This window comes from Streptomyces javensis (assembly GCF_039525925.1).
GTDB lineage: Bacteria > Actinomycetota > Actinomycetes > Streptomycetales > Streptomycetaceae > Streptomyces > Streptomyces asiaticus.
The window spans coordinates 86,672-143,644 of sequence record NZ_BAAAIF010000016.1 but is presented as its reverse complement, the minus strand read 5'-3'; the positions used below and the strand labels follow the sequence as shown (position 1 = coordinate 143,644).

At 72.3% G+C, this 56,973-nt stretch carries 47 protein-coding genes (1 of these 47 running past the window's edge); 22 read left to right on the top strand and 25 right to left on the bottom strand.

Annotation, left to right across the window (positions count from 1 at the left end; translation table 11 throughout):
- Positions 1–346: the 5' end (the start) of a crotonyl-CoA carboxylase/reductase gene (ccrA, locus tag ABD329_RS17355; RefSeq protein ID WP_198278755.1), read on the bottom strand. Its footprint begins 1,031 nt before the window's first position; the window shows 346 of its 1,377 coding nt (coding positions 1–346); its start codon is at positions 344–346; its stop codon lies beyond the left edge, outside the window.
- Between the two features lie 364 nt (positions 347–710).
- A complete protein-coding gene (locus ABD329_RS17350; protein ID WP_198278754.1) occupies positions 711–3,578 on the bottom strand; it encodes a glycosyl hydrolase family 95 catalytic domain-containing protein in 2,868 nt (955 codons plus the stop codon).
- 149 nt (positions 3,579–3,727) lie between these two features.
- Here ABD329_RS17350 and ABD329_RS17345 point away from each other — a divergent pair, with 149 nt between their 5' ends.
- Positions 3,728–5,578 (top strand): glycoside hydrolase family 97 protein, encoded by a 1,851-nt coding sequence (locus ABD329_RS17345; RefSeq protein WP_198278753.1) that lies wholly within the window; start codon positions 3,728–3,730, stop codon positions 5,576–5,578.
- 684 nt (positions 5,579–6,262) lie between these two features.
- Here ABD329_RS17345 and ABD329_RS17340 read toward each other — a convergent pair.
- Together ABD329_RS17340 and ABD329_RS17335 are read right to left on the bottom strand one after the other, a co-directional pair.
- The gene (locus tag ABD329_RS17340; protein WP_198279942.1) at positions 6,263–7,087 is read right to left on the bottom strand and encodes a TetR family transcriptional regulator; all 825 of its coding nucleotides are present in this window, start codon (positions 7,085–7,087) and stop codon (positions 6,263–6,265) included.
- Between the two features lie 115 nt (positions 7,088–7,202).
- On the bottom strand, positions 7,203–9,041 hold the full coding sequence (locus ABD329_RS17335; RefSeq protein WP_198279941.1) for a 3-hydroxyacyl-CoA dehydrogenase family protein: 1,839 nt from the start codon (positions 9,039–9,041) through the stop codon (positions 7,203–7,205).
- 394 nt (positions 9,042–9,435) lie between these two features.
- On the opposite strand from ABD329_RS17335, the gene ABD329_RS17330 reads away from it, so the two are divergent.
- On the top strand, positions 9,436–10,116 hold the full coding sequence (locus ABD329_RS17330; RefSeq protein WP_198279940.1) for a HEAT repeat domain-containing protein: 681 nt from the start codon (positions 9,436–9,438) through the stop codon (positions 10,114–10,116).
- Between the two features lie 38 nt (positions 10,117–10,154).
- Here ABD329_RS17330 and ABD329_RS17325 read toward each other — a convergent pair whose 3' ends face one another.
- Positions 10,155–11,207 (bottom strand): Rv2578c family radical SAM protein, encoded by a 1,053-nt coding sequence (locus tag ABD329_RS17325; RefSeq protein ID WP_198279939.1) that lies wholly within the window; start codon positions 11,205–11,207, stop codon positions 10,155–10,157.
- Positions 11,208–11,366: 159 nt separating this feature from the next.
- Here ABD329_RS17325 and ABD329_RS17320 point away from each other — a divergent pair, with 159 nt between their 5' ends.
- From ABD329_RS17320 to ABD329_RS17270, 11 genes are all read left to right on the top strand, one after another.
- On the top strand, positions 11,367–11,810 hold the full coding sequence (locus tag ABD329_RS17320; RefSeq protein WP_137980052.1) for an SRPBCC family protein: 444 nt from the start codon (positions 11,367–11,369) through the stop codon (positions 11,808–11,810).
- 505 nt (positions 11,811–12,315) lie between these two features.
- Positions 12,316–14,676, top strand: a complete 2,361-nt coding sequence (locus ABD329_RS17315; protein ID WP_425574347.1) for an MFS transporter — start codon at positions 12,316–12,318, stop codon at positions 14,674–14,676.
- 508 nt (positions 14,677–15,184) lie between these two features.
- The gene (locus ABD329_RS17310; protein WP_198279863.1) at positions 15,185–17,698 is read left to right on the top strand and encodes a SpoIIE family protein phosphatase; all 2,514 of its coding nucleotides are present in this window, start codon (positions 15,185–15,187) and stop codon (positions 17,696–17,698) included.
- Positions 17,695–18,414, top strand: coding sequence for a class I SAM-dependent methyltransferase (locus tag ABD329_RS17305; protein WP_198279862.1), 720 nt, complete (start codon positions 17,695–17,697; stop codon positions 18,412–18,414). Before ABD329_RS17310 ends, ABD329_RS17305 begins: the two co-directional genes overlap by 4 nt.
- A gap of 106 nt (positions 18,415–18,520) precedes the next feature.
- Positions 18,521–19,354 (top strand): M55 family metallopeptidase, encoded by an 834-nt coding sequence (locus tag ABD329_RS17300; protein ID WP_198279861.1) that lies wholly within the window; start codon positions 18,521–18,523, stop codon positions 19,352–19,354.
- A complete protein-coding gene (locus tag ABD329_RS17295; RefSeq protein ID WP_198279860.1) occupies positions 19,347–20,687 on the top strand; it encodes a M20/M25/M40 family metallo-hydrolase in 1,341 nt (446 codons plus the stop codon). Before ABD329_RS17300 ends, ABD329_RS17295 begins: the two co-directional genes overlap by 8 nt.
- An 8-nt stretch (positions 20,688–20,695) precedes the next feature.
- Positions 20,696–22,762, top strand: a complete 2,067-nt coding sequence (locus ABD329_RS17290) for a prolyl oligopeptidase family serine peptidase (protein ID WP_309142854.1) — start codon at positions 20,696–20,698, stop codon at positions 22,760–22,762.
- Positions 22,759–23,502: a 4'-phosphopantetheinyl transferase family protein gene (locus ABD329_RS17285; protein WP_198279859.1), complete on the top strand. Its 744-nt coding sequence runs from the start codon at positions 22,759–22,761 to the stop codon at positions 23,500–23,502. Before ABD329_RS17290 ends, ABD329_RS17285 begins: the two co-directional genes overlap by 4 nt.
- Positions 23,495–24,049 carry a GNAT family N-acetyltransferase gene (locus ABD329_RS17280; RefSeq protein WP_198279858.1) on the top strand — a complete coding sequence of 185 codons (555 nt, stop codon included), beginning with the start codon at positions 23,495–23,497 and terminating at the stop codon, positions 24,047–24,049. The genes ABD329_RS17285 and ABD329_RS17280 overlap by 8 nt, the downstream gene beginning before the upstream one ends.
- A 346-nt stretch (positions 24,050–24,395) precedes the next feature.
- Complete coding sequence (locus ABD329_RS17275; protein WP_344316597.1) at positions 24,396–26,558, top strand: DUF5107 domain-containing protein; 2,163 nt, start codon at positions 24,396–24,398, stop codon at positions 26,556–26,558.
- A 591-nt stretch (positions 26,559–27,149) separates the two neighbouring features.
- Positions 27,150–27,593, top strand: coding sequence for a hypothetical protein (locus ABD329_RS17270; RefSeq protein ID WP_198281180.1), 444 nt, complete (start codon positions 27,150–27,152; stop codon positions 27,591–27,593).
- A gap of 32 nt (positions 27,594–27,625) precedes the next feature.
- Here the strand turns inward: ABD329_RS17270 and ABD329_RS17265 are convergent, their stop codons facing one another.
- From ABD329_RS17265 to ABD329_RS17245, 5 genes are all read right to left on the bottom strand, one after another.
- A complete protein-coding gene (locus tag ABD329_RS17265) occupies positions 27,626–27,976 on the bottom strand; it encodes a VOC family protein (RefSeq protein ID WP_037962492.1) in 351 nt (116 codons plus the stop codon).
- A 23-nt stretch (positions 27,977–27,999) separates the two neighbouring features.
- Positions 28,000–28,809, bottom strand: coding sequence for a class I SAM-dependent methyltransferase (locus ABD329_RS17260; protein ID WP_198281181.1), 810 nt, complete (start codon positions 28,807–28,809; stop codon positions 28,000–28,002).
- Between the two features lie 253 nt (positions 28,810–29,062).
- Complete coding sequence (locus tag ABD329_RS17255) at positions 29,063–29,413, bottom strand: CBS domain-containing protein (RefSeq protein ID WP_246619050.1); 351 nt, start codon at positions 29,411–29,413, stop codon at positions 29,063–29,065.
- Between the two features lie 176 nt (positions 29,414–29,589).
- The gene (locus ABD329_RS17250; protein WP_198281183.1) at positions 29,590–29,973 is read right to left on the bottom strand and encodes a DUF2795 domain-containing protein; all 384 of its coding nucleotides are present in this window, start codon (positions 29,971–29,973) and stop codon (positions 29,590–29,592) included.
- A gap of 101 nt (positions 29,974–30,074) precedes the next feature.
- Positions 30,075–31,244, bottom strand: a complete 1,170-nt coding sequence (locus tag ABD329_RS17245) for a baeRF2 domain-containing protein (RefSeq protein WP_198281184.1) — start codon at positions 31,242–31,244, stop codon at positions 30,075–30,077.
- A 333-nt stretch (positions 31,245–31,577) separates the two neighbouring features.
- On the opposite strand from ABD329_RS17245, the gene ABD329_RS17240 reads away from it, so the two are divergent.
- The gene (locus tag ABD329_RS17240; protein WP_344316596.1) at positions 31,578–31,994 is read left to right on the top strand and encodes a phage holin family protein; all 417 of its coding nucleotides are present in this window, start codon (positions 31,578–31,580) and stop codon (positions 31,992–31,994) included.
- Positions 31,995–32,000: 6 nt separating this feature from the next.
- The gene (locus ABD329_RS17235; protein WP_198282540.1) at positions 32,001–32,576 is read left to right on the top strand and encodes a TIGR03086 family metal-binding protein; all 576 of its coding nucleotides are present in this window, start codon (positions 32,001–32,003) and stop codon (positions 32,574–32,576) included.
- Positions 32,577–33,434: 858 nt separating this feature from the next.
- Here the strand turns inward: ABD329_RS17235 and ABD329_RS17230 are convergent.
- The 4 genes from ABD329_RS17230 to ABD329_RS17215 all read right to left on the bottom strand — a co-directional run bounded on the left by ABD329_RS17230 (position 33,435) and on the right by ABD329_RS17215 (position 39,014).
- A complete protein-coding gene (locus ABD329_RS17230; protein WP_198279344.1) occupies positions 33,435–35,534 on the bottom strand; it encodes a catalase in 2,100 nt (699 codons plus the stop codon).
- The gene (locus tag ABD329_RS17225; RefSeq protein WP_198279343.1) at positions 35,531–36,085 is read right to left on the bottom strand and encodes a type 1 glutamine amidotransferase domain-containing protein; all 555 of its coding nucleotides are present in this window, start codon (positions 36,083–36,085) and stop codon (positions 35,531–35,533) included. Before ABD329_RS17225 ends, ABD329_RS17230 begins: the two co-directional genes overlap by 4 nt.
- Before the next feature lie 110 nt (positions 36,086–36,195).
- Entirely contained in the window at positions 36,196–38,001 is a 1,806-nt protein-coding gene (locus tag ABD329_RS17220) for a thiamine pyrophosphate-requiring protein (protein WP_198279342.1), read from the bottom strand.
- A 47-nt stretch (positions 38,002–38,048) separates the two neighbouring features.
- Complete coding sequence (locus ABD329_RS17215) at positions 38,049–39,014, bottom strand: TIGR03557 family F420-dependent LLM class oxidoreductase (protein WP_198279341.1); 966 nt, start codon at positions 39,012–39,014, stop codon at positions 38,049–38,051.
- A 226-nt stretch (positions 39,015–39,240) separates the two neighbouring features.
- Between ABD329_RS17215 and ABD329_RS17210 the strand changes: the two genes are divergently transcribed.
- Positions 39,241–40,047 (top strand): SigB/SigF/SigG family RNA polymerase sigma factor, encoded by an 807-nt coding sequence (locus tag ABD329_RS17210; RefSeq protein ID WP_198279340.1) that lies wholly within the window; start codon positions 39,241–39,243, stop codon positions 40,045–40,047.
- Between the two features lie 18 nt (positions 40,048–40,065).
- On the opposite strand, the gene ABD329_RS17205 is transcribed toward ABD329_RS17210, so the two are convergent.
- A complete protein-coding gene (locus tag ABD329_RS17205; protein WP_198279339.1) occupies positions 40,066–41,259 on the bottom strand; it encodes a PAS domain-containing protein in 1,194 nt (397 codons plus the stop codon).
- 144 nt (positions 41,260–41,403) lie between these two features.
- Between ABD329_RS17205 and ABD329_RS17200 the strand changes: the two genes are divergently transcribed.
- Positions 41,404–42,192, top strand: a complete 789-nt coding sequence (locus ABD329_RS17200; RefSeq protein ID WP_198279338.1) for an ANTAR domain-containing response regulator — start codon at positions 41,404–41,406, stop codon at positions 42,190–42,192.
- On the opposite strand, the gene ABD329_RS17195 is transcribed toward ABD329_RS17200, so the two are convergent.
- Positions 42,116–42,658 carry a hemerythrin domain-containing protein gene (locus ABD329_RS17195; RefSeq protein ID WP_198279337.1) on the bottom strand — a complete coding sequence of 181 codons (543 nt, stop codon included), beginning with the start codon at positions 42,656–42,658 and terminating at the stop codon, positions 42,116–42,118. The genes ABD329_RS17200 and ABD329_RS17195 overlap by 77 nt on opposite strands.
- Positions 42,659–42,764: 106 nt before the next feature.
- Between ABD329_RS17195 and ABD329_RS17190 the strand changes: the two genes are divergently transcribed.
- The 4 genes from ABD329_RS17190 (at position 42,765) to ABD329_RS17175 (ending at position 47,544) form a co-directional block, all read left to right on the top strand.
- Positions 42,765–43,988 carry an aminotransferase class I/II-fold pyridoxal phosphate-dependent enzyme gene (locus ABD329_RS17190; protein WP_198279345.1) on the top strand — a complete coding sequence of 408 codons (1,224 nt, stop codon included), beginning with the start codon at positions 42,765–42,767 and terminating at the stop codon, positions 43,986–43,988.
- A gap of 41 nt (positions 43,989–44,029) precedes the next feature.
- Positions 44,030–45,268, top strand: a complete 1,239-nt coding sequence (locus tag ABD329_RS17185) for an MBL fold metallo-hydrolase (RefSeq protein ID WP_344316595.1) — start codon at positions 44,030–44,032, stop codon at positions 45,266–45,268.
- A 117-nt stretch (positions 45,269–45,385) separates the two neighbouring features.
- Positions 45,386–46,462 carry a right-handed parallel beta-helix repeat-containing protein gene (locus tag ABD329_RS17180; protein ID WP_198280734.1) on the top strand — a complete coding sequence of 359 codons (1,077 nt, stop codon included), beginning with the start codon at positions 45,386–45,388 and terminating at the stop codon, positions 46,460–46,462.
- Positions 46,463–46,473: 11 nt separating this feature from the next.
- Positions 46,474–47,544: a methyltransferase gene (locus ABD329_RS17175; RefSeq protein ID WP_246618986.1), complete on the top strand. Its 1,071-nt coding sequence runs from the start codon at positions 46,474–46,476 to the stop codon at positions 47,542–47,544.
- Between the two features lie 63 nt (positions 47,545–47,607).
- Here the strand turns inward: ABD329_RS17175 and ABD329_RS17170 are convergent, their stop codons facing one another.
- The 9 genes from ABD329_RS17170 to ABD329_RS17130 all read right to left on the bottom strand — a co-directional run bounded on the left by ABD329_RS17170 (position 47,608) and on the right by ABD329_RS17130 (position 54,673).
- Entirely contained in the window at positions 47,608–48,330 is a 723-nt protein-coding gene (locus tag ABD329_RS17170; protein ID WP_198280735.1) for a class F sortase, read from the bottom strand.
- 154 nt (positions 48,331–48,484) lie between these two features.
- Positions 48,485–49,048 carry a hypothetical protein gene (locus ABD329_RS17165; protein WP_198280736.1) on the bottom strand — a complete coding sequence of 188 codons (564 nt, stop codon included), beginning with the start codon at positions 49,046–49,048 and terminating at the stop codon, positions 48,485–48,487.
- A gap of 395 nt (positions 49,049–49,443) precedes the next feature.
- Complete coding sequence (locus ABD329_RS17160; RefSeq protein ID WP_198280739.1) at positions 49,444–49,773, bottom strand: TcmI family type II polyketide cyclase; 330 nt, start codon at positions 49,771–49,773, stop codon at positions 49,444–49,446.
- Between the two features lie 2 nt (positions 49,774–49,775).
- The gene (locus ABD329_RS17155; RefSeq protein WP_037962524.1) at positions 49,776–50,240 is read right to left on the bottom strand and encodes an SRPBCC family protein; all 465 of its coding nucleotides are present in this window, start codon (positions 50,238–50,240) and stop codon (positions 49,776–49,778) included.
- Between the two features lie 2 nt (positions 50,241–50,242).
- Positions 50,243–50,500: an acyl carrier protein gene (locus ABD329_RS17150; protein WP_138916870.1), complete on the bottom strand. Its 258-nt coding sequence runs from the start codon at positions 50,498–50,500 to the stop codon at positions 50,243–50,245.
- Positions 50,500–51,750, bottom strand: coding sequence for a ketosynthase chain-length factor (locus ABD329_RS17145; protein ID WP_344316594.1), 1,251 nt, complete (start codon positions 51,748–51,750; stop codon positions 50,500–50,502). The genes ABD329_RS17150 and ABD329_RS17145 overlap by 1 nt, the downstream gene beginning before the upstream one ends.
- Positions 51,747–53,015 (bottom strand): beta-ketoacyl-[acyl-carrier-protein] synthase family protein, encoded by a 1,269-nt coding sequence (locus ABD329_RS17140; RefSeq protein ID WP_198281141.1) that lies wholly within the window; start codon positions 53,013–53,015, stop codon positions 51,747–51,749. The genes ABD329_RS17145 and ABD329_RS17140 overlap by 4 nt, the downstream gene beginning before the upstream one ends.
- Positions 53,012–53,419: a cupin domain-containing protein gene (locus ABD329_RS17135; RefSeq protein WP_198281142.1), complete on the bottom strand. Its 408-nt coding sequence runs from the start codon at positions 53,417–53,419 to the stop codon at positions 53,012–53,014. Before ABD329_RS17135 ends, ABD329_RS17140 begins: the two co-directional genes overlap by 4 nt.
- Positions 53,420–53,494: 75 nt before the next feature.
- The gene (locus tag ABD329_RS17130; RefSeq protein WP_198281143.1) at positions 53,495–54,673 is read right to left on the bottom strand and encodes a SchA/CurD-like domain-containing protein; all 1,179 of its coding nucleotides are present in this window, start codon (positions 54,671–54,673) and stop codon (positions 53,495–53,497) included.
- 165 nt (positions 54,674–54,838) lie between these two features.
- Between ABD329_RS17130 and ABD329_RS17125 the strand changes: the two genes are divergently transcribed.
- On the top strand, positions 54,839–56,482 hold the full coding sequence (locus ABD329_RS17125; protein ID WP_198281144.1) for an FAD-dependent oxidoreductase: 1,644 nt from the start codon (positions 54,839–54,841) through the stop codon (positions 56,480–56,482).
- The last annotated feature ends 491 nt before the right edge of the window (positions 56,483–56,973 follow it).

Below are 56,973 nucleotides of genomic sequence, written 5' to 3'. Positions count from 1 at the left end.
TGTGGTACGGCAGGTCGTGCCGCTTGGCCAGGGGGGAGAGCTTGCCGTACCGCTCCAGGAAGCCGAAGGTCGGCAGCGGCTCGAAGATCGAGGTCCACACGGAGTTGTAGTTGACCGAGCTGGCCATCACGGCGACGAGCGCCTCTCCGGGGCCCAGCTCGGGCACCGGCACCTCGTCCACGTGCAATGACTTGCGGGGGTCCTTCTCCCGGGTGGTGAGGCCCGAGAACATCTCGGCCTCGTCCTTGCGCACGGTCACCGCGCGGTACGACTCGGGGACGCGCAGTGCCGCGAACTCCTCGGGTGCTGTGTCCGACGCCAGGATCGCGTCAAGTATCTCGTTCATCGGTGCCTCCGGCGAAGCGTCCACGGGGACGCCTGAGGGAACGCTGGGCTCGTGACGGGTGGTGTTGATGCGGTGCCGTCGGTTCGGCGGAGGTGGTGCTCGATACGGCGCGGGTGGCGCCGGGTGCCTGGTGACGCAGGCGTTGTCCGGGCGCGCAAAGCGGTTTGCGGGGACAGCCGGCGCACGATGGTTGGCAGTGCGCCGGCCGCCCGGACATCATTACCGTATGGCACTCTGTGCCACCCCGCAAGACACTGGGTGCCAACAATTTCCCTCAGTTGTCATCTCCAGTGCACACATGAGCAACAACGGCCGCCCCAGGCGGGGCGGCCGTCGCGGTGTGGATCCCGTAGTGCGGTCCTCGTCAGTCGTCCTTCTCCAGCGAGAGGGCGAAGATGTGTGCCCGTGCGGTGCCCGAGGGAGCGCCCAGGGTGATCGCCGACAGCTCCTTGCCCGGGTCCAGCTCCACCACCTGGTGGAAGATCGCGGACTTGGTGCCCAACGGGCCGCTGCGGGTGTGGATCTGACTCGTCCGCACCGCCTCCGTCTCCCCGTACGCCGGACCCGACATCCAGGCCGTCAGCTGGATGGTCAGCTTGCCCGTCGAGCCGTCGGCATACGCGGCCTCGGCGGGGACGGACACATTGCCGGTGTCGCCCGCTCCCAGCACATGCAGCCTGGTATAGCCGCCCGCCGCGACCGTAACCTTCTGACCTGCGGCGATGACATTGTTGTTGGAACCCTCGCTGCCGTTGGTGAACGCGAAGGTGATCCCGTCGTCCTCGGTCTGCCCGGTCTGCGGCAGCTGCGCCATCGGATAGGTGCGGCCCGTACCGTCGAAGTCGCCGTCCCCGTAGTACATCTCGGTGGTGATGGCGTCGTTGTCGAAGTGCCCGGTCAGATCGACCTGCGTGACCGCGCCCGCCTGCGGCAGCTCCGGCAGGCCCCAGGGCTCGGCCGGGGTGGTGACCTTCACCGGTCCGATCCGGAAGTCCGGCCGGGTGCCGGCCGGATAGATCACCGCCTCGTCCTCCCGGCCCAGCTCCAGCTCGATCTCGCCGTTCCCCAGGTCACGCCACTTCGGCGGGTGTCCGCCGACCCCGGCGACCGCCACCCGGCCGGTGATCGAGTGACGGACCCGGCAGGGCTCCCCGGCCAGGCTGCGCACCCGCACCCAGCGCGTCGTCCCGCCCGTACGCACCCCGCTGACCAGGAACGCGCCCTGGGTACGGAAGTCGTGCAGCGTGACGTCCTTCCACTCGCCCGGCACCCCGGGGAAGAAGCGGATCGTCCCGCCCCAGCTCTGGCAGAGCATGTCGTGGATCGCCTGCGCGCCCGACAGCGGGGTCTCGATCACCGGACCCGCCTCGTAGTAGTGGGTATTGGGCTGGATGAACCGCGCCACCAGCTCCCGCAGATACTTCAGCGCGTCATCGCCGCGCCCCATCTGCGTCGAGATCGAGGCCGCGCCCGAGAAGCTGTAGCCGCGCAGCGCACCCTCGAAGCTGATCCAGTGCTCCAGCGAGCGGGCGATCAGGTCCCGGTGCTCCTTCTGGTCCCAGTTGACCAGGTAGAGCGGGTAGACCGAGAGCATATGGGAGTAGTGGCGGTGGGACTTGGCGAAGGGGACGCCGGTGCCGATCATGAAGCCGTTCTCGTCCACCGGATAGTCGACCAGCTTCTCCAGCACCTCGCGCCACTTGGGCACCAGCGGATCGTCCTTGTCCAGCAACTCGACCGTGGTCAGCAGGGTCTGGCAGGACCAGCGCAGCAGCGCCAGGTCGTAGTTGCAGTCCGGCGCCGCGCCGTACTCGGGGGAGAAGGTCTTCGGCAGATGCAGCTTGCCGTCCGGCTGCTCCGTGAGGAAGCGCAGGTAGTAGTTGGTGGAGCGGCGCAGCAGCGGATAGAGCACATCCTCCAGCAGGCCCCGGTCCATGGTGTGGCGGTAGCTCAGCCAGACGTTGTGCAGCGCCCAGGGCAGATCGCCGACCTCGGGGGAGTCCCCGACGCCCGGCACCGCCACCGTGCCGTTGTCCTCGCACTGCGCGTCCGTGGAGCGGCGCAGCCCGGCCGAGTCGGCGCGGTACTCGGGTTTGAGACCGCTGATGAGCACATCGGTGTTCTCGGCGAGGGTGCGCGGAATCGCGTCGAGCTCCAGGTGGTTGGAGCCGTGCACCGGCCAGTACTCCAGCTGGACGTTGAGGTTCCACCACACCCCGGGCCAGGGGGTCGGCTCCACCCACGGGCCGGTGGTGGCCATGACGGGGGCGTGCTCACGGGCGGCGCAGGCCAGCTTGTAGAGCTGGATCCAGTAGAAGCTCTGGAGCATCCCGTCGGGCACCGAGATGAAGCTCTTGCGGTAGAAGCGGTGCCACCACTCGTAATGGGTGCGCCGCAGGCTGGAGACGGGCAGCGCGGACGCCTTGCGCACGGTGGTCCGCGCCCGGCCCTCCGCGTCCGTACCCGGGAAGGAGTGCGCCACGGCCAGGTAGTACGTGCGCTCCCGACCGCTGCCGCGCTGCTTGTACGCGCTCACCGTCTGCCCGCCCGCCACCAGCGACTGGACGGTGGTGCCGAGTCCGTCCTCGGTGCGGCTGACCGGGGCCGGGTTGGGCTCGAAGCCCTTCGGCGGATCCTCGCGGACGATGCGCGGGCTGACCGCCGGTGAGGGCTTGAACTCCCAGCGGAACCCCTCCTCGCCCGCGCTCGCCTCGACGGTGGCCAGCAGCATGGTGCGGTCGTTGTGCACCAGCGCGCGGAGCTTGAGCTTCCCCTTGTCCGTGGTGACCGTGCCGCGCAGCTCGGCGTTCCACAGATCCAGCCGCAGATCGACGCCGGTGATGGCGCCGACCGGGCGCAGCAGCAGATTGCCGACCGGAAGCCGCGCGACGCCCCAGTCGCTGCCGCCTTCGGTGGGCCGGTGGTCCTGCACCTCACTGTGGTGGATGGTGAAGCGCAGCGCGTTCTCCCCGGGCTCCTGGTAGACCATCGAGCCCAGCAGACCATTGCCGAGGAACGGCCCCTCGTACCACGTTCTCGGCAAGCGCTTCCAGAGGAGATCCTGGCCGCCGAGGAAGCGCTCCCACTCCTGGTCGGTGCGCATGCCCCGCAGGGCCACCGACTGCTGTGGCTGTGCGGCCGCCTCCTGCTCGGGGAGGACCGTGCCGACGGCCGTGCTCGCGGCGGCGCCCGCCGCCACCCGGCCCAGGAATCCGCGTCTGCTGACTGGCATCCCGAACTTCTCCCGTCCCCGAAGCGATCAGATTGCTCCGATGATTTGGCTAGACGGGAGCGTAGAAACGGGCTGATGATGCGTCAAGGCACCTGATTGATCTGATGTATCGAGCACCGTATCGAGGATGCGGTGAACGAGGAGGAACGATGCATACGGCACGATCAAAGGTCACCAGAGCCGTGGCCGCTCTCTCCTGCGCGGCCGCCGTGCTGGTGCCGCTCCGGGCGGCGGCGGCATCGGACGGTCGTGCGCAGGACTGGCGGCTGACCGGAAAGGGGCAGGTCAGCGGCGAGCTCAAGCTGAACAACGAGGGCGCGCTGACGCTGTCCGCGCGTCATGGCGCCACCACCGTCCTCCGCCCGTCGGGCCTGGGCATCCGCACCGCCGAGACGGATTTCAGCAAGGGCTTGCGGTTTGCGGGGCGCAGCGACCGCAAGGTCCACGAGACCTATACGACCACCACCGGCCGCCGCACCCACCACACCTCCGACGCCGCCGAGTCGACCTTCACCTTCCGCAAGGACGGGCGGACGCTGAAGGTGGTCGTCCGGGTCTCGGCCGACGGTCTGGCCTACCGCTATGTGCTGCCGGACAAGGGCACGGTCACCGTGCTCGGCGAGAGCACCGAGTACGCCGTCCCGCCGTCCGCCGACTCCTTCCTCCTGCCGTACGACAACGGCCGCCAGGACTATGAGTCCGCCCATGACCACGGCACGGTGGCCGATGCCAAGGCGGGTGACTACGGCTATCCGTCGCTCTTCCACATCGGCTCCAGCTGGATGCTGATCGAGGAGGCGGACCTCAACAGCTCCTACGGCGGCTCCCGGCTCACCCTCGACTCCGCCACCGACCGCTTCAAGCTCGCCCTCCCCGACCCCGCCGAGGTCAGCGGCCCCGGGCTGACCACCCCCTGGCGGACCATGGTCATCGGCGACCTCGCCACCGTCACCGAGAGCGATCTGCCGACCGATCTGGCAGCCCCCTCCAAGGTCGCCGACACCTCATGGATCAAACCGGGCCGGGCGGCCTGGTCCTGGTGGTCGGACGGGCAGAGCCCGACCAGCCTGGACGCCCAGAAGAAGTTCGTGGACTTCGCGGCGCGCGAGGGCTGGGAGTACATCCTGGTGGACTCCGGCTGGAGCGACTCCTGGATGCCCGAGCTGACCGCGTACGCCAAGGAGAAGGGCGTCGGCGTCTGGCTGTGGGCCCGCTGGCAGACGATCGACGCGCAGAGCGAGCGGGACCGGCTGTTCCCGCTCTGGAAGTCCTGGGGGGTCGCCGGGCTGAAGATCGACTTCCTGGAATCGGACGGCCAGGACCGGATGCGCTGGTACGACGCGGTCTTCAAGGACAGCGCCCGGCACAAGCTGATGCTGAACTTCCACGGCGCCACGATCCCGCGCGGCCAGGAGCGGACCTGGCCGCAGCTGATGAGCACCGAGGCGGTCAAGGGCGCCGAGGGCACCCGCCCCAAGCCGGGCCGCCAGCCCTTCCCCGCGGCGCACTACACGACCCTGCCCTTCACCCGGAACCTCATCGGGCCCATGGACTTCACCCCGGTGACCTTCACCGGTGTGCGGCCCACGAGTGACGCGGCCGAGCTCGCGCTGTCGGTCGTCTACGAGTCCGGGGTGCAGCACTTCGCCGACAGCGTCGAGTCGTACGAGAGCAGGCCGCTGGAGCTGAAGTTCCTGAACCAGGTGCCCACGGTGTGGGACGAGACCAGGCTGGTCGACGGCGACCCCGGCGACCGCGCCGTCCTGGCCCGCCGCTCCGGTGACACCTGGTACCTGGGCGCGATCACCTCGGGCGAGGCCCGCACGCTGGACGAGCCGCTGAGCTTCCTCGGCAAGGGCGGCTGGCGGATCGAGGTGTGGAAGGACGGCCCCGACGGCAAGGTCGTCACCGAAACCCAGGCGGTCACGGCGGCCTCCCGGCTCAAGGTGGCCGTGCCGAAGAACGGCGGCTACGCGGCGAAGCTGACGAAGACCGACTGAGGCGCCCGCGCCTGCGCCGCCCCGTGCCGGGGCGGCGCAGGCGCGGCGCGGGCGGGACCCACCTGTGGGGGGCGGGTCCCGCCCCTCGTCCCCGCCCCTCGTCCCTGCCGCGACAAGGTCTGCCTGTGGGCAGCCCTCCCCCTCCACCGCGACGGCACGCGGGGCCTGCCTGCGGGGGCGGATGCCGCCCCTTCTCCCCGCCGCGACGGCGGGACGTCCGACGGTGGAGTCCGGCGGTGCCGAACCGCCTGTTCGGCGGGCCACTGGTTCCGGAGTTGGTCTGTGGGAGGGGGGTTTCCTCCCAGCCGCGACGGCGGGACGTCCGACGGTGGAGTCCGGCGGTGCCGAACCGCCTGTTCGGCGGGCCACTGGTTCCGGAGTCGGTCTGTGGGAGGGGGGTTTTCCTCCCCGCCGCGATGGCGAGACGCCCCACGCTGGAGTCGGGCGGTGCCGAACCCACCGCATGGGCGGGCGATCGGCCCGGGGGCCAGTCTGTGGGTGTGGGAGGGGCGGACCCCGCCCCCCACTCCCCGCCGCGACGGCGGGACGGCGGGACGGCGGGACGTCCGACGGTGGAGTCCGGCGGTGCCGGACCAACCGTATGGGCGGGCGACCCCAGCCCACACCGAGGGTCACCCAGCCCGGGGGCGAGCCCAGAACCGGCAACCCCGGCAAACCGCAGCGCTAGCGCTGCAACGCTTCCTTGATCGTCCGCATAACCTCCGTCAGCGGCGCATCCGTCCGCGCCACCATCACCACCACCTCGTCGTCCTCCGACGCCGAGACCGTCGCCGCGGGCCGTCCGCCGGCCACCGCGGGGCGTCCCCCGATGCCGGTCCCGAACGTCTCGCGGACGATCGCGAACGCGTGGTCCAGCTGGGACTCCACATCGCCCTGGCCGCCCGCCCGCAGCCAGCGCCGCAGCACATGGTTGTGGGCCGTGACCACGGCCGACGCGGCAACCTCGGCCAGCAGCGGATCGTCGTCGCCGTCGTGGTGCGCGCCCTCGTCGAAGTGGCCCAGCAGATAGCGGGTGAACAGCCGCTCGTAGCGGGCCACCGAGGCGATCTCCCGCTCCCGCAGCGCCGGTACCTCACGGGTCAGCCGGTAGCGCTCCACGGAGACGGCGGGCGAGGCCGCGTACATCCGCATGACCTCCTTGATCCCGCGGCACACGGTGTCCAGGGGGTTCTCATGCGGAGGCGCCGCGTCCAGCACCGCCGCCGCCCGCACCAGCGTGTCGTCGTGGTCCGGGAAGATCGCCTCTTCCTTGGAGCGGAAGTGCCGGAAGAAGGTGCGCCGGGCCACCCCCGCCCTGGCCGCGATCTCGTCGACGGTCGTCGCCTCGTACCCCTGCGTCGCGAACAACTCCATCGCCGCGGCCGCGAGTTTGCGGCGCATGGACAGACGCTGAGCCGCGGCGCGGCGGCTTCCCGCGCTCTCACCGCCACCGGATGAGGGGGTTCGTTTCGTACGCTCCGTACGCGTGGCCTTCACGGGCTGGGACATGTGGGGAACGTAACACGCTTGTGAGTGCCGGTGCGGGGGCAGACCGACGGAAGGCTCCAGCAGCCCGCCCCACCGAGAACCGGAGTCGGACGGTCCGCCCCACCCGGAGGCGTACTCAGGCTTTGGCATACTCGCGGAAGCCGCGCCCGGTCTTGCGCCCGAGGCAACCGGCGGCCACCAGATGCTCCAGCAGCGGCGCCGGCGCCAGGCCCGGCTCACGGAACTCCCGGTGCAGCACCTGCTCGATGGCCAGCGACACATCGAGCCCCACGACGTCGAGCAGTTCGAAGGGGCCCATCGGATAGCCGCCGCCCAGCTTCATCGCGGCGTCGATGGCGTCCGGGGTGGCGTAGTGCTCCTGGACCATCTTCACGGCGTTGTTGAGGTACGGGAACAGCAGGGCGTTCACGATGAACCCCGCCCGGTCGCCGCAGTCCACCGGGTGTTTGCGCACCGCCGCGCACACCGCGTGCGCCGTCGCGCGCACATCGTCCGCGGTCAGCACGGTGTGCACCACCTCGACCAGCTTCATCGCGGGCGCCGGGTTGAAGAAGTGCAGGCCCACCACGTCCTGCGGGCGCGAGGTCGCCCGCGCGCAGGCGACGACCGGCAGCGAGGAGGTGGTCGTGGCCAGCACCGCGCCCGGTTTGCAGACCTTGTCCAGCACCCGGAACAGCTCCTGCTTGACCACCAGGTCCTCGGCCACCGCCTCCACGGCCAGGTCCACGTCGGCGAACGCGTCGAGCGCGTCGGCCGGGGTGATCCGCGCCAGCGCCTGCTTCCGGGCCTGCTCGGTCAGCCGCCCCTTGGACACCGACCTTTCAAGGGATTTCCCTATGCGGGTCTTCGCCGCCGCGGCCTTCTCCAGGGTCCGGCCGGCCAGCACCACCTCCAGGCCCGCCTTGGCGAAGACCTCGGCGATCCCGGAGGCCATCGTGCCCGTGCCGGCGACGCCGACCGCGCGCACGGGGCGCGCCCCCTCCGTGGAGTGCTCCACCTCGGCCGTCGCCGCGTCCGGGACGATGGTGCCGCTGCCCGGCGCCTCGTACGTGTAGAAGCCGCGGCCCGCCTTACGGCCGGTGAGCCCGGCCTGGGCGAGCTGCCCCAGGATGGGCGCGGGCGCGTGCAGCCGGTCCCCGGAGGCGGCGTACATGGCCTCCAGGACGGTGCGGGCGGTGTCGACACCGATCAGGTCGAGCAGGGCCAGCGGACCCATCGGCAGCCCGCAGCCGAGCCTCATCGCGGCGTCGATGTCCTCCCGTGCCGCGTACTTGGCCTCGTACATCGCGGCGGCCTGGTTGAGATAGCCGAACAGCAGCCCGTCGGCGACGAACCCGGGCCGGTCGCCGAGCGCCACCGGCTCCTTGCCCAGATCGCGGGCGAGCGCGGTGACCGCCTCGACGGCCGCGGGAGCGGTCAGCACGCTGGAGACGATCTCGACGAGCCTCATCGCGGGCGCCGGATTGAAGAAGTGCAGGCCCAGGACCCGCTCCGGATGGGCGGACTCGGCGGCCAGCCGGGTCACCGACAGCGCGTTGGTGCCGGTCGCGAGGATCGCGGCGGGGCTGACCACGGTGTCCAGCTCGGCGAAGACCTCGTGCTTGGTGTCGTAGTCCTCCGGCACCACCTCGATCACCAGCGCCGCGTCGGCGGCGGCGCGCAGATCGGTGGAGACGCGGAAGCGGTCGAGGATCCCGGCCCGCTCCCGCTCGCTGATCCGCTCGCGGTGCACGGCGCGGGCGGTGGCGACCTCGAGCGCGGTGACGGCTCGGCGGCAGGCGCTTTCGTCGATGTCGATACCGATCACCTCGCGGCCCGCCCGGGCCAGGATCTCGGCGATGCCGGTGCCCATCGTGCCGAGCCCGACGACGGCGACAGTAGTGAGCGGGGCCCGGGAGGGGGAGAGATCAGAGGGGGACGTAGTGCTGACGCCGGTGTGTGGGAGACGGTCCATCGCGGACTCCAGAGGGTGTTCCCCGGACGCGGGGATGAAGTGACGACTGAGGGGAGCTCGTGTCATGCCACTGCTGCCGTTCACGCCACGCACGCGCGGGGGGCTGACGCGGCTGACACAGATCCCCGATGGAAGGGCTTGCACGCTCCCTTACGGACAGCGCCGCACGGAGGAAACTGCCCGTGGGAGACACGCGGCCGGCCCTGTCCCGGGGCCAAGCCTCAACTGCTGTTCTGGAACTGCCGAACCGACGTCACACAAGGCGGCTGCGTCACCAGGCCGCCGGAGCAGGGGTGCTGCTCGTGTCGCCATATTAACTCGCGGGTAACCAAGATGCCAGAGCTCAAAGTGAGGCCGTGCCGGAACGCGGCCCACCGGGGAGGGGAGACCTCGTATGGACGATGAATTCCGGACGCTGACGGAGCGGGTACGGGCCTCGCTCTCAACCCCCCAGGAAACCGCGGCACATGCCTCGCTGCTCGCGCTCGTGCGCCAGGGCACCCCCGCCGCGCGTGAACAGCTGGCCCGCATCCTCGTCGCGCCGGAGCAGCCGCTGTGGGCCCGGGAGACGGCCGCCTTCGTGCTCGGCAGCGCCAAGGACCGCCGGGCCTTCGAAACCCTTGTCCTGCTGCTCAACTACCGTGAGCCGGCCCGCTGTGCGACCGCGGCCCGGGTGCTGGCCCGGCTCGGCGATCCGCGCACCGCGCGGGCCGCCGCAGCCCTGGCCACGAACCCGCTGCGCACCGCGTACTCCCTGCATCCCATCCGGCTGCTGGTGGAGCTGCGGGCCCCCGAGTCCGTACCGGCCCTGGTGGCCGCCCTGGAGCGGCAGTTGGCGGCCCGCGACCGGCACTGGGCGATCGCCCGCGCCTGCGTGGAGGGCCTGGGCGCGATCGGCGACGAGCGCGCCATCCCGGCCCTGACCGCCGCCGCCCAGCACATACGCCTCAGCGCGGCGGCCGCCGCCGCGCTGGCCCGGATCACCGGCGAGGGCGCGGTCACGGGCGGGGGCGCGCCGGAGGCGGCGGGCCAGGGCGGCGCGGCGGAGAAGGTGGGTGAGGCGCGGGTGCCGTGAGGGGAGGCGGGGACGACGGGTTTTCAGGGTGGTGACGGTCAGAGCAGTGACAGCTGGGTCGGCGGCGAGTCGACCCGGGCGTCCGGCTCCGCCTCGGGGCGGGCGTCCGGCTCCTTGTGCACGTTGCGGTGGGCGCCCGACGCGTACGGGCCGATGCCGTACTCGGCGGCGAAGTCGTGCACCATCCCGGTGATCCGCCGCTGGTACCACTTCGGGGCGTAGGACCCGCCCTCGTACAACGCGTCGTACCGCCGCGGCAGCCGGGGGTGGTGGTGGGTGAGCCAGGTGGTGAACCACTCACGCGCGCCCGGGCGCAGGTGGAGCACCAGCGGGGTCACGGAGCTGGCCCCGGCCTCCGCGATCGCCCTTACGGTGGCCCGCAGCTGCTCGGGGGAGTCGCTGAGGAAGGGGATCACCGGGGCCATCAGCACACCGCACGGGATCCCGTGGGAGGACAGCGTCCTTACGGCGTCCAGGCGCCGCTCGGGCGAGGGCGTGCCCGGTTCGACGGTGCGCCACAGCTCGCCGTCGGTGAAGCCGACCGAGACCGAGACGCCGATGTCGGTGACGCGCGACGCCCGCCGCAGCAGCTCCAGATCGCGCAGGATCAGGGTGCCCTTGGTGAGGATCGAGAAGGGGTTGGCGCACTCCGTGAGCGCCGTAAGGATGCCGGGCATGAGCTGGTACCGGCCCTCGGCGCGCTGGTAGCAGTCCACGTTGGTGCCCATGGCGATGTGCTCGCCGGTCCAGCGGCGGGAGGCCAGCTCGCGGCGGAGCAGCTCCGGCGCGTTGGTCTTCACCACGATCTGGGAGTCGAAGCCGATCCCGGTGTCCAGGTCGAGATAGCTGTGGGTCTTGCGCGCGAAGCAGTAGACGCACGCGTGGGAGCAGCCGCGGTACGGATTCACCGTCCACTCGAACGGCATCCGGGAGGCCCCGGGCACCCGATTGATGATCGAGCGCGCCCGGATCTCATGGAAGGTGATCCCGCGGAACTCCGGGGTGTCGAAGGTCCGGGTGGTCACCGCGTCCGCGGCGAAGAGGGCCGGGGTGGCCGCCGTGTCGTCTCGGGTCAGGTTGTCCCAGCGCATCGCAGGCACCTCCGGGTCTCGCTCGTTACCACAATAGAACACATGTTTGATTGGTTTTCGTCAACCCCGGATTTGGGCCGGTGCCCCTGAGGTGGTTGGCTTGCGCCTGTCAGGGCGTCAAGGGCTGAAGGCGCCACGTCGAGGGCGGAAGGAAATGCGATGGGGCAGGTCGAGGCCACAACGGAGCGGATCGTCACGGGCAAGCCCGAGGATGTGTTCGACGCACTCGCCGACTACCGCGACACCCGCCCCCGGCTCCTCCCGCAGCAGTTCAGCGAGTACGAGGTGCGCGAGGGCGGCGACGGCGAGGGCACCGTCGTGCACTGGAAGCTCCAGGCCACCAGCAAGCGGGTGCGCGACTGCCTGCTGGAGGTCTCCGAGCCGTCCGACGGTCAGCTGATCGAGAAGGACCGCAACTCCTCGATGGTCACCACCTGGACCGTCACCCCGGCGGGTGAGGGGAAGTCGCGGGTCGTCGTCACCTCGACCTGGACCGGCGCGACCGGTATCGGCGGCTTCTTCGAGCGGACCTTCGCCCCCAAGGGGCTGGCCCGGATCTACGACGAACTGCTGGCCAAGCTCGCCGCCGAGACGGCCGAATAACGCCCATGGCGCCCATGGCGCCCATGGCGCCCTGATTCCGTCCCCGGCCCCGTCTCCCGGACCGAACGTCGCACTCACCGGTTCGGGTGGTTTTCTCCGCGGTTCCGCATACCCCCGTACACACTCTCACCGGGGCGAATGCCGTCCGCGGCCCCTCGTCGGCGATTCGTCGCTGTTTGCCCCCCGTTGCGCGTGATGCGAGAAATGGGCGGCGCAGACGTGACGAGGGGAGATGGACGTGGGCGGCACCTCCGGGACCACCGGCGCCACCGTGCCGAAGCGGCGAGAGAGCCACGAGCACGGCGGGTACGAACCGGCGGGCGCTCCCGCCCACGCCACCGACGACGGAACGGAAGCCGGCGGAACCGAAACCGGCGGAACCGAAGCCGGCGGAACCGAAGCCGGCGGAGCCGACGCGGGTGGCGCCGGGGCGGGTGCGGCGCCGCACCCGGCGGACGGCGCCGCCCCGGCGCCGCCCACCCCGCTCAGCCCGGCCCGGGTGCGGATGGTCTTCTTCGGGCTGATGCTCGCGCTGCTGCTCGCGGCACTCGACCAGACCATCGTCGCCACCGCCCTTCCCGAGGTGGTCGGCGAACTCCACGGCCTGGGCAAGATGTCCTGGACCGTCACCTCCTACCTGCTCGCGGTCACCATCGTCCTGCCGCTCTACGGCAAGCTGGGCGATCTCATCGGCCGTAAGAGCGTCTTCGTCTTCGCGATCGTCGTCTTCATCGCCGGATCCGCGCTCGCGGGCTGGTCACGCACGATGGAAGAGCTGATCGCCTTCCGGGCGGTGCAGGGCGTGGGCGCCGGCGGTCTGATGATCGGCGTCCAGGCGATCATGGCCGATATTGTTCCCCCGCGAGAACGTGGCCGCTATATGGGGCTCATCGGCGCCGCGTTCGGTCTCGCCTCGGTGGCCGGACCGCTGCTCGGCGGGTTCTTCACCGACCATGCCTCCTGGCGCTGGTGCTTCTACGTCAACGTCCCCTTCGGGCTGCTCACCCTCGCCGTCGTGGCCGCCGTCCTCAAGGTGCCGGAGCCGCCGCGGCGGGCCCGATTCGACTATCTGGGCGCGCTGTTCCTGTCCCTGTTCTCCACCTGTGCGGTGCTGCTGACGAGTTGGGGCGGCACGGAGTACGCGTGGGGCTCCCGCGTCATCCTCGGGCTCGCCCTGGGGGCGGCGGGCTCGGCGATCCTCTTCGTCGTCGTGGAGTGCGTCGTCCCCGAACCGATCATCCCGATGCGGCTGTTCCGCGACTCGGTCTTCTGCGTCAGCGGGCTGATCGGCGCCGTCATCGGCGTCGCCCTCTTCGGCGCCGCCAGCTATCTGCCGACCTTCCTCCAGATGGTCGACGGCGTCTCGGCCACCGAGTCGGGGCTGCTGATGGTGCCCATGATGGGCGGCATGGTGCTGGCCTCCATCCTCGCCGGGCACCTCATCAGCACCACCGGCCGCTACAAGGTCTTACCCGTGGTCGGCGGACTGATCTCCATCGGCGGCATGTGGCTGCTCTCCCGGCTGGAGGAGGACACCACCCGCCAGGACTACAGCCTGTGGATGGGCGTCCTCGGGCTCGGCATCGGACTCGTCCTCCCGGTGCTCATCCTCGCCGTGCAGAACTCCGTGCCCGCGGCCGACCTCGGCTCGGCCACCAGCGCCAACAACTACTTCCGGCAGATCGGCGGCAGCGTCGGCGCGGCCGTCTTCGGCACGCTCTTCGCCAACCGGCTCACCGACCGCCTCCGGGTCGACCTGCCCTCCGGGGCGGCGTACGGGAGCGGCGGCGACGGAACCGGTCTGCCCGACCCCGACTCGGTCACCCCGCAGATGGTGCACGCCATGCCGGGCGCCCTGCGTGACGGTTACATCGCGGCGTACGCCCACGCCATACCGCGGATCTTCCTCTATCTCGTGCCGGTGCTCGTCCTGGGCTTCCTGCTCGCCTTCCTCCTGAAGGAGAAACCTCTGGTGTCCCACACCGACTATGCCGTCCAGCAAGACCCGCAAGATCTGCACGACCCCGACCCCGTGGTGCCGGCCGCGCGCACGGGCGCCCGGCCCCGGCACGCCGCGGCCGCCTCGCCCACCGCGCCGCCACCCACCGCGGGCGTCCCGGTCTGCGGCACGGTCCAGCACCACGACGGCACCTCGGTCCCACGGGCGGCCCTGACCCTCATCGACGTCGGCGGCCGCCAGATCGGGCGCGGCGCCACCGGGGAGGACGGGCGGTACGCGCTGAGCACGCCCGGCGCCGGGTCGTACGTCCTGATCGCGGCGGCCGGCGGCCACCAGCCGCGGGCGGTCAGCGTCACCGTCGGGGACCGGCCGGTCGAGCTGGACGTGGTGCTCGGCGGCGCGGGCCGGCTCGCCGGTGCCGTCCTTACGGCGGACGGCACGCCCGTAAGGGAGGCGACGGTCACCCTGACCGATGTGCGCGGCGAGGTGGTCGCGGCCACTCGCAGCGGCCGCGAAGGGGGCTATGTGATGGACGAGTTGGTGGCGGGTGAGTACACCCTCGCCGCCAGCGCCCCCGCCTTCCGCCCCGCCGCCCTCCCGGTCACCGTCCAGGCCGCCCGCGAGACCCGGCAGGACATCGAACTGGCCGGTGGCGCGGTCCTGCGCGGGGTCGTCCGGGCCACCGGGGGCCGGGTGGTGGAGGACGCCCGGGTCACCCTGCTGGACGCCGCGGGCAATGTGGTCGACACGGCCACCACGGGCCCGGACGGCGCGTTCCGCTTCATCGACCTGTCGGCGGGCGAGTACACGGTCATCGCGTCCGGCTACCCGCCGGTGGCCACGGTCCTCCAGATCGCGGGCGGCGGCCGTACGGAGCGCGATCTCCAACTGGGTTACGAGGACTAGGGGCGTCCGGCGGCTCATGACGCCTGCGGCGGGCTGCTCCCCTCCCCGCCCCTTCCCGCAGCGTCGATTTGCGGCTCCGCCGTGCGACGGGGCCTCCGCCTCCGGACCCCGGCCGGACGGCCCGGAGGTGCGCGGGCGTCCGCCGGGCCTTCCGCCGCGTCGGCGTGCCGCGGCAAGGGGGCGGGCTGGCCGGGGCTCCGCCCTAGGCCTCGAGGTTTCGCCCAAGGCTCCGGGCCGGGGTTTCGCCCGGGCCCGCGACCCCGAGCCGGGGCTCCGCCCAAGGCTCCGGGCCGGGACTCCGCCGTGAGTGCCGGGGTCCAGGGGCGGGGCCCCTGGTAGCGGGAAGGGGCGGGGAGGGGAGAGATCAGCTGGGAGGTGCGCTGCGGCGACTCCCTCGCACGTACCCGCACATGACACCTATTCGGGTATTGCCTCCCGCAGCCGCCCGCAACAGCCGTACCGTGGGTAGCGCTGTCGCAGATCTTGCGTGCGAAGGAGTCTTCCGCCTATGGAGTACGGCACGTCGCGCTGCGACGACGGCCGGGGCGCGTCGCCCGTGGTGCCGGAGCAGCGCAGGGGTGTCCACGGGAGGATGCCGCTCGCGGTCGTCGTCATCGACGCCGAGGGGCGGGTCACGCACTGGAGTTCGGGGGCGCGCAGGCTTTTCGGACCCACGCGTCAACAGGCCGTCGGCCGGCTCGCCGTCGACCTGATGCCGGTCTCCGGGGCGTTACGCGGCGCCGAGGTGCGCACCGACGCGACGGGCAGCCCGGAGCTCGACGACTCGCGGCTCGGCACCATGTACTACCCGACCTCGGGGCGGGCCCGTATGGCGGAGCCGGGCCATGGCCAAGTGGACGTCCTGTGGTGGGCGTATCCGCTGGTGGGCCCCGGCCCGGAGCGGCTGCTGGTGCTGGCGGCGGACGCCAAGGGCGTGGGCGGGGACGCGCTGGGGCGCGACGAGCGGATCGGGCCCGGATTCGCGCTGCACACCGAGTTCCCCGGCGCCGAGCGGCTGGCGGACCGGCTGCCGGACATCCTGCCCAATATGGGCCCGGCCACGGCCGGCCGGATCGTCGCCCAGGTGCTGGAACTGGGCTATCCGGTACTGGAGATCAGCCACCACGAGCGCGTCCCGGTGACACCGGACTGGGGGATGCCTCGCTACCGCGAGCGTCGCGAGCGTCGCGAGCGCCGGGCGCGCCGTGAGCGCCAGGAGGCCGTACGCCGGAGCGCGATCGCGGCGGACGGCGCACCAGATCGGGCGCACGCCCCCGAGCGCGCGCCGGACCCCGGCGACGTGGACCTGGAGTACGCGGCGGTCCGTGAGCGGCTGGAGTTCCTCAACGAGGTCAGCGGTCGCATCGGCACCTCCCTGGACCTCGCCCGCACCATCCGCGAGGTGACCCGCGCCGCCGTCCCGCGCTTCGCGGACTTCGCCGGGACCCATCTGCGCGCCCAGGTGCTGGCGGGCGAGGGGTTCCCCGACGGCCCGCCGGACGTCACCACCGTCTGGCACCGCGTCTGGGTCGAGCACAACGACGAACCGGGCCGCTGGGACGACACCGTGCCGGTCGGGGAGAGCATCGCGTTCCCCGAGCACACCCCGTTCTTCCAGTGCATGGTCACGGGCGAGCCGGTGCTGATCCCGCACATCAGCGACGAGGTGGGCGACCGGATCGCCGGGCAGTTCGAGAAGCGCGACCTCAGGCCCCTGATCAACGGCCGGTCGATCCTGATCGTGCCGCTCAAGGCGCGCGATGTGGTGCTGGGATTCATGGTGCTGCTGCGGCGCCCGGGGCGGGAGCCGTTCGACGACATGGACCGCACGACCGGCGCCGAACTGGCCGCCCGCGCCGGGCTCGTGCTCGACAACGCCCGGATGTACACCTATCAGGAGAACGTCGCCGAGACGCTCCAGGACAGCATGCTGCCCCAGGTGACGCCGCGCATGGCGGGCTGCGACACCGCGACCCGCTATCTGCCGGGGACCCGGCTCGGCCGGGTCGGCGGAGACTGGTTCGACACCATCAAGCTGCCCGGGTCGCGCACCGCGCTGGTGGTCGGCGACGTCATGGGGCACGGGCTCACCTCGGCGGCGATGATGGGGCAGCTGCGCACCGCCGTGCAGACCATGGCCGCGCTCGACCTGCCGCCCGCCCAACTGCTGCGCAACCTCGACGATCTGGCCCAGCGGCTCGGCGAGCACTATCTGGCCACCTGTCTGTACGCCGTCTACGACCCCGTCAGCTCAGAGCTGGCGGTCTCCAACGCGGGCCATATCCCGCCCGTGCTGGTGCGGGCCCAGGACGGCCGCAGCGAGCTGCTGGACCTGCCGACCGGGGCGCCGATCGGTGTGGGCGGGGTGCCCTTCGAGACGGTGACGGTGCGGGTGGCGCCCGGCGACCGGCTGGTGCTGTGCACGGACGGCCTGGTCGAGGTGCGGGGCCAGGACATCGGCGCCGGGATCGCCGCGCTCTGCGAGTCCGCGGCGCATCCGGCGGCCTCCATGGACGACGCGTGCGACACCATCATCCGGGCGCTGGCCGCCGCGTCCCGGGACACGGACGGCCGTGACGGCCGCAAGGACGACGTGGCGCTGCTGATGGCCCGGCTGAACGGCATACCGGCCGAGGACGTCGCCCAGTGGCGGCTCGCACTGGACCCGAGCGAGGTCGGGCGGGCGCGCCGGCTCGTCCGCGAGCGGCTGCTGCGGTGGGGGCTGCCGGAGTCCGTGGAGACCGCCGTGCTCCTGGTGAGCGAGGCGGTGACCAACGCGATACGGCACGCCCACACCCACCATGTGCGGCTGCGCCTGGTGCGCACCGACGCCCTGCTGTGCGAGGTCACCGACGACGACCACGAACTGCCGGCGCTGCTGAGCGCGGACCGCGACGCCGAGAGCGGGCGCGGGCTGCGGGTGATCAGCAAACTGGCGCGCGAGTGGGGGACGAGCCGCACGGGGCGCGGTAAAACGGTGTGGTTCGAGCAGGCGTTGGCACACCCAGGGGAGCGGCGATGAGCGTTTCGGAGCGCTACCGGCAGGCGTGGGAGAGCTACTGGCGGGAGACCTCGGACGTCCCGGGGGACGCCATCTGGGACGCGGACCCCTCGCTGAGCGCCGCCCCGCACCTGGACCTGTTCGCCCCGCACGCCGACACCTCGCTGCCGATCGTCGACCTGGGCTGTGGCAACGGCACCCAGACCCGCTATCTGGCCTCCCGCTTCGGACGGGCGGTGGGCGTCGATCTGTCCCAGGCCGCGGTGGACCACGCACGCCGCGCCGACCCCGCGGCCGCGGCGGAGTACCGGCGGCTGAGCCTCACGGACACGGCCGCGGTGGCGGACCTGGCCCGGCGGCTCGGCGACACGAATGTGTACATGCGGGCCGTCATCCACCAGAGCGACGCCGCCGACCGGCGTCCGGTCGCGGAGGCGGTGGCCACGCTGCTGGGGCGGCGCGGGCGGGGATTCGTCGCGGAGCTGACGGCCCGGTCCAAGGACGTGCTGCGGGAGCTGGCCGCGAGTCCGGGCGGCCCGCCGCCGAAGCTGCGCCGGGTCTTCGACCACGGGCTGCGGCCGGCCGACGCGGCGGACAAGGAGGTTCCGGAGGTGCTGGCGGAGGCGGGGCTGGAGATACTGGCCGACGGCCCGACCGCGCTGCCCCAGACGGAGCAGTGGCCGGACGGCTCCCGGGTCGAGCTGCCGGCCCGCTGGTTCGTGGTCTCGCGGGCGTAGTCCGACGTGGCGGCCGCACCCCGCGCGCGGCGGGCGGGAACGGTGGACTGGACCAGTTATCCACAGGGGTGGTTCGGGTCGGGCGCGGCGCGTAACGTTTCGAGACATGAAGATCCTCATCAGCGCCGACATGGAGGGCGCCACCGGCGTGACCTGGCCGGCTGATGTGCTGCCCGGCACCCCGCAGTGGGAGCGCTGCCGTCGTCTGTTCACCTCCGATGTGAGCGCGGCCGTCGCCGGGTTCCTCGACGGCGGTGCGGACGAGGTGCTCATCAACGAGGCGCATTGGAGCATGCGCAATCTGCTGCTGGAGGAGCTGGACGACCGCGCGCAGATGCTCACCGGGCGGCACAAGACCCTGAGCATGGTCGAGGGCGTGCAGCACGGTGATGTGGACGGGGTGGCGTTCGTCGGCTACCACACCGGCGCGGGCACCGAAGGCGTCCTCGCCCACACCTATTTGGCCAACTCCATCACCGGCGTATGGGTGAACGGCGCGCGGGCGAGCGAGGGCAGGCTCAACGCCCTGGTGGTCGCCGAGTACGGGGTGCCGGTGGTGCTGATCACCGGGGACGACAAGACCTGCGAGGACGCCAAGGACTATGTGCCCGACGCCCGGTGCGTCGCGGTCAAGGACTATGTCTCGCGCTATGCGGCGGTGTGCCGCACCCCCGCCCGCACGGCCGCGGACATCCGGGAGGCGGCCCGGGAGGCGGCTGTGCTGGCGGTGCGCCATGAGCCCGCGAGCGGCGGGCCGTTCACGCTGGAGCTGGAATTCGACGCCGAGCATCTGGTGGGGGCGGCGAGCGTCGTGCCGGGCGTCGAGCGCAGCGGCGAGCGCCGCGTCGCGTACACCTCACCGACCATGTACGAGGGGATCCGCTGCTTCAAGGCCGTCACGACGGTCGTCTCGGCCGCGGTGGAGGAGCAATATGGCTGACGGGGACCGTGCCGAGGCGATCGACGCCCAGGCGCTGGAGGAGGTGGTGCGGTTCACCTCCGATCTGATCAGGATCGACACCACCAACCGCGGCGGCGGTGACTGCTCGGAGCGCCCGGCCGCCGAGTATGTGGCGGAGATGCTGGGCGATGTGGAGATCGAGCCCACCCTGCTGGAGCGGTCGCCGGGGCGCACCAATGTCGTCGCCCGGATCGAGGGCACCGACCGGTCCGCGCCCGCGCTGCTGGTCCACGGCCATCTGGACGTGGTGCCCGCCGAGCCCGCCGACTGGACCGTGCACCCCTTCTCCGGGGAGGTGCGCGACGGGGTCGTCTGGGGCCGGGGCGCCATCGACATGAAGGACATGGACGCGATGGTGCTCGCCGTCGTCCGGGCCTGGGCGCGGACGGGCGTGCGGCCGCGCCGGGACGTCGTGCTGGCCTTCACCGCCGACGAGGAGGACAGCGCCGCCTGGGGCGCGGGCTTCCTCGCCGACCGTCACGCCGAGCTCTTCGAGGGCTGCACCGAGGGCATCAGCGAGTCCGGGGCCTTCACCTTCCACGCCGGGTCCGGGATGCGGGTCTACCCCATCGCGGCGGGGGAGCGCGGCACGGCCTGGCTGAAGCTCACCGCGCACGGCCGCGCCGGACACGGCTCCAAGGTCAACCGGGACAACGCGGTCAGCAGGCTGGCCGCCGCCGTCGCCCGCATCGGGGAGCACAGCTGGCCGGTCCGGCTGACGCCCACGGTCAAGTCCGCGCTCACCGAACTGGCCGCGCTCCAGGGCATCCCGGCCGAGGTGGACGCGCCGGACTTCGACGTCGACGCCCTGCTGGCCAAGCTGGGGCCCACCGCCGCCCTGGTCGAGCCCACCGTGCGCAACAGCGCCAACCCCACGGTGCTCGAGGCCGGTTACAAGGTCAATGTGATCCCGGGCAGCGCGACCGCCTATGTGGACGGGCGGATGCTGCCCGGCGGCGAGGAGGAGTTCCACGACACCCTCGACCGGCTCACCGGCCCGGATGTGGAGTGGGAGTTCCACCACCGGGAGCGCCCGCTGGAGGCGCCGATCGACACCCCCACGTACCGGGCGATGCGCACCGCCGTCGAGCACTTCGACCCGGGCGCCCGCGCCGTGCCGTACTGCATGTCGGGCGGCACCGACGCCAAGCAGTTCTCCCGGCTCGGCATCGCCGGATACGGCTTCTCACCGCTGCGCCTGCCCGAAGGCTTCGACTACCAGGCGCTGTACCACGCCGTGGACGAGCGGGTTCCGGTGGAGGCCCTGCACTTCGGCGTCCGCGTGCTCGACCACTTCCTCCAAAGGGCGTGAGAAACACGGTGCAGCAGCAGACGGCCGTCCTGGCGGCCCCTTACGGTGACTGGCCCTCCCCGGTCGACGCCGCGCTCGTCGCCTCCCATGACGGCCATCCGGAGTATGTGGGCACGGTCGGCGAGGAGGTGTGGTGGACCGCGCCGCGCCCCGGCGAGGGCGGCCGCCGCGCCCTGATCCGGCGGCGCACCGACGGCGCCGAGGTCCCGGTGCTGGCCCCGCCGTGGAATGTGCGCAGCAAGGTGATGGGGTACGGCGGAATGCCCTGGGCCGCGGTGGACCGCGCGAGCGGTCCGCTGGTGGTCTTCGTCCACTTCGCCGACCAGCGGTTGTACGTCCATGAGCCGGACGCCCCGGCCGGGGCCGCGCCGCGCCCGCTGACCCCGCTGTCGGCGGTGGGGGAGGGGCTGCGCTGGGCCGACCCGGTGCTCCTCCCCGAGCGTGGCGAGGTGTGGTGTGTGCTGGAGGAGTTCACCGGCGCGGGGCCGGTGGATGTGCGGCGGGTCATCGCCGCCGTACCGCTGGACGGTTCGGCCGCCGGGGACCGTGCGGCGGTGCGCGAGCTGACCGACGACCGCCATCGCTTCCTCACCGGGCCCCGGCTCTCGCCCGACGGCCGGCGGGCAGCCTGGATCGTCTGGGACCACCCCCGGATGCCCTGGGACGGCACGGAGGTGATGCTGGCCGAGGTCGCGGAGGACGGCTCCTTCACCGGCGCCCGGCCGGTGCTGGGCGGGCCGGAGGAGTCGGTCGCCCAGATCGAATGGGCCGAGGACGGCGCGCTGCTCGCGGCCACCGACCGCACCGGCTGGTGGAATCTGCACCGTCTCCGGCCGCCGGAGGAGACGGCCGGTGCGGGGGAACGGGCCATGGCCGGGCGGCCGGTGGAGCTCTGCCCGCGCCAGGAGGAGTTCGGCGGGCCGCTGTGGAAGCTGGGCCACCGCTGGTTCGCCCCGCTGGCCGGCGGTCTGATCGCGGTGCTGCACGGCCGGGGCGCGGCGGCCCTCGGCATCCTCGACCCACGCACCGGCGAGCTGGCCGATGTGCCGGGCCCCTGGACCGAATGGGAGCCGACGCTCGCCGTGAACGGCACCCGCGTGGTCGGCGTCGCGGCCGGCCCGCACAGCGGCCACGAGGTGGTGGAGCTGGATGTGTGCACCGGCCGATCCCGGGTCATCGGCAGCGCCCACACCGACCCGGTGGACCCCGCGTACTACCCCCGGCCGGAGGCCCGCACCTTCACCGGACCGGACGGCCGGGAGATCCACGCCCAGCTCTACCCACCGCACCATCCCGGCCACAGCGCACCGGATGGTGAGCTTCCGCCGTATGTGATCTGGGCCCACGGCGGGCCCACCGGCCGCGCCCCGCTCGTGCTCGACCTGGAGATCGCCTACTTCACCTCGCGCGGCATCGGTGTCGCCGAGGTCAACTACGGGGGCTCCACCGGCTATGGCCGCGCCTACCGCGAGCGGCTGCGCGAGCAGTGGGGCGTGGTCGACGTCCAGGACTGCGCCGCCGTCGCCGGGGCGCTCGCCGACGAGGGCATCGCCGACCGCGCCCGGCTCGCGATCCGCGGCGGCAGCGCGGGTGGCTGGACGGCGGCGGCCTCCCTCACCGCCACGGATCTCTACGCCTGCGCCACCGTCAGCTACCCCATTCTCGACCTGGTGTCCTGGGCCACGGGTGGCACCCATGACTTCGAGTCGCGCTACACCGAATCGCTGGTCGGCCCGCTGGACGAGGTGGCCGACCGCTACCGCGAGCGCTCCCCGCTGCACCGGGCCGACCGCGTCCGCTCACCCTTCGTACTGCTCCAGGGGCTGGACGACACCATCTGTCCGCCCGAGCAGTGCGAGCGCTTCCTGGAGGCGGTCTCCGGGCACGGCGTCCCGCACGCCTATCTCACCTTCGAGGGCGAGGGCCATGGCTTCCGCCGCGCCGATACGATGATCCGCGCCCTGGAGGCCGAATTGTCGCTGTACATCCAGACCTTCGGGCTGATCAGATCCGATGTGCCCACCCTGGAGCTGCTGAAGTCAGTGGTTCCGAACTCCACTGGAGGAGCGAGTTGACACCCCCATCGGCCCCGCGCATCGTCGGTCGTGATCCGCTGCCCACCGCCGTCGGCGACGCCTGGCCGCAGGACGGCGAGCCGGAGACCTGGCTGCTCAGCGTCTCGCGGTACACCGCGGCCATGGACGCGGGCGCGCCCGGCACGATCCTGGACGCCGACGAGCGGGAGCGGGCCTCGAAGTTCCTGCGGGCGGAGGACCGCGAGCGCTATACGGCGGCCCATCTGGGGCTGCGGCAGCTGCTCGCCGCCTATCTGGGCGTAGCTCCCGCCGATGTGCCGTTCACCCGCGAGGACTGCCCCGGCTGCGGCGGGCCGCACGGCCGCCCCGCCGTGTCCGGCACCCCGCTGCACTTCAATATGTCGCACGCCGGTGATCTGGTGTTCTTCGCCTTCGCGGGCTCCCCGGTCGGCGTGGACGTGGAGAAGCTCCAGCCCGTCTCGGTGGTCGAGGGGGTCGCCGAGAGCCTGCACCCCAAGGAGCAGGCCGAGCTGAACGCGCTGGCGCCCGCCGGCCGGCCCGCCGCCTTCGCCCGCTGCTGGACCCGTAAGGAGGCCTACCTCAAGGGGCTGGGCACCGGCCTGTCCCGGGACCCGGCGGTCAACTATGTCGGCACCGGGCGCTCCGCCGTGCCGGTCGGCCCGTGGGCGATGACCGACGTCCCCGTGGACGGGGTCATACCCGGGAGCTCCGGCTATGCGGCGGCCATGGCGCTGCTGACATCATCGCCGCATGCCTGACGTCCGGTATCTCGCCGAGGGGGCCCGGACCGCCATCCGCCACACCCGCCGCGAGGACGCCGCGGAGTTCACCAGGCGCGCCCGGGAGAGCATGCCGTTCCACCGCCCCTGGCTCACCCTCCCCACCACCGAGTCGGCCTTTCAGCACTACATCGCCCAGCTGGAGCGCGAGGACCGCGAGGGGTTCCTGGTCCATGCCCGGGAGACCGGTGACCTGGTCGGGTTCATCAACATCAACAACATCGTGCGCGGCGCCTTCCAGTGCGGCTCCATCGGCTACGGCGCCTTTCCGCCCGCCGCCGGGCAGGGTTATATGTCCGAGGGGCTCGGGCTCGTACTGCACTATGCCTTCGGGCCGTTGGGGCTGCACCGCGTCGAGGTCAACATCCAGCCGGGCAACAAGGCGTCGATCGGGCTGGTGAAGCGCCATGGCTTCCGGCTGGAGGGATTCTCCCCCGACTTCCTCTATATCGAGGGCGCCTGGCGCGACCACGAGCGCTGGGCCATGACCAGCGACATGCTGGACCAGCGGACCGCCCCTGGCTGACTAAGCGCTCCGCTGGAAGTTTCGCGATGGGCAGTCGGCCGGCTGCGGCGCCGTCGTGGCTGGTCCCACGCGGCGGAGCCGCACATCGGCACAGCCGCGGCGGAGCCGCACATCGACGCAGCCCGCGCCCCTTCGGGGCGCTGCCCGAACCGTAGCGGGCTTCCTCCGGCCTGCTCAGGGTGCCGGACGACAGTGCCGGGTGCCGGGTGCCGGGCGCCGGTACGGCTGACGGGTCGCCACGATCGGTCCGAAGCGGCTCTGTTCAGCGGGCCCGTCGGCGTTGTTCCATGGTCACCGGACGGTCGCCGCACCGAGGTGACCCAAGGCAGTCGGAACGAGGCAGCCCGTGGCCACGAGCGTGCGACGTACCACTCTGACCCTTCCCACCGCCCCCGTGGGGCCCGACAACCCCCTGCCCGCGCTGCGCCCCCTCGACGAGGTGCACCGCGTGGACGACCGCACCCGGGCCGCCCTCCCCACCGACATGGCCCGTCAGGTCGCCTACGCACCCCTGCGGTCGGTGCTGCCGGTGCGGCTGCGCGACGGCTACGGCCGCGACCGCGCCCCCGCCGCGCTCGACGCCATCGTCCTGGAGAACGACCGGCTGCGGGCCACCGTGCTGCCGGGGCTCGGCGGCCGGGTCCACTCACTGGTCCACAAGCCGACCGGCCGTGAACTGCTGTACCGGAACCCGGTGCTCCAGCCCGCCGACTTCGCCCTCAACGGCGCCTGGTTCTCCGGCGGGATCGAGTGGAACATCGGCGCCACCGGCCACACCACCCTCTCCTGCTCACCCCTGCACGCCGCCCGGGTCCCCGCGCCCGACGCCGCCGACGGGGGCGCGATGGTGCGGCTGTGGGAGTGGGAGCGGCTGCGCGACCTGCCCTTCCAGGTGGACCTGTGGCTGCCCGCCGACTCCTCGTTCCTCCACGTGGGCGTCCGGATCCGCAACCCCCACCACCTCCCGGCCCCCGTCTACTGGTGGTCCAACATCGCCGTCCCCGAGGACGAGCACACCCGCGTCCTCGCCCCCGCCGACGGCGCCTGGCACTTCGGCTACGCCCGCACCCTCAGCAAGGTCCCGGTCCCCGAGTGGGACGGCGCCGACCGCACCTATCCGCTGCGCGGCGCCTACCCCGCCGACTACTTCTACGAGGTGCCCGACGGCGTCCGCCGCTGGATCGCCTCACTCGACGCCGACGGTGGCGGCCTCGTCCAGACCTCGACCGATCTGCTGCGCGGCCGCAAGCTCTTCGTCTGGGGCGCGGGCCCCGGCGGCCGCCGCTGGCAGCAGTGGCTGACCGAGCCCGGCACCGGCGGCTACGCCGAGATCCAGGCCGGGCTCGCCCGCACCCAGCTCGAGCACATCCCGCTGGAGGCGGGCGAGGAGTTCGCCTGGCTGGAGGCGTACGGGCCGCTGACCACCGACCCGGCAGCCGTCCACGGCGCCGACTGGGCCGCCGCCCGCCGCGAGACCGAGACCCGGCTGGAGGCCGCGCTGCCGCGCGCCGCCGTCGACGCGGCCTACGCCGCCTGGCGCCCGTACGCCGACGCGGAACCGGCGGAGCGCCTCGCGACCGGCTCCGGCTGGGGCGCGCTGGAGATCGAGCGCGGCGGATTCCAACTGCCCGGGACGCCGTTCGACCCCGACACGCTGGGGGAGGAGCAGGAGCCGTGGCGCCGGTTGCTGCGCACCGGCGCCCTGCCCGACTGGGAGCCGGGCCGCCCCCAGGCCGACCCCGGCGCATCCGTCGTCGCGCCCGCCTGGCGCGACCTCCTCGAAGCGGCGCCCTCCACCGCCGCCGCCGAGTACCACCTGGGTGTCGCCCAGTGGCACGCGGGCGACCGCGCCCAGGCCGAGCGCAGCTGGGAGCGGTCGCTGCGGTGCGCGGAGACGCCCTGGACGCTGCGGTGTCTCGCCGTCGCCGACACCGCGTCCGGCCATGCGGCGCGCGCGGCGGAACGGCTGCTGCGCGCCGTACGGCTCCTCCTCGCCTCGGCCACCGCCCCGGAGCCCGAGGCGCCTGCGGTGCTCGAAACGGCGGGAACGGGGCAGGGCGTGGCGCGGGGGGAGGGAGCCGGGCAGGGGGCGGGCGTCTCGCTGGCCGCGCCGCCCGTCGCCGCGGACCCGCTCGCCCTGGAGACGGCCGAGGCGGCGCTGGGCCGGGAGGCGATCGTCGCGCTGCTCGCGGCCGACCGCGCCGACGACGCACGAGCGGTACTCGACGCCCTGCGCCCCGCCATCCGCGCACGCGGCCGCTTCCGGCTGCTGCGCGCCCAGGTCCTGCTGGCCCAGGGCGACGCCCTGGCCGCCCGCGCCGTCTTCGACGAGGGCTTCGAGGTCTGCGATCTGCGCGAGGGCGACGAGGCGTTGAGCGACACCTGGTACGCGATCGTGGAACGGCTGGCGACCGGCACCGAGGACCCACTCACCGAGGAGGCCCGCGCCCGAACCCACGCCGACCACCCCCTCCCCGCCCACTACGAATTCCGCATGCGGCCCGCCTAGCGGGCCTACGGCCCGCAGAAACCACGCCGGGGTGCGCCCCCTCGACGAGCGGCCCGCCCGGGCCGCGCCCGCATGTGTCCCGCGCCCGCCGAGTGGTCTGGGCCGGGCCGTGCGACGGCCCAACCGGCGTGCGCCCGCATGGCGAGTGCTTTGGCCGGGCTGCGCCCGCGCTCTGCACGTGGGCTGGTCGCAAATGGGCCGCCTGCTGGGCTTGGCCTGCGGTCGGCCGCCCGATCCGGCCGCGCTCGCGGGCGGGCTTGCGGGGGCGGCGCGGCGCTCGCGCTGCGGCCCGCGGGCACCGGCCCGCATCGCGTCTCGCCTGGCGCGTGGCCGCGCGGCGAGCCCGGGTGCGTCCGTCGGCGGCCTGCGCCCTGTAGGGGCGCTTCGCGGCCCGCCCGGGCCGCGCCCGCATGCGTCCCGCGCCCGCCGAGTGGTCCCGGCCGGGCCGCGCCCGCGTGGCGGGTCCCGCGCCGTGGGTCATCGTGAGCCGGAGGGGGCCAGGGCGGGGCCGGGTCCGCATGGCGGTGGTGCATGGTGGGCACCCGGGCATGGACGCCGGCATGGTGCATCACCGGAAAGGAGCCGCGTACCGTGAGGACACCGCATGATCCTGGGGCGGATCCGGAGGATGAGGGGATTCCCGATCTCCAGGACGGGACGCCCGGGCAGCAGTGGGCCGAGGATCCCGAGCAGTTGCCCGTGGCCGGGGACGAGCCGACGATCGCCGTGTACCGGGACACCACGAGCGCGGAGACGCGTGAGCGGGAGTCACTCGACGAGCGGTTGACGGACGAGGAGCCGGAGGCGGGGGAGCCGGTCGGCAGCGTGCCGGAACCGGCCGGGCTGCTGTACGACGAGCCGGATCCCGACCTCCCGCGTGAGCAGGACGTCTACTCCCAGGAGGGCTCGACCAGCGGGCTGTCCGCCGAGGAGGAGGCGGTCCGGATCAAGAGCGATGAGCTCCGGGATGTGGACGATCTCTACGAGGAGGTCGACGACGAGGAGGTCATCGTGGATCCGGGACCGCCCTCCTGACGGGTCTGCCGGACGGTGTGTTCACGGGCGGGTCACGCCGGGTTCCGGTCGACGTACTCGAAGATCGAGCCGTCGGGGTGGCGGGCCACCAGGGTGCGGCCCACGGGGGCGGGCAGCGGACCGGCGACGATCTGCCCACCGACCGCCGTCAGATCGGCGATCGCCTCATCCACGTCCTTCACCGCGATCGTCGCCGTGATCTTGCGGAGAATCGACATCTCCGACTCCGGTCCGCTCATCAGGAAGAAGCAGCCGACCGCCGCGACCGCGACGGGGCCGCGCTGGAAGCGCACCGCCTCGGCTCCCGTCAGCTTTTCGTAGACGGCGATCGCCGAGTCCAGGTCGTCGACGCACACGCGGAGTGAAGTCCCCAGAATATCCATGCGGGCGAGCCTAGTTGAACTGCTCAGACGCGGCAGAGGATCTCACCGTGCAGGATGCCGAACCAACCGTCCGGAGCCTCGCCCCACGTCCGCCACGCCGCCGCGATCGACCGCAGCTCCTCCTCCGTGGCATGGCCGCCGTCCACCGCGAGCCGGGCGTAGGAGGAGGCGACCGTGCGGTCCGCCCACAGCCCGCTCCACCACGCCCGCTCCTCCTCGGTGGCGTAGGCCCACGCCGTGGCGGTCGAGGTGATGTCGGTGAACCCCGCCTCCAGGGCCCAGGAACGCAGCCTGCGACCGGCGTCCGGCTCGCCGCCGTTGGCCCGTGCGACCCGGCGGTAGAGGTCCAGCCAGCCGTCCAGCCCGGGGACGGACGGATACCAGGTCATGGCGGCGTAGTCGGAGTCGCGCACCGCCACGATGCCGCCCGGCGCGCACACCCGTCGCATCTCGCGCAGCGCCCCCACCGGGTCGCCGACGTGCTGGAGCACCTGATGGGCGTGGACCACGCAGAAGGAGTCGTCGGGGTGGTCCAGTGCGTGGACGTCGGCGACCGCGAAGGAGACATTGGCCAGCCCGCGCTCCTCGGCCACCGCACGCGCCCGCTCCAGGATGGCGCCCTCCGCGTCGACGCCCGTGACCTGCCCCTGGGGGACCAGCTCCGCCAGGTCCGCGGTGATGGTGCCGGGGCCGCAGCCGATGTCCAGGATCCGCATATGGGGCCGCAGATGGCCGGTGAGGTACGCGGCGGAGTTGGCGGCGGTGCGCCAGGTGTGCGAGCGCAGCACCGACTCATGGTGGCCGTGGGTGTAGACGGCGGTGTCCTTCGGCATGGCGGAACTCCCCCTTCGGGACCGGTGAACGGGTGGCTCCACGGTAGAGGGCATCTCGCATCACGAGAAGATCCGTCTCGACATGCGAACGGTCGGTATCGCGCCGAAGGGGCGGCGGGGACACGGACCCCACCGCCCCTTCGGCGGAATGTGCTGCGGAAACGGTGCTGCGGGAACGAGGATGCGGGAGCGGCGCTGCGGGACGCCAGGGCGATCCCGTCAGATACGCGGCTCCGTCAGATACGCAGCTCCGTCAGATACGCGGCTCCGTCACATCGCCCCGGCTGATCACGCCCAGCGCACGCCCCGCCTCGACCACCGGCAGCCGCCCCACCGCATGCCGCCGCATCAGCGCGGCGGCCTCGGCCACCTCCTCGTCCGGCCCGATCGTCACCGGATCCGGGGTGCATATGGCATGGCAGGTGACGGCGAGGGGGTCGACGCCCTCGGCGACCGCGCGGAGAGTGATGTCGCGGTCGGTGAGGACGCCGAGCACCTCTCCCTCGCTGGCGATCAGCACATCGCCGATGTCCTGTGCGCGCATCAGTTGAGCGGCCTCCACCAGCGAGGCGTCCGGGCGTACCCAGATCGCGGGCCGCGTCATGACCTCCCGCACGGGGCGCGTCGGGTCGCGAGGTGGGTCGTGGGGCATCTGTCCACCTCCCCCTTCGTGGGTGATGTGCTGCCCGCAGTACCCAGCCGGGGCGGGGAGTATGCGCGACGGATACGCCCCGTCCGCGATCCCTGGGGGATCCCCCATGTACTCGGGCGCGGCCGCGGCTACGTGCTCGGGTGCAGCCCCAGCGCCGAGACCACCTCCTGCACCGTGTGGAACGTCTGGTCCGTGGGCAGTTCCTCGGCCAGAGCGATCAGCCCGTCCGGCGCGTGCCGGTCCTCCAGGACGTCCAGCAGCCCCTCGCGGTCCGCCGGGAACGACGTACGTCCCAGTCGGCGGGCGAACTCGAAGCGCACCGCCTCGGCCTCGCCGGTCGTCCCCCGAGCCGGGATCGGCCCCAGGGCGACGTCCGGGTCGTCGTCGGCGGACGGCTCCGGGTCGTGCCACTCCTCGGCACGGGTCGGGTGCCCGGAGCGGATCAGCCCCTGGAGCTCGTGCTTCATCTCGTCGTCCTTGTGGACGCTCAGCCGGTCGCTGCCTCGCTGCATGTCGGTCCCCTTCCTCAGCGGGTCCGTGTGTCTCCCGGGCCGGTCATCTCCCAGGATGTGTCAATCGGTTCCCGGGACGGTCGAATCCGCTCCCGGGATGTTCAATCCGTGCCGCCCTCGTACGGCCAGCGCAGCAGTGCGCCGAGGCCGCCCACCGGGATGTCGTCGCCGTTCGGCTCCGCCCCGGCCGGTGCCACCATCAGCGCTTCGGCGCCGGTGGCCACGACCGAACGGATCAGCGCGTCGTCGGCGCGGGCCGGGGACGGCTGGGTGTCGCCCAGGTACTGGACATCGGTACGGCGCAAGGCCAGCTGGTCGGGTTCGGTGCCCACCCATACCTCGCGGTACAGATCGGGCCCGTCCGGGCGTATCAGCAACGAGCCTATGCGGTGCTCACGTGCCGCGTCGACCAGCGCCGGAACTCCCTCGGCCGCCTCCACGCGCCCGCCGGAGGGCATCCGGCCGGCCCGGAACCGCTCCAGCGCCTCCTCATCGCGCTCTTGGGCGTAGCGGGCGCGTGCGTCGTCCACCTCCTGGTCCAGCAGCCGGGCGGCGTGGCTGCCGGGCGGGGCGGAACCGGGGGCGCGGCCCCCGCGCGAGGTCTCCACCGCCGCCGAGCGCAGCTCCTTGGGCAGCCGCTCGTGGACCGCGCGCCGCTCGCGCGGGTCCCCGGCCAGCACCACCAGATCCGCGCCGGTCTCCTGCCGGCAGGTGCCCAGCTCATCGGCGATCAGGGCGGCGTTCTGCTCCCAGGTGTTCTCCGTCTTGAGCTGGAAGTGGCGCTCCGACCAGTCGGCGCTGGCGGTCCGGTGCACCGGCCACTGCCGACCCTCCACCGAGCCGACCCGGTCGCCGCCGTGCGCGTCGCGCAGCTCGACGTCCGCGCCGGTGCGGTCGATGTACGCCACCAGGCAGGACGGGTCCTCGCCGGTCAGCTCCAGCAGCGGCCCCACATGTGGAAGCGCCGACCAGCACGGGGGCTCGCTCATCGGCGGCGGGGTCAGCAACGGGGTGTCGAGGACCACTTCACCGGCCGTGGCGAAGACGGCCCACCCGGCCGGTCCCGCACCGGGCGGCAGCGCGGCCAGCCTGTCGTACACCGCACGGCAGGTGGCCTGGTCGGCGCCCTGCCCTTCCAGCCGGCGGCTCGCCTCGCGGGCGGCGCGTTCCTGCTCCTCGGCCGCTGACTCGTCGGGGTGCGAGGTGTCGAAGTAGACGCTGGCCCAGGGGCCCGGGCGGTCGTAGAGCGGTTGGAGATGTGCGAGTCGCATGTACTCCCTCCAGATTTCGCGTCCCCCACGCGTACCCATGACGACGACATCGACACGAGGTCGTCGGGACGATCGGGACCACGCCGTCGGGACGATTGGGGACCACGTTCGATGCTGGGGTTTGAGGCCCGTGGGGGAGGGGGACCCGTCGGTCGGCCGAGCGGCCCGTAGGGAGTGAGGAGCGGCGCCGGACGCGGGACATCAGGGGCCGGGTCCGGCGCCGTGCTCTGTCGAGACGCCCTGCGGAAGTGCCCGCGTACCCGTGGTCCGCTCGCGTTGACGGGGACTGTTGAGGACTGTTAACGGGGATGGGGTACGGGTACCCGGCGGCACATGACTGATAAATCGGACTATCCGAAGGCGGGCATACCCTCGGCCGGGGACCTGGCGGAGCCGGTCGCACGAGCCGTCCGCGAAGAGGTCCGCCGGGAGCTGCGTGAGCAGTCCGGGCGGCGCGCGGTCCGCCTCTACGGTGGCGCGGCGGCGGCCGCGCTCTACGCGGGGGGTGCGCTGACGGCGTGCCTGGTGCTGCTGTTCGCGCTGGCGCTTCCGGGGTGGGCGGCGGCGTTGGTCGTCTTCGCGCTGTTGCTGGTGGTGGCGGGGTGGCTGAAGAGCGCGGCGGGGCAGGGGGCTGGGCGGCGGCCCGGTGCGCCTGCCGCGCCTTCTGCGCCTGCTGCGCCCTCTGCCCCTTCTGCCCCTTCGGGGCCTGTGGCTCCTCCTCAGCCCCCTCATCCTCCTCACACGGGGTGATCGCCCATGGCGGAGAACCCGCTGCTGACCAGGCACAGCGAGGCGCTGGACCTCTTCACCGAACGGGTCCACGCGATCCGGCCCGATCAGTGGGACGCCCCGACGCCCTGCACCGAATGGACCGTACGCGACCTGGTGAACCATCTCGCCGTCGAGCAGATGTGGGTGCCGCCGCTGGTCCGGGAGGGGGCGAGCGTCGGCGACCAGAGCGATGCGCTGGAGGGCGATCTGCTCGGTGACGACCCCGTCGCCACGTGGGATGTGGTGGCGACCGCGGCGCGGGATGCCTTCCGCGAGCCGGGGGCGCTCGACCGGATGGTCGACCTCTCGTACGGGGAGAGCCCCGCGACGCATTACTGCGCGCAGATGACGGCTGACGCGGCGGTGCATGCGTGGGATCTGGCCCGGGCGATTGGGGCGGATGAGCGCATTCCTAAGCCGCTGGTGGACTTTTCGGTGCGGGAGGTCGCGCCGTATGCGGCGGATTTGGAGGAGAGCGGGCTGTTTGCGGCGCCGGTTGAGCCGCCGGTGGGGGCGGATGCACAGGCTCGGCTTTTGGCCCTGTTGGGGCGTGAGCCGTAGGGGGGCAGTTCCCCACCCCGCCCCTTCCCGAAAGCGGGGGCTCCGCCCCCGCGCCCCCACCGGGGCTCCGCCCCGGACCCCGCTCCTCAAACGCCGAAGGGGCTGGATGGCGCACTTGCCAGTGGGTGCCGCCCTTGGCCCCGTGCGGGCTTCGCCCCGGGCCCCGCTCCTCAAACGCCAGCGGGGCTGCGCACCCGCGAACGCGTCCCGGGCGCGGGTGGGCCCATCCGGCGGACCGTGCGGGCTTCGCCCCGGGCCCCGCTCCTCAAGCCTCAAGCGCCAGCGGGGCTGCGCACCCGCGAACGCGGCCCGGGCGCGGGTGGGCCCGCCCGGCGGACCGTGCGGGCTTCGCCCCGGGTCCTGCTCCTCAAGCGCCAGCGGGGCTGCGCACCCGCGAACGCGGCCCGGGCGCGGGTGGGCCCATCCGGCGGACCACCCCGCCCGGTGGACCACCCCGGGCCCGCCCGGTGGATCCACCCCGGGTCCGCCCGGTGGATCCACCCCGGGTCCGCCCGGTGGATCCACCCCGGGTCCGCCCGGTGGATCCACCCCGGGTCCGCCCGGTGGATCCACCCCCGGGCCCGCCCGGCGGCCCGCCCCGGGCCCACCCGGCGGACCCACGCCGGGCCCCCGGCGGGCACGCCCTCAAGCCCGGGCGGGCACGCCCTCAAGCCCGGGCGGGCCCGACTACCCGGGCGTGGCCCGGGGCGCGGGGGTGGGTGCGACCCGGGGCGCGGGGGTGCCCGCACCACCTGCGGGTCCGACCGCACCAACGGGTGCGGGTGGGGGGTGTTGAGCGGAGTCGAACTCCGCTCAACACCCCCCACCCGCATATCGGCCCACCGCGCCCCGCGGAATTCAGCAGCGGACCCGGGGCCGGTCCCAGTGCCGGTGGGCGGCTATGGCCTCGGTGAAGGCCTGGGTGAATTCCTCGCTCGCCGTGCCCGTCGTGGTGTCCGTGACGACGCCGCGGTCGGTGCAGACGTGGCCGTGGCCGGAGGCGATGTGGAGGCCCTCCGGGTCGAGGGAGGAGAGGATGCCGACGCCGGAGCCGAGGGCCGCGATGGGCTTGCCGTGGCGGTAGGCGTCGCGGACGAAGCGCATGGCGTCGGGGTCGGAGGCCAGGCCGGGGGTGCCGGTGGGGCCGCCGGGGAGGAGGACCGCGTCGTAGAGGACGGAGGCGACCGTGGGGAGGGCGCGGTCCACCGCGTAGCCATTGCCGTCGGCGCCGAGGACCTTGCCGTCGTGCGGGGCGAGGGCCTCGACGATGGCGCCCTGGGCGGTGAGCGCCTCCTGGGCCTGGGTGAGCTGGCCGGTGTCCACGCCGTCCATGACCAGTACCGCGATCTGCCGGGTGCGGATGGAGCCGTCGCCCTGGAGGTTGTCGAGGCTCAGCGCGGGCGAGGCCTGCGGCTTGTGGTTGTTGGCGCCGGGCTCCGGCAGCGCCACGCCGATGCCCTGGGCCACCTGCGAGGCCAGGTCGTAGTCGACCTGGGCCAGCTGCCCGACCGTGCGCTCCCGGACATGTACCGCGCCGACCTTGCCCAGCTCGAAGCGGAAGGCGTCCACGATATGGCGCCTCTCCCAGTCGCTCATGCTGTTCCAGAAGAGCGCGGCCTGGCTGTAGAAGTCCTTGAAGGACTCGCTCCGCTTGCGGATCTTATGGCCCTCGACCCGCTCCGCGTAGTGGGAGAAGGCATAGCCGTCCGCCCCCGCGAGGGCCGGGCAACCGCCGCCGAGGGAGTTGGGGGAGTAGTTCGTCCCCTTGTGGATCATGCTCTGGTGGTAGCCGTCCCGCTGGTTGGTCCGGGCCGGGGTGACCGGCTGGTTGACCGGCAGCTGTGCGAAGTTGGGGCCGCCCAGCCGGATCAGCTGGGTGTCCAGATACGAGAAGTTACGGGCCTGGAGCAGCGGGTCATTGGTGAAGTCGATACCGGGGACCACGTTCGCGGTGTGGAAGGCCACCTGCTCGGTCTCCGCGAAGAAGTTGTCCGGGTTGCGGTTCAGGACCATGTGGCCGATCGGCCGCACCGGCACCTGCTCCTCCGGAATGATCTTCGTGGCGTCGAGCAGATCGACATCGAAGTTGAACTCGTCCTCCTCCGGGATCAGCTGCACCCCCAGCTCGTACTCGGGGTACTGACCCGCCTCGATCGCCTCCCACAGATCGCGCCGGTTGAAGTCCGGGTCGCGGCCCTGGCACTCCTGCGCCTCGTCCCACACCAGCGAGTGGACGCCCAGTTTCGGCTTCCAGTGGAACTTCACAAAGGTGCCGCGGCCCTGGGCGTCCACAAAGCGGAAGGTGTGCACCCCGAAGCCCTGCATCATCCGGTAGCTGCGCGGAATCGCCCGGTCCGACATCAGCCACATCATCATGTGCATGGTCTCGGGCTGGAGCGAGACGAAGTCCCACAGGGTGTCATGGGCGGAGGCGCCGGTCGGGATGTCGTTCTGCGGCTCCGGCTTGAGCGCGTGCACGAAGTCGGGGAACTTGATCCCGTCCTGGATGAAGAAGACCGGCATGTTGTTGCCGACCAGGTCGTAGTTGCCCTCCGAGGTGTAGAACTTCGTCGCGAAGCCCCGCACGTCCCGCACCGTGTCCGCCGAGCCCCGGGGCCCCTGCACGGTGGAGAACCGTACGAAGACCGGGGTGCGCACCGACGGGTCCTGGAGGAAGGCGGCGCGGGTGAACTCCGCGCAGGACTCGTACGGCTCGAAATAGCCGTACGCGCCCGCGCCCCGCGCGTGCACCACCCGCTCCGGGATGCGTTCGTGGTCGAAATGGGTCAGCTTCTCGCGGAAGTGGAAGTCCTCCATCAGGGTCGGGCCGCGTTCGCCCACGGTGAGGGAGTCATCGGTGTGGTCGACGGCCACACCCTGGTCGGTGGTCAGCGGCCCTTCGGCGGGGTCGGGCGCGCGGTACATGTCGCGCTGCCGCTCCTTGCGGTCCTCCGTCATCGTGCCGATCCCTTCGTCGACTTCGCGAACTCCTCCAGGAACGCCTCGTGGAACGCCTTGAGGTCATCCGGCTTACGGCTGGTGATCAGGGTGTTGGGCCCGCCGGTGCAGACCTTGACCTGCTCGTCCACCCAGGTTCCGCCGGCGTTGGTGATGTCGGTGCGCAGGCTCGGCCAGGACGTCAGGGTGCGGCCGCGTACGACATCGGCCTCCACCAGCGTCCAGGGGGCGTGGCAGATCGCGGCCACCGGCTTGCCCGCGTCGAAGAAGCCCCTGGCGAAGGCGACGGCCGCCTCGTCCAGGCGCAGGAAGTCGGGATTGGCCACCCCGCCGGGCAGCACCAGGGCGTCGTACTCCTCGACCGTCGCGTCCTTCACGACCTGGTCGACCTCGAAGGTGTCAGCCTTGTCGAGATGGTTGAACGCCTGGATGCTGCCGGGCTTGGTGGACACCAGCCGGGGGGTGCCCCCGGCGTCCCGAACCGCCTGCCAGGGGTCGGTCAGCTCGACCTGTTCCACGCCTTCCGGGGCGACGAGAAAGGCGACCTTCATTGCTGCTCACGTCCTTCCGGTCTGTTCCGGTCCGGGTTCGCTTCCGTACGGTGCGGCGGGTAGCCAGCGCGGACGGGGTCGAAACGGGAACACCAGGTGCGTCAGGCGCCTCAGTCGTCGTCTGACGTCTTCTTCCGGTGCGGCAGGAACTCCTGCACCTTCGCCTTCAGGCCCTGGCGGACCATGCCCGCCCGGTCCGGGTCGCCCTTGATGATCGACTCGACCGTGGCCTCCATCTGCTCCCGGGTGGCGTGCGGCGGGATCGGGGGGACGTCCGGGTCGGTGAGGAACTCCACGACCGCCGGACCGTCCGCGCTCAGCGCCTCGCGCCACGCCCGCTCGACCTGCTCGGGCTTCTCCACCCGGATGCCGGTCATGCCGAGCGATTCGGCGAACCGCGCGTAGGAGACATCCGGGATCGACTGCGACGGCGGGAACTGCGGCGCCCCGCCCATGGCCCGCATCTCCCAGGTGACCTGGTTGAGGTCCTGGTTGTTCCAGATGGCGATCACCAGCCGGGGGTCCTCCCACAACTGGCGGTACTTGGCCACCGTGATCAGCTCCGCCAGGCCGTTCATCTGCATCGCGCCGTCCCCGACCAGCGCCACCGCCGGCCGGTCCGGACGGGCGAACTTGGCGCCGATCGCGTACGGCACTCCGCAGCCCATCGTGGCCAGCGTGCCAGAAAGCGAGCCGCGCATCTCGCCGCGCATCCGCAGATGGCGGGCGTACCAGTTGGCGACGGAGCCGGAGTCGCAGGTGACGATGGTGTCCGAGGGCAGCAGCGGGTCCAGGCAGTGGGCCACGTACTCGGGGTTGATCGGATCGGCGGACACCTCCGCGCGGGAGCCCATCACCTCGCGCCAGCGCCGTACGCCCGCGACGATCTCCTCCTGCCAGTCGCGCGCCTCCTTGCGCTCCAGCAGCGGCAGCAGCCGCAGCAGGGTCTCGCGGGCGTCACCGACCAGGTTGACCTCGTACGGATAGCGCATCCCGATCATGTGCGGATCGAGATCGATCTGGACCCCGCGCGCCTTGCCGAACTCCGGCAGGAACTGGCTGTACGGAAAGCTGGAGCCGATGGTCAGCAGGGTGTCGCAGTCCCGCATCAGCTCGTACGAGGGCCGGGTGCCCAGCAGTCCGGTGGACCCGGTGACATAGGGCAGTTCATCGCTGAGCACATCCAGGCCGAGCAGCGCCTTGGCCACCCCGGCGCCGAGGGTCTCGGCCGCCTGCTGGACCTCCTTGCGCGCCCCGGCCGCGCCCTGGCCGACCAGGATCGCCACCCGCTCGCCCGCGTTCAGCACCTCGGCGGCCCGCTCCACCGCGCTGCTGGAGGGCACCGCGGACCAGCCGCTGCGGTCCAGGCTGGAGGGCACCATCTTGAAGTCGTGGGTGGGCGCGGAGTAGTCGAGGTCCTGCACATCCGCCGGGATGATCACGGCGGTGGGGGCGCGGCGGGCGTAGGCGGTGCGGATGGCCCGGTCCAGGACGTTGGGCAGCTGCTCGGGGACGGTGACCGTCTCCAGGAAGTCGGAGGCCACGTCCTTGAAGAGGCTGTGCAGATCCACCTCCTGCTGGTACGAGCCGCCCATCGCGCTGCGGTGGGTCTGGCCGACCAGCGCCACCACCGGGACGTGGTCCATCTTGGCGTCGTACAACCCGTTCAGCAGGTGGATCGCGCCGGGTCCCGAGGTCGCCGCGCAGACGCCGAGGCGGCCGCTGAACTTGGCGTAGCCGACGGCCTGGAACGCGGCCATCTCCTCGTGCCGGGCCTGGATGAACCGGGGCTCGTTCTCGGCCCGCCCCCATGCGGCGAGCAGGCCGTTGATTCCGTCCCCCGGGTAGCCGAACACATGCTCGACACCCCACTCCGACAGCCGGGCGAGTATGTAGTCGGCCACTTTCATGGTCATGGTGGGTCATCGCTCCTCTCGGCGATCGCTCTTACCGGCGATCGTGGTCAACCGGCCACCTGCGGCAGCACCTTGGTGCGGTAGAAGTCGAAGAAGCCGCGCTGGTCGGGGCCGATCTGATGGACGTAGACGGTGTCGAACCCGGCCTCCGCGTAGGCGTTCAGCGCGGACACATGCGCCTCCGCGTCATCCCCGCAGACCACCTCATCGGCGATCCGCTCGGGGGTGACGAGCTGGGCGGCCTGCTCGAACTGGGCCGGGGTGGTCAGCGTCGACAGCACCTCGCCGGGCAGCCCCTCGGTCGGCCACAGCCGGTGGGCGGTGCGCAGCGCCTCGTCGGGATCCGGGCCGTAGCACACCTTCAGGCCGCCGCGGGCGGGTTTGCTGTTGCCCCCGGCGCCGCTGCCGCGCCGGAACCGCGCCACCAGCTCCGCGTCCGGGTTCACGGTGATGAAGCCGTCGCCGACCCGTCCGGCCAGCGCGGCGGCGACCGATCCGAAGGCCGCGATGTCGATGGGCACCGGCTCCTCGGGCACGGTGTACAGCCGGGCGTTCTCCACCGTGTAGTGCTTGCCGTGATGGGTGACGCGGCGCCCCTCGAACAGCTGGCGCATCACCATCACGGCCTCCTCCAGCATCTCCAGCCGGATCGGCGCGGGCGGCCAACGGTCGCCCAGCACATGCTCGTTCAGCGCCTCGCCGCTGCCCACGCCCAGCCGGAAGCGGCCCTCGAGCAGCACCGCGCTGGTCGCGGCGGCCTGGGCCACGATGGCCGGGTGGATACGCATGATCGGGCAGGTCACCGCGGTCTGCACGGGCAGGCTGGTGGCCTGCGCGAGGGCGCCGATCACCGACCAGACGAACGAGCTCTGGCCCTGGGCGTCGTTCCACGGGTGGTAGTGGTCCGAGATCCACAGATGGCTGAAACCGGCCTGCTCCGCCATCCGGGCCTGCTCGACAAGGTCCGCAGGCCCGTGTTCTTCGGCGGCCAGGAAGTAGCCGTACTCGGTCATGGGGCCCTCCTCGAGCGCGGATTCCGGCGGATTCGACGGGTAACCGGGGCCCGGCGAAGGAAACCTCGTTTGATACGGCGCGAAGCGGGCACCCGCTGAACGTGCTTCGGACTGGAGGCATGCCACGAGAGCAGCCCGGCTCCGAAAGGCGTGTCGTCGGGTCGCCCTGTCCGTCCAGGTTTGCCCCCGTGGTGGGACCGGCGGCAGTTCTAGGGAGATGCGGCGTATGACGTCCGTACGGGCACACCCCCGAGCACACCCCAGGCATCCGCACGACGACGCCCCGGACACCTCCGTCGAGTTCCGCCGGATCGCCGCCCTGCCGGACGGCCCGTCGAAGGAGGCCCTGCGCCAGGACGTCGTCCGGGCCTGGATGCCCATGGCCGAGCGGCTCGCCGGCCAGTTCCGCAACCGCGGCGAGGCCACCGAGGATCTGCGGCAGGTCGCCATGGTCGGCCTGGTCAAGGCCGTCAGGCGCTATGACCCGGACCGCGGCTCGGCCTTCGAGAGCTACGCCGTCCCGACCGTGGTCGGGGAGGTCAAGCGCCACTTCCGTGACCACATGTGGGGGGTGCACGTCCCGCGCCGGGTCCAGGAGCTGCGCGTCCGGGTCCGCGACGCCGTCCGGGAGCTCACCCGCTCACCGGACGCGCGCACCCCGAAGGTGGCCGACATCGCCGCGCACACCGGTCTGAGCGAGGAGGAGGTGCGCGCCGGCATGGAGGCCCTGGGCAGCTTCGCGCCGCTGTCGCTGGACGCGGAGCTGCCCGGCGCGGACGACGGCTTCGGCCTGATGGACACCCTCGGCTCCACCGAGCCCTCCTACGAGCGGGTCGTGCGGCGCGAATCCCTCAAGCCCTGGTTGCGCAAGCTCCCCGAGCGCGAGCGAGAGATCCTCTACCTGCGGTTCTTCTGCGACGAGACCCAGAGTCGGATCGCCGACCGGCTCGGCATCTCCCAGATGCGGGTGTCCCGCCTGATCAGCGCCACGTGCGCCCGCCTGGGCAGGCAGGTCGGTGCCCATGCCGCCTGAGCCGGTGCCGTACGCGGGTCACGCCCCGGGGGCCGGGGCGCGCTCGGCCGTGCGCGCCATGGCCAGGGCGACATGGCGGGAGATCCGGTCCGCCACGCCCGCCTCCGCCATCTCGAAGGCACCGCGCCCGCCAGTACGGAAGAGCGTGAGCGCCCCCAGGACCGGGCCCGCGCCGGCCCGCAGGGGTATGCACAGCAGCGAGGTGACCTCCTCCCGCACCAGCACCGGAGCGCCCGTGGCGTCCCGGCCGAAGGCGTCGGCGTCGACCGGGCTGACCCGCAGCGCGGAGGCCCCGTCGTACAGCGCGTCGACCACCACGGGGCAGTCGGCCGGATCCTGCTCGGCCAGGGGTGCCGTACGGTCGCCCACCGCGCCCCGCGGGCCGAGCGCCACCACCCGGCGCGGGTTGCCGGGACCGTCCTCCGGGGCCAGGTCGGCGATCACCCAGTCCGCGAACCGGCCGTGCAGCACCTCCGCGGCCGCGGCCAGCACCGCCTCCGGGCCGCCCCCGGCCGGGTCCACCCGCAGCAGCGCCGCCGCCGTGTCGTCCACCAGGTCCAGCAGCTCGGCATGGCGGGACACCTCGCCCAGATCCGGCCGGGACTCCTGGGCCCACGCCCCGGCCGCCCCCTGGTCCACCGCCGGACCGGCCACCCCGGGCTGGAACGCCGCCAGCACCGCCGGATGCGGCTCGCCCGGCGGCCGCAGCGCGGCCAGGGTCACCCGCACCTCACCGTGGACGGGCGGCTGCGACAGCCACACCGTCAGACTGCGGTCGCCCTCGCCGCGCGCGACCGCGGCGACCTGTGAGCGCAGCGCCGCCTGCCCGTCGCGCCGCAGCGCGGCGGTGAGCGGGCGGCCGGTGGCGTATCCGGCCCGGGTGTGGAACAGCTGGGTGGCGGTGAAGTTCATGCGCCGCACCACGGCATCGCGGTCCAGCAGCACCGTGGCGATCGGCAGCCGCTGGAACAGCGCCCGCAGCAGCTGCTGCTCCTGCGGGTCGCCCCGGCCGCCGCCGGGGCTCCGGGACGAGTCGGCCGTCAGCTCCTCGTACCGTGGCCACAGCACGTCCACCACATGCTGGAGTTCGAAGAGAGCGGCGTCCAGCAGGGAAGGCCGCTCATGCGAGGGCAGCGCCCGCGCGGTCCGCAGCTCGTCAACCCGTCTGCGGAAGTCTGAGAACTCCGCCCCAAACTCCTGTGCGTCTGGCATGGGCACACCGTAGCCTGCCCGCAGCCGCGGGAGTACATGGGTGATGTTTTCCACTCAAGGGCGTGGAGACCCGAAAAAATAGGGGCCCCGGAAGGACGGGGCCGGACAGCACATCGCACCGGAGCGAAAGGAGTGAACTCGGCAATGCCCGACCGTAGGCACATCCGCGCGGCCTTCCCGACCGACGCACCCTCCCTCGGGCGCGGTCTGGCCGAACTGGCGGAGCAGGCCGCCGCGGGCACCCCCGCGAGCTGCGGGGCCACCGCCACCGCCGTACTCGCCGAGGAGCCCCCCGGCGCCGTGGACGCCGACCGGACCACGGCGGCCACCCACCCCGATCTGTCCGCGCTGGTGTCGGTCCAGCTGGGGGTGGGGGAGGGCCCGATCCTCATGGCGCTGGACACCGGCCGCCCGGCGGGCGCCGACGATCTGCTCCACGACGACCGCTGGCCGCGCTACCGGGCCCGGGCGCTGGACGCGGGCATCCGGTCCTCCGCCGCGCTTCCCTTCGCCTACGACGGGCTCACCGTGACCGTCTCGGTCTACGGGCTGCGCCCGGGGCCGCTGCGGAAGGCCGCTCAGGGCGCCACCGGGTCGTTCGCCGACCTGGCCACCGAGAGCATGGCCCGCGACCGGCTCTACCGGGCCGCCCTGGTCCAGGTGGACCAGCTGGACACGGCGCTGCGCCGCCGGCCGGTGGTGGACCAGGCGTGCGGCATCGTCATGTACGTCCTCGGCTGCGACCCGGGCCAGGCGTTCGACCTGCTGCGCCGGCTCTCCCAGCGGACCAACCGCAAGCTGGCGGAGCTCGCCGAGACCGTGGTGCGCACCCGCGGCCGCGGCCTGGAGCGGGACCTCATCGCGTTCGGCCGGTCAGCTGCTCCCGGACCCGATCGGCCAGCGTCCGACCAGGACCGGGACCTTCCGGGCTGACCGGGGGCACCCCTTGCATCGCGGCCGCCGCCTCGCCGACCCGCAGGCCCAGCGCCATCCGCTCCTCGGGGGTGAGCCGCTCCCGCAGCTCGGGGAAGACCAGGTCCTCCTCGCCGCGGATGTGCATGGACACCACGTCCATCAGCTCCTGGACCAGCGGGTCGAACCGCCGGTCCCGGGGGTCCACGGCGTCCAGGTCGGACAGGATCCGCTCGGCCTCGGTCAGCTCCTCGATCTCCTCGTCGGCGATCCGGTCGCCGTTCGGCAGCGCCTTGCGGACCGTGGGGTACAGATGGGCCTCCTCGGTCACGGAGTGCCGCACCACGGCCACCGTGATCCGGTCGACCAGCTGCCGACGCAGCTCCGGGTCGGTGGTGGTGCGATACCCCTCGAAGAGGTCGCGCACCGCATGGTGGTCCGCGGTGAGCAGGGTCACCACATCGTGTTGTTCCGGCGTCGCTGTCATGGCGCCCGGGTCCCCAGGCCCCCTTCCGCGAAACGGGGCCGGAGATCTGCGAAGGTGGACATACGTGGGCGGTGACCCGCCGGACACGGGCGGAGGTGTGGACGGAATGCAGCGGCAGTGGACCGCCCCGGCACCGGCGGACCGGGACGACGGCGGACTGCCGGTCCTCCCGGAGCTGCTCGACGGCTTCGTCGCGGCGGCCGGTCACACCGCGCCGGAGCCGGTCGGCGGCTCGGCCGGGCTGCGCTCGGCGGCCTGTGGCTACTGGTCGCGGCGCGGGCTGTGGACCGACCCGGAGCATGTCGTGGTCGCCCCCGGCGCCGAGCCGCTGCTGCTGGCGCTGCTCGCCTCGGCCCCCGGCGGCGATGTGCTGCTGCCCCGCCCCTGCGCCGCCTGGTACGCGCCGCTGGTGCGGCTGGTGGACCGGCGCGCCCACCACGCGCCAGTCCCGGCCGAATGCGGTGGGCTGCCCGATCCGTTCGCGCTGCTGGAGACCGTGCGCAGGATCCGCGCCGAGGGCGGGGTGCCCCGGGTCCTGCTGCTGTCGGCGGCCGACGATCCCACCGGCACGGTGGCCCCGCCCGAGCTGCTGCACGAGGTGTGCGAGGCGGCCGTGGCCGAGGGGCTGCTGATCGTCAGCGACGAGACCTGGCGGGACACCGTCCACCATCCGCGGGGCACGGTGCTGCTCAGCCCCGCCGAGATGTCCCCGGAGAACGTGATCGTGCTCTCCGATCTCGCGGGCGCCTTCACCCCGGCGGGCTGGCCCGCCGCGATCGCCCGCTTCCCGGCCACCGAGCGCGGGGCGGAGCTGCGCGGCCGGGTGCTGTCCCTGCTCACCGCCGTACGCTCCGGGCTGCCCGCGCCCATCGCGGCGGCCGCCGCGTACGCCCTCGACGAGCCCGAGTCGGTACGGGACCGGATGGCGGCCGCCGCCCGGGCGCACGGGACCGTGGCCGCGGCCGCCTACCGCGCGCTGACCGCCGTCGGGGCGCTGGCCCGCCCGCCGCAGGCCGGCCGGCACCTCTACGCCGACCTGGACGAGCTGCGCGGGGTGCTCGCCGCCCGTGGCATCACCGACTCGGTGGAGCTGGAGCGCGAACTGGTGCGGCGGCTCGGCCGGAGCGTGGCCGGGGGCCACCGCTTCGGCGACCCCCCGCACACCCTGCGGCTCCGGCTGGCGACCCTGCCGCTGCTCGGCGCGGCGGAGGAGTCGCGGCTACGGGCGCTCCAGACGCCGGATCCGCTGGAACTGCCCCATGTGGCCACGGCGTTGGGCGCCTTCGAGGCGGCCTTCCGCGACCTGATCGAAAGCAGTCCGGTGACCTGAGCCGCCCCGGACACGGCCCGGATACGGAAGGGAGCGAGGCCATGACCGACCACGCCGAGCAGGCGGAACCGACGGAACCGGCGGAACCGGCCGGGCGGCACCGCGCCCGGCCCGGCGCCGCCGCCCGGCCCCGGCTGGCCCAGGCCGCCCCTGAGCCGACCGCCCCCGAGAGCGCCGCCCCCGAGAGCGCCGCCCCCGAGAGCGCCGCCCCCGAGAGCGCCGCCCTCGAACCGACCGGCCCCGAGCCGACGGGTCCCCAGCCCGGGGTCCCCGGACCGCCCGGTGCCGAACCGGCCGTCCCCGAGCCGGGCGCCCCGCGTCCGCCGGGTGAGATCCGCAGCTGGCCGCCGTCGTTCGCCGACCGGCTCACCTCCCCGCTGCCGGGGGTGCGGGCGCTGGCCCGGCTGGCCCGGGAGGGCCGGCTCAGACCGCCCGTGGAGTCGCTCCGCGAGATCCCCGAGCTGCCCTTCGAACCGGGGCCGCTGCCGCTCACCGGCCCCGGCCGGACCGCGCTCACCTGGGCCGGGCACGCCAGTTGGGTGGTGCGGATCGGCGGGCTCACCGTGCTCACCGACCCGGTCTGGGCCCGTAAGATCCTGGGCACCCCGGCCCGGGTCACTCCGGTGGGGGTCCGCTGGGAGGACCTGCCGCCCGTGGACGCGGTCGTCATCAGCCACAACCACTACGACCACCTGGACGCGCCCACGGTCAAACGGCTTCCGAAGGCGACGCCGGTCTTCGTGCCCGCCGGGCTCGCCCGCTGGTTCCGGGCGCGCGGATTCACCCGGGTGACCGAGCTGGACTGGTGGGAGGCGGCCGAACTGCCCGGCGAGGACGGCCCGGTCCGCTTCGACTTCGTCCCGTCCCACCACTGGAGCAAGCGCGCCCTCACCGACACCTGCCGCTCGCTGTGGGGCGGATGGGTCATCACCGCGCCCGACGGACAGCGGGTGTACTTCGCCGGGGACACCGGCTACGGCCACTGGTTCCGGCAGATCGGCCGCCGCTACCCGGGCATCGATATCGCGCTGCTACCCATCGGCGCGTACGAGCCGCGCTGGATGCTGGGCGGGGTGCACACCGATCCGGAGGAGGCCGTACAGGCGCATCTGGACCTGGGGGCGCGAGTGCTGGCGCCCATGCACTGGTCCACCTTCCTGCTCGCGGCCGAGCGGCCCCTGGAGCCGCTGCACCGGATCCGCGCGGCCTGGGAGACCACCGGGCGACCGCGCGAGGAGCTGTGGGATCTGCCGGTCGGGGCGTCCCGCGTGCTCGAATAGGCCGCGTCGCGGTCGTGGGGAGTGGGCGGCCAGGCCGCCAAGTGGCGTAATCCAGGGCATAAGTGATGAGTGGAACATAAGTGGCGGCTGGTGTGGAGCGCACCTAACTTCCTTTTCATGCGCACACCTAAACTTCGCCACCTCGCCGGCCTCACGGCCGTCCTCGTCATCGAACTCGCCCAGCTCCCCGGAGCCCACGCCGCCCCCGTCGACCAGGCCGCGACCCGCCACGTGGTCCAGCCCGGCCAGTCCATCCAGGCCGCCGTGGACTCCGCCAAGCCCGGCGACACCATCGAGATCCGGCCCGGCACCTACCGGGAGAACATCCAGATCACCACCGACCGGCTGACCCTGGTCGGCGCGGGCGAGTCCACCGTGCTCTCCCCGGCCGAGAAGCCGTCGGCCAACGCCTGCGGCGAGGCCGGCCACGGCATCTGCGTCACCGGGACGGCCGAAGACCCCGTCTCGGATGTCCGGATCGGCTCACTGAAGGTCACCGGCTTCCCCAAGAACGGCATCTGGGGCTCCGGCACCGACCGGATGACCGTACGGAACACCACCACCGAGGCCAACGGCCAGCAGGGCATGGGCCAGGAGATGTCCACCCGCGGCACCTTCGTCGACAACGTCTCCCGCGACAACAAGCAGTCCGGCGTCTTCCTGGCCAACACCATCGACGCCGAGGGCGGCGCCACCGACGCCCTGGGCACCCTGGTGGCCGGAAACCAGCTCAGCGGCAACCGGACCGGTGTCGTGGTCCGCCGGCTGCGCGACCTCTCGGTCGAGGGGAACACCATCACCGCCAACTGCGCCGGGGTGTTCATCGTCGGCGACGAGTCGACCCCGCGCGCCGGGGACCTGAACGTCCGCCACAACTCCGTCTACGCGAACAACGCCTACTGCGAGGCCACCGACCGGCTCCCCTTCATCCAGGGCGCCGGCATCGTGCTCACCGGCGCCGAGGGCACCCGGGTGACGGGCAACCAGGTGAACGACAACGTGGGCACCTCGCCCATGTCCGGCGGGATCGTGCTCTACACCAGCGTCGTCGGCGCCCCCAACGCCAAGAACGCCATCAGCCGGAACGTGATGAGCGGCAACAAGCCCGCCGACCTCGCCGACCGGGACAAGGGCCCCGACAACACCTTCACCGACAACGTCTGTGAGCTGTCCGCGCCCACGGGCCGGTGCTGAGAGGCGGCGACATGACCACTGTGGACTCCACCAGAGCCGACGCGGCTCAGCCCGCGCCGGCCGCGCTCCCGCCCCCCATGCGGCTGCGCGAAATCGTCTTCGGCGCCGCACGGGCGGCCTCCGTGCGCGCCGCGGTGCGGCTGCGGATCGCCGACGCGCTGGGCGACCGGCCCGCCTCCATCGGCGAGCTGGCCTCCGCCGTGGACGTCGAACCCGACCCGCTGCGCCGGCTGCTGCGCTCCCTGGCCTGCTGCCAGATCTTCGCCGAGACCGAGGACGGCCGCTTCCGGCACACCGATATGTCCCGGCTGCTGCGCGAGGACACCCCGGGCAGCCTGCGGAACATCGCCCTGTGGTGCACCGAGCCATGGACCTGGGAGGCGTGGCCGCGGCTGGACCGGGCGGTGCGCACCGGCGGCTGTGTCGTCGACGAGATCTACGGCAAGGACTTCTTCGCCTATCTCCATGAGGACGCGCCCGAGTCGGCCCGGGTGTTCGACGCCGCGATGACCACCTCCAGCCGGCAGTCCGCCACCGATGTCGCGGCCTTCCTCGACCTCGACGGGGTCAAGGAAGTGGTGGACATCGGCGGCGGCCAGGGCCATGTGCTGGCCAGCCTGCTGGAGAGGCATCCGGCGCTGCACGGCGCGCTGCTGGACCTGCCGCAGGTGGTGGCGCACGCCGATCCGCGACTGCGGGACGGCGGGGCGCTGGCCTCGCGGGCCACGCTCGTGCCCGGCGACTGCCGCCGCGAGGTCCCCGTCGAGGCCGACCTCTACATCATCAAGAACATCCTCGAATGGAACGACGAGAGCACCCGCCGGACGCTCGCCAACGTGGTCGCGGCGGCGCGGCCCGGCGCCAGGGTGGTCGTCATCGAGAACCTCGTCGACAACAGCCTCTCCTCCTTCACCACGGCGATGGACCTGTTCCTGCTGCTGAACGTGGGCGGCCGGAAGCACACCGAGGAGAGCATGGTGGCGCGGATGACCGAGGCCGGTCTGAACGTGACCGACATCCGTCCCGTCAACGGTGCCCTGCACGCCTTCGACTCCACGGTGCCCGCCAAGGCCCGCCGCTAGCACCGATATGCACGGGCTCCGCCCCTGGACCCCAAGGTCCAGGGGCGGAGCCTTGTGGGTGCGTCAGCTGTAGCGGTACGAGGAGAGGTGCGCGAACACCACCACATTGGCCGTGTAGTCCTTGGCCGTGTGGTCATAGGCCCCGCCGCAGGTGATCAGCCGCAGCTGGGCGTTGGGGGTGTCCCCGTACACCTGCCTGTCCGGGAAGGCGTTCTTCTCGAACGTCTTGACCTTGTCGACCACGAAGGTCGCCACGATCCCGTCCTCGCGGGTGATGGCCACCTTGCTCTTCGGCTTGAGCTGGCCGAGGGGGTAGAACACCGCCGGGCCGATCTTGGTGTCCACATGCCCGGCCACGATGGCGTTGCCGCGCTCACCGGGTGAGGGGCCGCCCTCGTACCAGCCCGCCAGGTTCTGGTCGGTGTCCGGGGGCGGGACCAGCACGCCCGCGGCATCCAGCGACAGCGGGATGAACGGCGCGCTCACGCCGATCGAGGGGATGTCCAGATGGGAGGCGGGGGAGCGCGGCAGCGCGGGTCCCGGACGGGACTCGGGGGCGGTCGTCGACTCCGGGGAATCCGCGTACGCGTCCTCGTTGGAGGTGTCGCTCTCCGGTTCGGAGACGGACGCGGGGGCGCTGGCCGCGGGCCGGGTCGACGGGGTGTTCTGGGAGGCGGCGTCCACGGAGTTGTAGATGAGGAATACGCCGATGATGGCCGACGCGGCGGCCCAGCGGAGAATGCGGGTGTTGCCATCGGCAGCGCCCTGCTTGGCCGGCTTTCCCATGGGGGTGTTCGCCTTTCTGACAGCGCCTTGTCTCATGGCGCCTCAACTCGAAGCGCCGTATCCACGGCCGCTTTTCTCACAGCGCTCGTGGAACTGCCGTGGCACCACCGCTCGGCGGAGGTGCCACGGCAGCACGGAATACGAAGAGTCAGGCTCAGATCGCGGTGCCGGTCGGCTTGCGGCGACGCAGGGCGTAGGCGCCGGCGCCGAGGCCACCGAGGAGCAGGACCGAGCCGGCGGCCATGCCACTGCCCGTGGTGGCCATGCCGCCACCACCGGTGTGGACGCCACCGCGCGGCTTCTCGCCCTTCTCGTGGTCCTTCCAGGAGCCACCGGACCAGTCGTGGTCCTCCTTCTTGCCGGACCACTCGTGCTCCCGGCCGAAGTCCTGCTCCTTGCCCTCTTCCTTGCCCTCTTCCTTGCCGTGGGAGGAGGACCAGTCGCGCTCGCCGCCCTCGTCCTTGCCCTTCATCTCCTCCTTGCCGTGCTCTTCTTCCTTGCCGTGCTCTTCCCGGCCTTCCTCGCGGCCGTGGTCGTCCTTGTCCTTCCAGGAGCTGCCGCCCTGGCCGTAGCCGTCCTCGGAGGACTCCTGGCTGCTCGAGTACCCGCCGTGACCGCCCGGGTCCGAGACGTCGGCGGCGAACGCGGCGGCGGGGGCGCCAAGGGTCAGGGTGGCGGCAATCGCCGCCCCGGTGAAGAGTGCGCGAGTAGATCGCATGAGCCATTCCTTCCGGCGCCGTCACGATACTGACTATTTGCCAGATAAAGGGATCGCAGCGGCGTCTTGTCCACCGTCAGCGAAGAAGGCTCCCCCTGCCACTCGGCGCGGCCTGCGATCTGCTCGGTTGTAAGCCCTCTGGGTGGAGATAAGCGCAATGATCACTCATTTGCCGCGCGAATGGACTGACACCCTTTCACCTTTTCGGCAGACATCATTCCGATGAGCCCAGTAGTGTGAGATTTTCGCGCCCGGCGCATAACTGACTCGCGACGTCATACGAAAGACGCCGCACGAATGACGCCGCACGAATGACGCCGCACGAAAGACGCCATACGAAAAGGGCCGCCGGGAGGCGAACTCCGTCGGCGGCCCCGTGCGGCGCGATGCGTGCGCTAGCCCTGGTCCCGGTCCCAGCGGTAGAACTCATGGGCCATGGCGTCCTTGGGCTCGCGCCAGGTCTCCGGGTCGTACGCCCGCATATACGGCTGGAGGCGGGCGCTGACGTCGCGGAACTCCGGGTGCTTGGAGTACTTGGTGACCTCCGTGGCCGGCGGCCGCTCCGCCTCGATCAGATGCAGATACACATCGCCGAACTGGAAGAGGCTGCGGCCGGTGACGCCGATCAGCTTGGGCAGTTCGCCGCGGTCGGAGTCCGCGAAGATCTTGGCGACCTGCGGCGCCGCGTCCCGCTGCATCTTGGCGACGATCATGGTGCGGTACATGGTCATGCGCCCACCGTCTCCCGGGCCCGCTGCTCGATCTTGTCCCGGATCAGATCCATCTGGATACGGGAGTTGCGGTTGATGTGGTCCGTCATCGTGGGGTCGTCGACCGGCGCGTCGGGCCGCATCTCGAAGTCCTGGGTCCAGCGCATGCGGGTGCCCTCGGACTCCTCCTCGTACTCCCAGCGGATGTTCATGTAGGCGAAGGGGCCGGGCTCCACGCGGCGCGCCCAGACCGTGCGCACATCGCGGGCCGTCTCCCGCTCGGAGACCCAGGACCAGACCTTGCCGTCCTCGTCGGGGTGCATGGTCAGGCGGAAGGTGGTGGTGTCCCCGGTCCGCTGGAGCACCTCGACCGAGGCGTACTCGCTGAACAGCTGCGGCCAGTTCTCCAGGTCGTTGGTCATGTTCCAGACGAGGTCGAAGGGCGCCTTGATCATGACCTCGTTGTCGGTGTGGCCTGCCATCTTCATGCTCCTGAGGTAAGTGAGGTGTTGATGACGTCGAGGAAGTCACCGGGGGTCTTGCAGCTCTCGGCCCCCGGTTCGATCGGGGTGCCGTACCGGTTCTCCAGCTCGCCGACGATGGCGAGCAGACCGAGCGAGTCCAGGCCGTACTCCTCGAAGGTGGAGTCCGGCCGGGTCCGCATCATGTCCGGGTCGACGGTGAGCCCGGCGCACCGCTTCATCAGCGTGGCCAGCTCGCCATAGGACAGTTGACTGGACATCAGTAATCTCCTTCCGGTCCGCGGAGCACGAGCGCCGCGTTGCAACCCATGAGTCCTCTGCTGAGCACCAGCGCCGTCCTCGGCTCGGCGGGGCGGGAGCTGCGGGTGACGAGGTCGAGGTCATGGCAGACGTCGGTGACGTACGGGGTCGGGGGCACCACGCGGTGCTCCATGGCGAGCAGCGCGGCCGCCACGTCCAGCGTGGGAGCCGCGCAGTGCACCCGGCCGAAGCCGGTCTTCGGCGCGGTCACCGGGACCCGGGGGCCGTGCGGCCCGAGGGCGTCGGCGATCGCCAGCGCCTCGGCGCGGTCCGCCTCGGGCACCCCGAGCGCGTCGGCGAAGACCACGTCGATCTCCTCCGGCGCGCACTCCGCGTCCTCCAGGGCCACGCGGATGGCCTGGGCGAGCCCCTCCCGGGACCGCTCCCACCGGGACGGCCCGGTGAAGGTCGAGCCGTAGCCGGCGATGAAGCCCCGGATCCGCACCCCGCGGCGCCGGGCGGCCCCCTCCTCCTCCACGACCAGCATCGCCCCGCCCTCCCCGGGCGCGAATCCGCAGGCGTCCTCGGTGAACGGCAGATAGGCCCGGCCCGCGTCACGGGCCTGGCTGAGCTCGTCCCAGCCGAGCATGCAGACGATGGAGTACGGCGCCAGCGACGCCTCGGAGGCGCCCGCCACCACCGCGTCCGCCCCCCGCCGGATGGACCGGCGGGCGTGCGCCAGCGCGTCCAGACCGCCGGCCTCGTCGTTCGCCACCACCCCACAGGGGCCCTTGAACCCGCCGCGGATGGAGACCTGGCCGGTGCTGGCCGCGTAGAACCACGCGATGGACTGGTACGGGCCCACATAGCGCGGCCCCTTGCTGTACAGCTGCTGCAACTCGCGCTGGCCGAACTCACCGCCGCCGGAACCGGCGGCGGTCACCACGCCCACGGCGAACGGCGACATGTCGTCCACCGGCAGCTTGGCGTCGTCCAGCGCGAGATCGGCCGAGGCCATCGCGAAGTGGGTGAAGCGGTCGGTCTGGACGAGGAACCGCTCCTCGATCATCGAACCCGGGTCGAAGCCGCGGACCTGGCCGCCGATCCGCACCGGGAAGTGCTCACTGCCCTCGCGGGAGATCCGGTCCAGGAAGGTGATCCCCTCCCGGGTGGCCTTCCAGAAGGCGTCGGTGCCCACTCCGTTGGGGGCGATCACACCGAGGCCCGTGACGGCCGCACCCCGGTTCCGGGTGGTCTTCGCCGATGTCATGCCGCACTCCCGTCCGCCCGGCTCAGCACCACCGCGGACTGGAAGCCGCCGAACCCGCTGCCGACCGACAGCACATGGCGCAGCGGGAGGGCGCGGGCGGTGCGCGGGACGTAGTCGAGGTCGCATTCGGGGTCGGGGGTCTCGTAGTTGGCCGTCGGCGGCACCACGCCATGGGCGAGCGCCATGGCGCAGGCGACCACCTCGATGGCGCCGATCGCCCCCAGGGAATGGCCCACCATGGACTTGATCGAGCTCATGGGGGTCTTGTACGCGTGCTCGCCCAGGGACCGCTTCACGGCCGCCGTCTCATGCCGGTCGTTCTGCTTGGTGCCCGAGCCGTGCGCGTTGACGTAGTCGACTTCGGAGCTGTTGACGCGGGCGTGGCCGAGCGCGTGGTCGATCGCCTCGGACATCTCAAGACCCTCACGGGTCAGACCGGTCATGTGGTAGGCGTTGCCGTAGGTGGCGAACCCCCGGAACTCGCAGTAGATCCGCGCTCCCCGGGCCCTGGCGTGCTCCAGCTCCTCCAGGACCAGCACGGCGGCGCCCTCGCCGAGGACGAAGCCGTCCCGGTGGGCGTCGAACGGCCGGGACGCGGTGGCCGCGTTGTCGTTGTTCGCCGAGGTGGCCTTGATCGAGTCGAAGCAGGCCACGGTCAGCGGGGTGATCGGCGAGTCCGCGGCCCCGGCGACGCACACATCGGCCCGCCGCTCCTCGATCGCCTGGAAGGCGTAACCGATCGCGTCCAGACCGGAGGTGCAGCCGGTGGAGACGGACTGCACCGGGCCCTGCGCCCCGGTCAGCTCCGCCACCCCGGAGGACAGCGCGCTCGGCGAGAACGCGTGCTGAAGGTGCGGACCCGCCTTGCGGTGGTCCACATCCCAGTGCTCGCCGGCGTCGCTGACCTTGACGTAGTCCTGCTCCAGCCGGGTGGACGCGGCGACGGCGCTGCCCAGCGAAACCCCTATCCGCCAGGGGTTGAGCGCCTGGAGGTCGAGACCGGAGTCCCGTACCGCCTCCTGGGCCGCCACCAGTGCGAACTGCACATAGCGGTCGGAGCGTTCGATCTGCTCGAAGCTCAGACCGTGGGCCAGCGGGTCGAAGTCGCATTCGGCGGCGATCCGGGAGCGGAACCGCTCCGCGTCGAAGAGCGTGATGTTCCGGGTGGCCGTACGGCCCGCGGTGAGCATGTCCCAGAACGCCGGGACGCCCACACCCCCGGGGGCGACGACACCGAGCCCGGTGACCACCACCCGTCGGGTCACGACGTCGCCTCGGCGGGTTCGGCGGCCTCCGTGTCCACGTGACCGAGCTCGGGGCGCGGCGCCAGGGGCCCGAGGTGGAAGACCATCCGGGCCTCGGTGCTCCCCACGTTGCGGAACCGGTGCCGCATGTTGATGGGGATCAGGATCGCCTGGTCGGGGTGGAGCGGATGCGGCTCGCCGTCCAGGTCCACCTCCAGGTCGCCGCTGACGACGTACACGAACTCCTCGGAGTACGGGTGGTAGTGCTCGGCGACGCGTTCACCGGGCCCCACGATGGCCATCCCCATGAAGCCGCTCGTGGCGCCCACCAGAGGCGGTGTGAGCATGGCGCGCACATCGCCACCGCGCCGGCGGTTGGGGGCGACCGCGGCGAGGTCGACGACGAGAGGGGACTGCGTGGTCATGATGAGTTCCTCCAGGTAGCGTTGCGCGGTCCGCGCCACGGGGGGTGGGAAAGGTGCGAAGGGGGAGAGACGTCGTCAGTGGTCCGCCGACTTGCGGTCGGTGACCGGGGTCATGTCGCAGTCGGCGAGGAAGCGGCGCTGGCCGTCGTCCATGGACAGGTCGATCACCGCACCGTCCGCCCCGAGGTCCAGCAGGCGGCCCAGTACGGCGGCGGCCCGCCGGCCGCTCACACCGGCCGCCATGGCCGGGTTCCGGTCCAGCGGCACGGCCAGGTCCACCAGTCGCACCACGATGTCGTCACGCTGGAAGATGGTGCTGCTCAGCAGGGTCTTGGTGGACTGGTCCGCGGCCATCTCCTTGTTCACCGCGAGCTCGTCCTGCCGGGCCAGCAGACTGGCCACCGCCGGGCCGCAGCCGGTCTTGACCGGGTAGAGCAGGGCGTGCCGGTGCACCCCCTGGGCGGGGCGCGGCCCGCCGGCCGTCATGTGGTGGACCACCGGCAGCGAGGCGCGGGCGAAGAACTCCCGTGCCGAGCTGGGGTCGTCGAGGTTGCGGTCCTCCTCCAGATACGGATTGAGGGCCTCCTCGGCGGCCCTGATCTCCGGCTGCCGGGCCACGAAGCGCAGCGCGGCGGTCAGATCGCCCTTGACCTCCACGGCCCGCACCACCCGGTTGCCGCTCATGAACACCGAGGTGCGGGAGAGCCGGGTGGTCTCGTCGACCCGGGCCTGGGGCGAGGCGTAATCGGCGAGGATCTTGGCGACGGCGTCCTCGCTGCCGGGCTTCACGGTGAAGGTGAGCGCCTGCCGGACCAGTCCGTCGCCGACCCGCAGCGCGGCGTCGACGCCCCGGGTGGTGACATCCACCGGCGCGGACCCGGCGGTCAGGGTCTCCCGCAGGATGCTGAACCGCAGTGAGCGGGTGTCCTCGACACAGCCGTGGAAGGGCTTGACCATCTCCCGGTGCGCGGGGGAGTCCACCCAGGCCAGGAACGGAGGCGCGCTCTCCCATTCGCTGGTGATCAGCCACTGCGAGGGGTTCTCGATCGACTGGCACAGCTGGTCGCTGATGTGCCCGGGCACCGCGGCCACCTGCTGGGACAGCTGATCGTAGGCACGCAGAAAGCGCTGCTCGGCACCGCTGTTGACCTGCACCAGCAACACGACGCGCAATCTGGTGTCGGTGAGAGCGGATTCCACGGTCGTCGGCGACTGGTTCACCGTGGTCTCCGGAACGTCGGACAGGGTGCTCATATACCACTCCTTATTTCGCGGACGCGTCCTTCCGGGCATTGAGGACACCCGCCCGTTAGACGATCGTGAAGTGCTCCCACCAATGGCGCGAGATATGTGAGCCATCCGGGCGAACGCCTGGTCAGCGCCCCGGAGCCGCCCGGAAGCACCGGGCATAGCAGCAAAATGAACCGTCTTGCCGACAATGCTGAGCGTGTGCCCGTCCTCATCGCGGGCGGCTCCCTGGTGGGCCTGTCCGCCTCACTGTTCCTGGGCCGACTGGGGATCGGTCATCTACTGGTCGAGAAACACCCGCGCACCTCGCACCACCCGCGCGGACGGGGGAACAACATCCGGACGATGGAACTGTTCCGCACCGCCGGGGTGGAGTCCGCGATCCGCGAGGCCGCGTCCGTCCTGGCCGACAACCACGGAATCCTCCAGACTCCGTCCCTCACCGGTACGGAGGGCAACTGGCTCTTCCGGGAGATGGACCCGGGTGGCAAGGCCGCCCGGATCAGCCCTGCCGGATGGTGCCTGTGCAGCCAGAACGACCTGGAGCCGGTGCTGCTGAACGCGGCCCAGGGGCTCGGTGGCGACCTGCGGTTCTCCACCGAGCTGCTCTCCTTCGAGCAGGACGCGGACGGCGTCACCGCCACCCTCCTGGACCGCGGGTCCGAGCGGCGCTCGACGGTCCGCGCCGACTACCTCATCGCCGCCGACGGCCCCCGCAGCCCGGTCCGCGAGGCCCTCGGCATCGGGCAGAGCGGACGCGGTGAGCTGTTCCACAACGTGTCCATCACCTTCCGCGCCAAGCGGCTCGCGGACGCGGTCGGGGACCGCCACTTCATCGCCTGCTACCTCACCAACCCCGAGGCCGACGGGGCGCTGCTGCCCGTCGACAACCAGGAGAGCTGGGTCTTCCACGCCCCCTGGCACCCCGAGCGCGGCGAACCGCTTGAGGCGTTCGACGACGAGCGCTGCGCCCAGCACATCCGCACCGCCGTCGGCATGCCCGACCTGGAGGTCGAGATCACCGGAAAGGCGCCCTGGCACGCGGCCGAGCGGGTGGCGGACCACTACTCCGACGGCCGGGTCTTCCTCGCCGGGGACTCCGCGCACGAGATGTCGCCCACCGGCGCCTTCGGCTCCAACACCGGTATCCAGGACGCCCACAACCTGGCGTGGAAGCTCGCCGCGGTCATGGGCGGCTGGGCGGGCCCCGCGCTGCTGGAGACCTACGGCATGGAGCGGCGGCCGGTCGCCCAGGCCACCAGCGCCCGCGCGGCCGCCCGTTCGGCCGAACACAGCCACCCCGGCTACTCGGCACCGGCCACCGAGGGCCAGGGCCCGCAGTCCAATGTCATGGCCGTCGCGATGGGCTACCGCTACGTACGGGGCGCGGTCGCGGGCGCCGACCCCTCCGCGCCCGCCGTTCCCGACCACTTCACGGTCTCGGCCGAGCCCGGCAGCCGCGCACCCCATATGTGGGTGCACCGCTGCGGAGTGCGGCTGTCCACCCTCGATCTGTACGAGCGCACCTGTGTGCTGCTCACCGGGCCGGGCGGCACCGCCTGGCACGAGGCGGGCCGCCGCGCCGCCGACGCGCTCGGCGTACCGCTGGACTGCTACCGGGTGGGCGAGGGCCCGGACCACGAACTCGCCCCCGAACCGGGCACGGACTGGTCCGAACTCCACGGCACCGCCCCCGACGGAGCGGTCCTGGTCCGCCCCGACGGCTTCGTCGCCTGGCGGGCGGAGCGGTCGGTCCCCGACCCGGAGGCCGCGATGACGCGTGCGCTGCGAGAGGTTCTGCGGCTGGCCCCCTGACGCCCCGCGCCGGGCGCCACTTCCCCGGCCGCCCCCGGACCTCCAGCGGACCGTGCTGCCTACGGCGGGCCTTTCCCCTCCCCGCCCCTTCCCGACACCAGGGGCTCCGCCCCAGCCCCCGAATCTGGGGCGCTGCCCCTGGCCCCGAACGGGGGCTCCGCCCCAGACCCCGAACCGGGGCGCTGCCCCTGGCTCCGAACCGGGGCTCCGCCCCTGGCTCCGAACCGGGGTTCCGCCCCTGGCCCCGAAACTGGGCCGCTTCCTCTGGCCCTGAAACTGGGGTGCTGTCCCTGGCTCCGAACCGGGGCGCTGCCTCTGGCCCTGAAACTGGGGCGCTGCCTCTGGCCCCGAACGGGGGCGCTGCCCCTGGCCTCGAACCGGGGTTCCGTCCCTGGCCCCGAACGGGGGCGCTGCCCCTGGCCTCGAACCGGGGTTCCGTCCCTGGCCCCGAACGGGGGCGCTGCCCCTGGCCTCGAACCGGGGTTCCGTCC

Excerpts from the sequence above, each read along its gene's own strand:
- ABD329_RS17160 (WP_198280739.1), bottom strand. The coding sequence starts at position 49,773 with ATGTACCGCACCATGATCGTCGCCAAGATGCAGCGGGACGCGGCGCCG.
- ABD329_RS17205 (WP_198279339.1), bottom strand. The coding sequence starts at position 41,259 with ATGCCAGACGCACAGGAGTTTGGGGCGGAGTTCTCAGACTTCCGCAGA.
- ABD329_RS17150 (WP_138916870.1), bottom strand. The coding sequence starts at position 50,500 with ATGTCCAGTCAACTGTCCTATGGCGAGCTGGCCACGCTGATGAAGCGG.
- ABD329_RS17175 (WP_246618986.1), top strand. The coding sequence starts at position 46,474 with ATGACCACTGTGGACTCCACCAGAGCCGACGCGGCTCAGCCCGCGCCG.
- ABD329_RS17195 (WP_198279337.1), bottom strand. The coding sequence starts at position 42,658 with ATGACAGCGACGCCGGAACAACACGATGTGGTGACCCTGCTCACCGCG.
- ABD329_RS17230 (WP_198279344.1), bottom strand. The coding sequence starts at position 35,534 with ATGACGGAGGACCGCAAGGAGCGGCAGCGCGACATGTACCGCGCGCCC.
- ABD329_RS17225 (WP_198279343.1), bottom strand. The coding sequence starts at position 36,085 with ATGAAGGTCGCCTTTCTCGTCGCCCCGGAAGGCGTGGAACAGGTCGAG.
- ABD329_RS17255 (WP_246619050.1), bottom strand. The coding sequence starts at position 29,413 with ATGACGCGGCCCGCGATCTGGGTACGCCCGGACGCCTCGCTGGTGGAG.
- ABD329_RS17300 (WP_198279861.1), top strand. The coding sequence starts at position 18,521 with ATGAAGATCCTCATCAGCGCCGACATGGAGGGCGCCACCGGCGTGACC.
- ABD329_RS17155 (WP_037962524.1), bottom strand. The coding sequence starts at position 50,240 with ATGGCAGGCCACACCGACAACGAGGTCATGATCAAGGCGCCCTTCGAC.
- ABD329_RS17260 (WP_198281181.1), bottom strand. The coding sequence starts at position 28,809 with ATGCCGAAGGACACCGCCGTCTACACCCACGGCCACCATGAGTCGGTG.
- ABD329_RS17345 (WP_198278753.1), top strand. The coding sequence starts at position 3,728 with ATGCATACGGCACGATCAAAGGTCACCAGAGCCGTGGCCGCTCTCTCC.
- ABD329_RS17190 (WP_198279345.1), top strand. The coding sequence starts at position 42,765 with ATGCAGCGGCAGTGGACCGCCCCGGCACCGGCGGACCGGGACGACGGC.
- ABD329_RS17220 (WP_198279342.1), bottom strand. The coding sequence starts at position 38,001 with ATGACCATGAAAGTGGCCGACTACATACTCGCCCGGCTGTCGGAGTGG.
- ABD329_RS17335 (WP_198279941.1), bottom strand. The coding sequence starts at position 9,041 with ATGGACCGTCTCCCACACACCGGCGTCAGCACTACGTCCCCCTCTGAT.
- ABD329_RS17350 (WP_198278754.1), bottom strand. The coding sequence starts at position 3,578 with ATGCCAGTCAGCAGACGCGGATTCCTGGGCCGGGTGGCGGCGGGCGCC.
- ABD329_RS17145 (WP_344316594.1), bottom strand. The coding sequence starts at position 51,750 with ATGACATCGGCGAAGACCACCCGGAACCGGGGTGCGGCCGTCACGGGC.
- ABD329_RS17180 (WP_198280734.1), top strand. The coding sequence starts at position 45,386 with ATGCGCACACCTAAACTTCGCCACCTCGCCGGCCTCACGGCCGTCCTC.
- ABD329_RS17135 (WP_198281142.1), bottom strand. The coding sequence starts at position 53,419 with ATGACCACGCAGTCCCCTCTCGTCGTCGACCTCGCCGCGGTCGCCCCC.
- ABD329_RS17325 (WP_198279939.1), bottom strand. The coding sequence starts at position 11,207 with ATGCGCTGGGACAACCTGACCCGAGACGACACGGCGGCCACCCCGGCC.
- ABD329_RS17330 (WP_198279940.1), top strand. The coding sequence starts at position 9,436 with ATGGACGATGAATTCCGGACGCTGACGGAGCGGGTACGGGCCTCGCTC.
- ABD329_RS17295 (WP_198279860.1), top strand. The coding sequence starts at position 19,347 with ATGGCTGACGGGGACCGTGCCGAGGCGATCGACGCCCAGGCGCTGGAG.
- ABD329_RS17130 (WP_198281143.1), bottom strand. The coding sequence starts at position 54,673 with ATGAGCACCCTGTCCGACGTTCCGGAGACCACGGTGAACCAGTCGCCG.
- ABD329_RS17305 (WP_198279862.1), top strand. The coding sequence starts at position 17,695 with ATGAGCGTTTCGGAGCGCTACCGGCAGGCGTGGGAGAGCTACTGGCGG.
- ABD329_RS17310 (WP_198279863.1), top strand. The coding sequence starts at position 15,185 with ATGGAGTACGGCACGTCGCGCTGCGACGACGGCCGGGGCGCGTCGCCC.
- ABD329_RS17320 (WP_137980052.1), top strand. The coding sequence starts at position 11,367 with ATGGGGCAGGTCGAGGCCACAACGGAGCGGATCGTCACGGGCAAGCCC.
- ABD329_RS17250 (WP_198281183.1), bottom strand. The coding sequence starts at position 29,973 with ATGCAGCGAGGCAGCGACCGGCTGAGCGTCCACAAGGACGACGAGATG.
- ABD329_RS17185 (WP_344316595.1), top strand. The coding sequence starts at position 44,030 with ATGACCGACCACGCCGAGCAGGCGGAACCGACGGAACCGGCGGAACCG.
- ABD329_RS17215 (WP_198279341.1), bottom strand. The coding sequence starts at position 39,014 with ATGACCGAGTACGGCTACTTCCTGGCCGCCGAAGAACACGGGCCTGCG.
- ABD329_RS17165 (WP_198280736.1), bottom strand. The coding sequence starts at position 49,048 with ATGCGATCTACTCGCGCACTCTTCACCGGGGCGGCGATTGCCGCCACC.
- ABD329_RS17210 (WP_198279340.1), top strand. The coding sequence starts at position 39,241 with ATGACGTCCGTACGGGCACACCCCCGAGCACACCCCAGGCATCCGCAC.
- ABD329_RS17235 (WP_198282540.1), top strand. The coding sequence starts at position 32,001 with ATGGCGGAGAACCCGCTGCTGACCAGGCACAGCGAGGCGCTGGACCTC.
- ABD329_RS17245 (WP_198281184.1), bottom strand. The coding sequence starts at position 31,244 with ATGCGACTCGCACATCTCCAACCGCTCTACGACCGCCCGGGCCCCTGG.
- ABD329_RS17265 (WP_037962492.1), bottom strand. The coding sequence starts at position 27,976 with ATGGATATTCTGGGGACTTCACTCCGCGTGTGCGTCGACGACCTGGAC.
- ABD329_RS17280 (WP_198279858.1), top strand. The coding sequence starts at position 23,495 with ATGCCTGACGTCCGGTATCTCGCCGAGGGGGCCCGGACCGCCATCCGC.
- ABD329_RS17170 (WP_198280735.1), bottom strand. The coding sequence starts at position 48,330 with ATGGGAAAGCCGGCCAAGCAGGGCGCTGCCGATGGCAACACCCGCATT.
- ABD329_RS17240 (WP_344316596.1), top strand. The coding sequence starts at position 31,578 with ATGACTGATAAATCGGACTATCCGAAGGCGGGCATACCCTCGGCCGGG.
- ABD329_RS17200 (WP_198279338.1), top strand. The coding sequence starts at position 41,404 with ATGCCCGACCGTAGGCACATCCGCGCGGCCTTCCCGACCGACGCACCC.
- ABD329_RS17340 (WP_198279942.1), bottom strand. The coding sequence starts at position 7,087 with ATGTCCCAGCCCGTGAAGGCCACGCGTACGGAGCGTACGAAACGAACC.
- ABD329_RS17125 (WP_198281144.1), top strand. The coding sequence starts at position 54,839 with ATGAACCGTCTTGCCGACAATGCTGAGCGTGTGCCCGTCCTCATCGCG.
- ABD329_RS17315 (WP_425574347.1), top strand. The coding sequence starts at position 12,316 with ATGGTCTTCTTCGGGCTGATGCTCGCGCTGCTGCTCGCGGCACTCGAC.